This is a genomic window from Thermomonas flagellata, assembly GCF_022419185.1.
GTDB classification, from domain to species: Bacteria; Pseudomonadota; Gammaproteobacteria; order Xanthomonadales; family Xanthomonadaceae; genus Thermomonas; species Thermomonas flagellata.
Genome location: NZ_JAJOZK010000010.1, coordinates 1 through 56,538, shown reverse-complemented (window position 1 = coordinate 56,538; position 56,538 = coordinate 1). Strand labels below are relative to the sequence as shown.

48 protein-coding genes and 1 other RNA gene (1 of these 49 only partly in view) are annotated in these 56,538 nt (G+C 71.2%); 20 read left to right on the top strand and 29 right to left on the bottom strand.

What is annotated here, in order from left to right; genetic code table 11:
• The 3 genes from ML340_RS10070 to ML340_RS10060 all read right to left on the bottom strand — a co-directional run.
• Positions 1-750: the 5' portion of a replication-associated recombination protein A gene (locus tag ML340_RS10070; RefSeq protein WP_240099252.1), read on the bottom strand. 576 nt of this gene lie to the left of the window's left edge; the window shows 750 of its 1,326 coding nt (coding positions 1-750); the start codon lies at positions 748-750; the stop codon falls past the left edge of the window.
• A gap of 25 nt (positions 751-775) precedes the next feature.
• Positions 776-1,393 (bottom strand): outer membrane lipoprotein periplasmic chaperone LolA, encoded by a 618-nt coding sequence (gene lolA / locus ML340_RS10065; protein ID WP_240099250.1) that lies wholly within the window; start codon positions 1,391-1,393, stop codon positions 776-778.
• 87 nt (positions 1,394-1,480) lie between these two features.
• The gene (locus ML340_RS10060) at positions 1,481-3,853 is read right to left on the bottom strand and encodes a DNA translocase FtsK (protein WP_240099248.1); all 2,373 of its coding nucleotides are present in this window, start codon (positions 3,851-3,853) and stop codon (positions 1,481-1,483) included.
• A gap of 195 nt (positions 3,854-4,048) precedes the next feature.
• Here ML340_RS10060 and trxB point away from each other — a divergent pair, with 195 nt between their 5' ends.
• Both trxB and ML340_RS10050 read left to right on the top strand, forming a co-directional pair.
• Positions 4,049-5,002: a thioredoxin-disulfide reductase gene (gene trxB / locus ML340_RS10055; protein ID WP_240099246.1), complete on the top strand. Its 954-nt coding sequence runs from the start codon at positions 4,049-4,051 to the stop codon at positions 5,000-5,002.
• A 23-nt stretch (positions 5,003-5,025) separates the two neighbouring features.
• Complete coding sequence (locus tag ML340_RS10050) at positions 5,026-5,622, top strand: PIN domain-containing protein (protein WP_240099244.1); 597 nt, start codon at positions 5,026-5,028, stop codon at positions 5,620-5,622.
• Between the two features lie 193 nt (positions 5,623-5,815).
• Here ML340_RS10050 and ML340_RS10045 read toward each other — a convergent pair whose 3' ends face one another.
• Together ML340_RS10045 and ML340_RS10040 are read right to left on the bottom strand one after the other, a co-directional pair.
• Positions 5,816-6,874, bottom strand: a complete 1,059-nt coding sequence (locus tag ML340_RS10045) for a linear amide C-N hydrolase (RefSeq protein WP_240099242.1) — start codon at positions 6,872-6,874, stop codon at positions 5,816-5,818.
• Between the two features lie 60 nt (positions 6,875-6,934).
• Positions 6,935-7,792 (bottom strand): hypothetical protein, encoded by an 858-nt coding sequence (locus tag ML340_RS10040; protein WP_240099240.1) that lies wholly within the window; start codon positions 7,790-7,792, stop codon positions 6,935-6,937.
• Between the two features lie 308 nt (positions 7,793-8,100).
• Between ML340_RS10040 and ML340_RS10035 the strand changes: the two genes are divergently transcribed.
• From ML340_RS10035 to ML340_RS10015, 5 genes are all read left to right on the top strand, one after another.
• Complete coding sequence (locus ML340_RS10035) at positions 8,101-9,000, top strand: metallophosphoesterase (RefSeq protein ID WP_240099239.1); 900 nt, start codon at positions 8,101-8,103, stop codon at positions 8,998-9,000.
• Positions 9,001-9,009: 9 nt separating this feature from the next.
• Entirely contained in the window at positions 9,010-10,143 is a 1,134-nt protein-coding gene (locus ML340_RS10030; RefSeq protein ID WP_240099237.1) for a GNAT family N-acetyltransferase, read from the top strand.
• Positions 10,140-10,889 carry a leucyl/phenylalanyl-tRNA--protein transferase gene (gene aat / locus ML340_RS10025; RefSeq protein ID WP_240099235.1) on the top strand — a complete coding sequence of 250 codons (750 nt, stop codon included), beginning with the start codon at positions 10,140-10,142 and terminating at the stop codon, positions 10,887-10,889. The genes ML340_RS10030 and aat overlap by 4 nt, the downstream gene beginning before the upstream one ends.
• Positions 10,890-10,987: 98 nt before the next feature.
• Positions 10,988-11,206: a translation initiation factor IF-1 gene (gene infA, locus ML340_RS10020; protein ID WP_028839405.1), complete on the top strand. Its 219-nt coding sequence runs from the start codon at positions 10,988-10,990 to the stop codon at positions 11,204-11,206.
• A 119-nt stretch (positions 11,207-11,325) separates the two neighbouring features.
• Positions 11,326-12,042, top strand: coding sequence for an MgtC/SapB family protein (locus tag ML340_RS10015; protein ID WP_240099233.1), 717 nt, complete (start codon positions 11,326-11,328; stop codon positions 12,040-12,042).
• 56 nt (positions 12,043-12,098) lie between these two features.
• Here ML340_RS10015 and clpA read toward each other — a convergent pair whose 3' ends face one another.
• Both clpA and clpS read right to left on the bottom strand, forming a co-directional pair.
• Complete coding sequence (gene clpA / locus ML340_RS10010; RefSeq protein WP_240099231.1) at positions 12,099-14,381, bottom strand: ATP-dependent Clp protease ATP-binding subunit ClpA; 2,283 nt, start codon at positions 14,379-14,381, stop codon at positions 12,099-12,101.
• A 71-nt stretch (positions 14,382-14,452) separates the two neighbouring features.
• The gene (gene clpS, locus ML340_RS10005) at positions 14,453-14,782 is read right to left on the bottom strand and encodes an ATP-dependent Clp protease adapter ClpS (RefSeq protein ID WP_240099229.1); all 330 of its coding nucleotides are present in this window, start codon (positions 14,780-14,782) and stop codon (positions 14,453-14,455) included.
• 110 nt (positions 14,783-14,892) lie between these two features.
• On the opposite strand from clpS, the gene ML340_RS10000 reads away from it, so the two are divergent.
• From ML340_RS10000 to ML340_RS09985, 4 genes are all read left to right on the top strand, one after another.
• On the top strand, positions 14,893-15,357 hold the full coding sequence (locus ML340_RS10000) for an NUDIX hydrolase (protein WP_240099227.1): 465 nt from the start codon (positions 14,893-14,895) through the stop codon (positions 15,355-15,357).
• Positions 15,354-16,472: a tRNA 2-thiouridine(34) synthase MnmA gene (gene mnmA, locus ML340_RS09995; protein WP_240099225.1), complete on the top strand. Its 1,119-nt coding sequence runs from the start codon at positions 15,354-15,356 to the stop codon at positions 16,470-16,472. The genes ML340_RS10000 and mnmA overlap by 4 nt, the downstream gene beginning before the upstream one ends.
• Positions 16,469-17,083 (top strand): high frequency lysogenization protein HflD, encoded by a 615-nt coding sequence (gene hflD, locus ML340_RS09990; RefSeq protein WP_240099223.1) that lies wholly within the window; start codon positions 16,469-16,471, stop codon positions 17,081-17,083. Before mnmA ends, hflD begins: the two co-directional genes overlap by 4 nt.
• A gap of 103 nt (positions 17,084-17,186) precedes the next feature.
• Complete coding sequence (locus ML340_RS09985) at positions 17,187-19,940, top strand: Ig-like domain-containing protein (RefSeq protein WP_240099221.1); 2,754 nt, start codon at positions 17,187-17,189, stop codon at positions 19,938-19,940.
• A gap of 43 nt (positions 19,941-19,983) precedes the next feature.
• On the opposite strand, the gene ML340_RS09980 is transcribed toward ML340_RS09985, so the two are convergent.
• The gene (locus ML340_RS09980; protein WP_240099219.1) at positions 19,984-20,382 is read right to left on the bottom strand and encodes a type II toxin-antitoxin system VapC family toxin; all 399 of its coding nucleotides are present in this window, start codon (positions 20,380-20,382) and stop codon (positions 19,984-19,986) included.
• Positions 20,379-20,576, bottom strand: coding sequence for an AbrB/MazE/SpoVT family DNA-binding domain-containing protein (locus tag ML340_RS09975; protein ID WP_240099217.1), 198 nt, complete (start codon positions 20,574-20,576; stop codon positions 20,379-20,381). Before ML340_RS09975 ends, ML340_RS09980 begins: the two co-directional genes overlap by 4 nt.
• On the opposite strand from ML340_RS09975, the gene acnA reads away from it, so the two are divergent.
• Entirely contained in the window at positions 20,575-23,457 is a 2,883-nt protein-coding gene (gene acnA / locus ML340_RS09970) for an aconitate hydratase AcnA (protein ID WP_425608312.1), read from the top strand. The two genes, ML340_RS09975 and acnA, sit on opposite strands and share 2 nt — an antisense overlap.
• 172 nt (positions 23,458-23,629) lie before the next feature.
• Here the strand turns inward: acnA and ML340_RS09965 are convergent, their stop codons facing one another.
• Positions 23,630-24,124 carry a nuclear transport factor 2 family protein gene (locus ML340_RS09965; RefSeq protein ID WP_240099214.1) on the bottom strand — a complete coding sequence of 165 codons (495 nt, stop codon included), beginning with the start codon at positions 24,122-24,124 and terminating at the stop codon, positions 23,630-23,632.
• 83 nt (positions 24,125-24,207) lie between these two features.
• Here ML340_RS09965 and ML340_RS09960 point away from each other — a divergent pair, with 83 nt between their 5' ends.
• Together ML340_RS09960 and ML340_RS09955 are read left to right on the top strand one after the other, a co-directional pair.
• Positions 24,208-25,887: an AMP-binding protein gene (locus ML340_RS09960; RefSeq protein ID WP_240099212.1), complete on the top strand. Its 1,680-nt coding sequence runs from the start codon at positions 24,208-24,210 to the stop codon at positions 25,885-25,887.
• Positions 25,888-26,041: 154 nt separating this feature from the next.
• A complete protein-coding gene (locus ML340_RS09955) occupies positions 26,042-26,935 on the top strand; it encodes a crotonase/enoyl-CoA hydratase family protein (protein WP_240099210.1) in 894 nt (297 codons plus the stop codon).
• Positions 26,936-26,944: 9 nt separating this feature from the next.
• Here ML340_RS09955 and ML340_RS09950 read toward each other — a convergent pair whose 3' ends face one another.
• From ML340_RS09950 to hrcA, 15 genes are all read right to left on the bottom strand, one after another.
• The gene (locus ML340_RS09950; protein ID WP_240099208.1) at positions 26,945-29,101 is read right to left on the bottom strand and encodes an ATP-binding protein; all 2,157 of its coding nucleotides are present in this window, start codon (positions 29,099-29,101) and stop codon (positions 26,945-26,947) included.
• A gap of 7 nt (positions 29,102-29,108) precedes the next feature.
• A complete protein-coding gene (locus ML340_RS09945) occupies positions 29,109-30,263 on the bottom strand; it encodes an HD domain-containing phosphohydrolase (RefSeq protein WP_425608311.1) in 1,155 nt (384 codons plus the stop codon).
• Positions 30,264-30,353: 90 nt separating this feature from the next.
• Complete coding sequence (gene lysS / locus ML340_RS09940) at positions 30,354-31,865, bottom strand: lysine--tRNA ligase (protein WP_240099206.1); 1,512 nt, start codon at positions 31,863-31,865, stop codon at positions 30,354-30,356.
• A 165-nt stretch (positions 31,866-32,030) separates the two neighbouring features.
• Positions 32,031-33,104, bottom strand: coding sequence for a peptide chain release factor 2 (gene prfB / locus ML340_RS09935; RefSeq protein WP_240099204.1), 1,074 nt, complete (start codon positions 33,102-33,104; stop codon positions 32,031-32,033).
• Positions 33,105-33,212: 108 nt separating this feature from the next.
• Positions 33,213-34,892, bottom strand: coding sequence for a single-stranded-DNA-specific exonuclease RecJ (gene recJ / locus ML340_RS09930; RefSeq protein ID WP_240099202.1), 1,680 nt, complete (start codon positions 34,890-34,892; stop codon positions 33,213-33,215).
• The gene (locus tag ML340_RS09925; protein WP_240099201.1) at positions 34,889-35,812 is read right to left on the bottom strand and encodes a phosphoglycerate mutase; all 924 of its coding nucleotides are present in this window, start codon (positions 35,810-35,812) and stop codon (positions 34,889-34,891) included. The genes recJ and ML340_RS09925 overlap by 4 nt, the downstream gene beginning before the upstream one ends.
• A gap of 6 nt (positions 35,813-35,818) precedes the next feature.
• A complete protein-coding gene (gene greA, locus ML340_RS09920; protein ID WP_486679353.1) occupies positions 35,819-36,283 on the bottom strand; it encodes a transcription elongation factor GreA in 465 nt (154 codons plus the stop codon).
• 11 nt (positions 36,284-36,294) lie between these two features.
• Complete coding sequence (gene carB / locus ML340_RS09915; protein ID WP_240099197.1) at positions 36,295-39,537, bottom strand: carbamoyl-phosphate synthase large subunit; 3,243 nt, start codon at positions 39,535-39,537, stop codon at positions 36,295-36,297.
• On the bottom strand, positions 39,530-40,675 hold the full coding sequence (carA, locus tag ML340_RS09910; RefSeq protein WP_240099195.1) for a glutamine-hydrolyzing carbamoyl-phosphate synthase small subunit: 1,146 nt from the start codon (positions 40,673-40,675) through the stop codon (positions 39,530-39,532). Before carA ends, carB begins: the two co-directional genes overlap by 8 nt.
• A gap of 130 nt (positions 40,676-40,805) precedes the next feature.
• Entirely contained in the window at positions 40,806-41,513 is a 708-nt protein-coding gene (gene dapB / locus ML340_RS09905) for a 4-hydroxy-tetrahydrodipicolinate reductase (RefSeq protein WP_240099193.1), read from the bottom strand.
• Positions 41,514-41,563: 50 nt separating this feature from the next.
• Positions 41,564-43,774 (bottom strand): DUF1631 family protein, encoded by a 2,211-nt coding sequence (locus ML340_RS09900; protein ID WP_240099191.1) that lies wholly within the window; start codon positions 43,772-43,774, stop codon positions 41,564-41,566.
• 133 nt (positions 43,775-43,907) lie between these two features.
• Positions 43,908-45,032, bottom strand: a complete 1,125-nt coding sequence (dnaJ, locus tag ML340_RS09895; RefSeq protein ID WP_240099189.1) for a molecular chaperone DnaJ — start codon at positions 45,030-45,032, stop codon at positions 43,908-43,910.
• 70 nt (positions 45,033-45,102) lie between these two features.
• The gene (gene dnaK / locus ML340_RS09890) at positions 45,103-47,025 is read right to left on the bottom strand and encodes a molecular chaperone DnaK (RefSeq protein WP_240099187.1); all 1,923 of its coding nucleotides are present in this window, start codon (positions 47,023-47,025) and stop codon (positions 45,103-45,105) included.
• A gap of 109 nt (positions 47,026-47,134) precedes the next feature.
• On the bottom strand, positions 47,135-47,656 hold the full coding sequence (gene grpE / locus ML340_RS09885; RefSeq protein WP_240099185.1) for a nucleotide exchange factor GrpE: 522 nt from the start codon (positions 47,654-47,656) through the stop codon (positions 47,135-47,137).
• 51 nt (positions 47,657-47,707) lie between these two features.
• Entirely contained in the window at positions 47,708-48,754 is a 1,047-nt protein-coding gene (hrcA, locus tag ML340_RS09880; protein ID WP_240099183.1) for a heat-inducible transcriptional repressor HrcA, read from the bottom strand.
• 84 nt (positions 48,755-48,838) lie between these two features.
• On the opposite strand from hrcA, the gene recN reads away from it, so the two are divergent.
• Positions 48,839-50,503 carry a DNA repair protein RecN gene (gene recN / locus ML340_RS09875; protein ID WP_240099181.1) on the top strand — a complete coding sequence of 555 codons (1,665 nt, stop codon included), beginning with the start codon at positions 48,839-48,841 and terminating at the stop codon, positions 50,501-50,503.
• A gap of 25 nt (positions 50,504-50,528) precedes the next feature.
• Here recN and fur read toward each other — a convergent pair whose 3' ends face one another.
• Positions 50,529-50,930, bottom strand: a complete 402-nt coding sequence (gene fur / locus ML340_RS09870; protein WP_240099179.1) for a ferric iron uptake transcriptional regulator — start codon at positions 50,928-50,930, stop codon at positions 50,529-50,531.
• A 125-nt stretch (positions 50,931-51,055) separates the two neighbouring features.
• Here fur and ML340_RS09865 point away from each other — a divergent pair, with 125 nt between their 5' ends.
• Positions 51,056-51,457, top strand: a complete 402-nt coding sequence (locus ML340_RS09865) for an outer membrane protein assembly factor BamE (RefSeq protein ID WP_240099177.1) — start codon at positions 51,056-51,058, stop codon at positions 51,455-51,457.
• Between the two features lie 29 nt (positions 51,458-51,486).
• On the opposite strand, the gene ML340_RS09860 is transcribed toward ML340_RS09865, so the two are convergent.
• Positions 51,487-51,753, bottom strand: coding sequence for an RnfH family protein (locus tag ML340_RS09860; protein ID WP_240099175.1), 267 nt, complete (start codon positions 51,751-51,753; stop codon positions 51,487-51,489).
• Entirely contained in the window at positions 51,750-52,178 is a 429-nt protein-coding gene (locus tag ML340_RS09855; protein WP_240099173.1) for a type II toxin-antitoxin system RatA family toxin, read from the bottom strand. The genes ML340_RS09860 and ML340_RS09855 overlap by 4 nt, the downstream gene beginning before the upstream one ends.
• Before the next feature lie 51 nt (positions 52,179-52,229).
• On the opposite strand from ML340_RS09855, the gene smpB reads away from it, so the two are divergent.
• A complete protein-coding gene (gene smpB / locus ML340_RS09850; protein ID WP_240099171.1) occupies positions 52,230-52,724 on the top strand; it encodes an SsrA-binding protein SmpB in 495 nt (164 codons plus the stop codon).
• 31 nt (positions 52,725-52,755) lie between these two features.
• On the opposite strand, the gene ML340_RS09845 is transcribed toward smpB, so the two are convergent.
• A complete protein-coding gene (locus tag ML340_RS09845; protein ID WP_240099169.1) occupies positions 52,756-54,954 on the bottom strand; it encodes a CHASE domain-containing protein in 2,199 nt (732 codons plus the stop codon).
• Between the two features lie 98 nt (positions 54,955-55,052).
• Between ML340_RS09845 and ssrA the strand changes: the two genes are divergently transcribed.
• From ssrA to ML340_RS09830, 3 genes are all read left to right on the top strand, one after another.
• Positions 55,053-55,405: a transfer-messenger RNA gene (gene ssrA / locus ML340_RS09840) on the top strand.
• A gap of 323 nt (positions 55,406-55,728) precedes the next feature.
• Positions 55,729-56,031: a type II toxin-antitoxin system RelB/DinJ family antitoxin gene (locus ML340_RS09835; RefSeq protein WP_240099167.1), complete on the top strand. Its 303-nt coding sequence runs from the start codon at positions 55,729-55,731 to the stop codon at positions 56,029-56,031.
• Positions 55,979-56,323 carry a type II toxin-antitoxin system YafQ family toxin gene (locus ML340_RS09830; RefSeq protein ID WP_240099166.1) on the top strand — a complete coding sequence of 115 codons (345 nt, stop codon included), beginning with the start codon at positions 55,979-55,981 and terminating at the stop codon, positions 56,321-56,323. Before ML340_RS09835 ends, ML340_RS09830 begins: the two co-directional genes overlap by 53 nt.
• Positions 56,324-56,538 lie beyond the last annotated feature (215 nt).

Genomic DNA, 56,538 nt, shown 5'->3' with positions numbered 1-56,538 from the left:
GAACGCGTCGCCGCCCTTGTCGAAGCGGCGGGTGCGGTCGGCCAGCACCTGCTGCAGGGTGTCGCTGTCGATCCGGCCGCCCTCGCCCACGGCGATGTCGGCGGCGATTTCCAGCAGGGTCAGCGCGCGCCGCACGTCGCCATCGGCGGCCAGCGCGATCTGCGCCAGCCCGTCCGCCTCCACCGCCAGGCCCAGCCCGCCGAGCCCGCGCTCCTCATCGGCCAAGGCGCGCTCGAGCGCGGCGCGGATGTCCTCCGCGGCGACCGCCTCCAGCACGTGCACCCGGCAACGCGAGAGCAGCGCCGAATTCAGCTCGAACGAGGGGTTTTCGGTGGTGGCGCCGACGAACACGATGGTGCCGCGCTCGATGTGCGGCAGGAAGGCATCCTGCTGCGCCTTGTTGAAGCGGTGCACCTCGTCCACGAACAGCAGGGTGCGCTCGCCCGCGTCGAACCGCGCCTGCGCCCGCGCCAGCACCTCGCGCACCTGCGGCAGGCCGGCGAGCACCGCCGAGATCGCCTCGAAGTGCGCCTGCGCGTGGCGCGCCAGCAGCAGCGCCAGGGTGGTCTTGCCGCAGCCGGGCGGCCCCCACAGGATCATCGAGTGCAGCCGCCCCGCGGCCAGCGCGCGGCGCAGCGCGGAGCCTTCCGCCAGCAACCGGCGCTGGCCCACCATTTCCTCCAGCGCGCGCGGGCGCATGCGCTCGGCGAGCGGACGCAACTCGGCGGCGGCCGGCGTGCCCGTGCTCATCGCGCCGCCGCCTGCCCGACCCGGCTCACGGCCCGATCACGTCCACGTCCTTGCCCGGCGTGAACACGAAGGTGTCGCGCGCGAAGGACGGATTGCGCTTCCAGCCGGAGAACGCGATCGCGGTGCGCTGCCCGAGTGCATCGACGTACTCCATCCGCACCAGCGCATCGCCGGCGAAGCCCAGGCGCGCGGACTTGAACGCCGCCTCGGCATCGCGCGGCACGATCTGCAGCCAGTCCAGGCCATCGCGGCTGCCGGCTTCGGTGACCTCGAAGTCGCGGGCCAGGCGCGCCGGATCGAGCAGCACCGCCAGCGGACTGGAGGCCTCTTCCGGCCCCTGCGGGCGGCGGCTGGCCTGCTTGAGATCCGGGTCGTAGACCCAGACGGTCTGGCCGTCGGCGATGATCAGCTGCGGGTACGGGGCGTCGTACTGCCAGCGGAACAGCCGCGGCGCGGACACCGCCACCCGCCCCTGGCTGGCCTCCTTCTGACGCCCGCGGGCGTCGTACACCTGCTGGCTGAAACGGCCGTCCAGTCCCTTCAGGCCGCGGGTGAAGGCATCCAGCTGGGTGCGGGCACCGGCGGCGGCGCTGCCGGCGGCCAGCAGCAGGACGAGGGCGGACAGCAGGCGGAAGGGGCGCATGGTCGGTTCCGGAAGGAGCACCGCATCAGTCTGGCGCATCCGCGCTGAATGCGGCATCTCCCGCGCATGCCCTGCCCCGCCTCGGGCTCACGGCCGCGGCGGCGGGGGCGGCGCGAGCACCGTGCGGTCGCCGTTGTGCTCGGGCGGGCTGACGATCCCGGCCGCCTCCATCGCCTCGATCAGGCGCGCGGCGCGGTTGTAGCCGATCTTCAGCCGCCGCTGCACGCCCGAGATCGAGGCGCGCCGGGTCTCGGTGACGATCTGCACCGCCTGGTCGTACAGCGGGTCGGCCTCGGGGTCGTCGCTGGCGGCGGCCTCGGGCAGGCCGTTGGCGCCCACGCTGCTGCCGTCGTACAGGGTCTGCGCTTCCTCGAGCACGCCGTCGAGGTAGTCCGGCCCGCCGCTCTGCTTGAGGAACTCCACCACCCGGTGCACTTCCTCGTCGGAGACGAACGCGCCGTGAACGCGTTCGGGCATCGCGGTGCCGGGCGGCAGGTAGAGCATGTCGCCATGGCCGAGCAGGGTCTCCGCGCCGCTCTGGTCGAGGATGGTGCGCGAGTCGATCTTGCTGCTGACCTGGAACGCGATGCGGGTCGGGATGTTGGCCTTGATCAGGCCGGTGATCACGTCCACCGACGGCCGCTGGGTGGCCAGGATCAGGTGGATGCCGGCGGCGCGCGCCTTCTGCGCCAGGCGCGCGATGAGTTCCTCGACCTTCTTGCCGACGATCATCATCATGTCGGCGAATTCGTCGATGAAGACCACGATGAACGGCAGCAGCTCCAGCGTGCGCGGGGCCTCGCCGGCCTCCGCGTTCGGCTTGAACAGCGGGTCCACCAGCGGTTGCCCGGCATCCGCGGCGTCGCGCACCTTCTTGTTGAAGCCGGCCAGGTTGCGCACGCCGACCGCGCTCATCAGCTTGTAGCGGCGCTCCATCTCGGCCACGCACCAGCGCAGGCCGTTGGCGGCCTCCTTCATGTCGGTGACCACCGGCGCCAGCAGGTGCGGGATGCCCTGGTAGACCGACAGCTCCAGCATCTTCGGGTCGATCATCAGCATCCGCACGTCCTTGGCGGAGGCCTTGTACAGCAGCGAGAGCACCATCGCGTTGACCGCGACCGACTTGCCGGAGCCGGTGGTGCCGGCCACCAGCAGGTGCGGCATGCGCGCCAGGTCCGCGACGATGGGCTTGCCGGCGATGTCCTTGCCCAGCGCCAGCGTCAGTGGGCTGCCGGCCTTGTCGTATTCCTTCGAGCGCAGCAGCTCGCTGAGGTAGATCATCTCGCGCTGGGTGTTCGGGGTTTCCAGCCCGATCACCGACTTGCCCGGGATCACGTCCACCACCCGCACCGACTTGACCGACAGGCCGCGCGCGATGTCCTTGTCCAGCGAGGAAATCTGGCTGACCTTGACCCCCGGCGCCGGCTCGATCTCGAAGCGGGTGATCACCGGCCCGGGATAGGCGCCGACCACCTGGGCATCGATCCGGAAGTCCTTGAGCTTGAACTCGATCTGGCGCGAGAGCGTCTCCAGCGTCTGCGCGTCGTAGCCCTTCGGCTGCGGCTTGGGGTCGTCCAGCAGCGCCAGCGGCGGCAACCCGGAGCCGTCGCCGGCGTTGAACAGCGGGATCTGCTGCTCGCGCCGGGCGCGCTCGCTCTTCTCCACCGTCGGCGCCGCCGGCGGCTCGATCCGCACCTTCTCGCGACGCAGGCGCACCTCGCTGTCGGCCTTGCGCGCGACCTCGCGCTCCTCGCGCAGGGCGCGCGCCTCGCCCCACTCCGCCGCCTGCTGCACGCCCTTGCGTGCGCCGCGGTCGAGCAGGCCCGGTAACGCCAACACGAACGCGCCGATGCGGTCCATCACCCACAGCCACGACAGCCCGGTGGCGAGGGTGACCGAGATCAGCAGCAGGCTGACCAGGAACAGGTTGGCGCCGAGCAGGCCGAACAGCGACTGCAGGGAATTGCCCACCAGCCGCCCGAGCACGCCGCCGCTGCCGGCCCAGAGGTCGTTGGAGCCGGCGACCTTGAGCTTGAGCAGGCCGGCGCTGGCGATCAGAAAGCCGACGATCCCGACCAGGCGCAGGGCCGGGGCGAGGTCGGCCTCGCCATCGCCGTCGGCATCCCGCCCGAACAGCGCGATCCAGGCGATCGCGGCCAGCACGAACGGCAGCAGGAAGGCGACGTAGCCGGTCAGGCCGAGCAGCACGTCCGCGACCCACGCCCCGACCCGGCCGCCGGCATTGTGGATCGGCGCCGTGATGCTCCCGGTATGCGACCACCCCGGGTCCGCCGGCGAATAGGTCACCAGCGCGGCCAGCAGGAACAGCAGCAGCGGCGCGATCGCGATCAGCGCCAGATCGCGCCACAGCCGCTGCCGCCGCGGGGAGGCCGGCGGCTTGCCGGCGCGCGCGCTGGGCTTGCGGTTGCCGCGGAGGGAGTCCGATGCCGTTCCGGCCACCTTGTGATCGCGCCTCAGGAAGTTCCCCTAGGTGCTTGAATATACGCCACTCGCAGCAGGCTTGGCCATCCGCATGCCGGCACCGGGGCGTGTCCCCGGCCGCCTTGCCATGCCGTGGGCGCGCCCCCAAGCTAGGGGCTTGCCGGCAGGCCGCGCGCCTGCCCTTCCCTTCCCCTGGTTCCCCACGAGACCCCGATGGCCTCCACCCGACACGCCCGCCTGCTCATCCTCGGTTCCGGTCCCGCCGGCTGGACCGCCGCCGTGTACGCCGCGCGCGCCAACCTCAAGCCGGTGCTGGTCACCGGCCTGCAGCACGGCGGCCAGCTGATGACCACCACCGAGGTCGACAACTGGCCGGGCGATGCCCACGGCCTGATGGGCCCGGACCTGATGGCGCGCATGCAGGCGCATGCCGAGCGCTTCGCCACCGAAGTGGTGTTCGACCACATCCACACCGCCGACCTGTCCAAGCGCCCGTTCCGGTTGCTGGGCGACGCCGGCGAGTACACCTGCGATGCGCTGATCATCGCCACCGGCGCCACCGCCAAATACCTGGGGCTGCCTTCGGAGGAGGCCTACAAGGGCCGCGGCGTGTCCGCCTGCGCCACCTGCGACGGCTTCTTCTACAAGGACCAGGACGTGGCGGTGGTCGGCGGCGGCAACACCGCCGTGGAGGAGGCGCTGTACCTGTCCAACATCGCGCGCAAGGTGTACCTGGTGCACCGCCGCGACACCCTGCGCGCCGAGAAGATCATGCAGGACAAGCTGTTCGCCAAGGTTGCCAGCGGCAAGATCGAGCCGGTCTGGCACCACGTGGTGGACGAGGTGCTCGGCAACGACGCCGGGGTCACCGGGTTGCGGGTCAAGTCCGTGCAGGACGGCAGCACCCGGGAGATCTCGCTGCACGGGGTGTTCATCGCCATCGGCCACCATCCGAACACCGCGCTGTTCGACGGCCAGCTGGAGATGAAGAACGGTTACCTGAAGATCCGCACCGGGCTGGACGGCATGGCCACCATGACCAGCATCCCCGGCGTGTTCGCCGCCGGCGACGTGGCCGACCAGGTCTACCGCCAGGCGATCACCTCCGCCGGCTTCGGCTGCATGGCCGCGCTGGACGCCGAGCGCTGGCTGGAAGAAGGGCACTGACCCGGCCTGCGCTGGATGCAGCCATGAAGACCAACTACGTGCTGATCGACTACGAGAACGTCCAGCCGAAGAACCTGGCCTCGCTCGCCGAAGATCATTTCCGGGTCAAGGTCTTCGTCGGCGCCAACCAGACCAAGGTGCCGATCGAACTGGCCGAGGCGATGCAGGCCCTGGGCGAGCGGGCCGAGTACATCCGCATTTCCGGCGCAGGTTCGAATGCCCTCGACTTCCACATCGCTTACTACATCGGGCGCCTGGCCACGAGCGAACCCAAGGCATTTTTCCACATCATCTCGCGCGATACCGGCTTTGATCCCCTGATCGCTCACCTCAAGTCGAAGGGCATCCTGGCCAACCGCTCGGCGACGCTCGATGGCATCCCCATCCTCAAGGGACTCGCCGAGGCTTCGAAGGACGACCAGGTCGATGCGGTCGTCATGAAACTCAAGGGCATGCCGAAAAGCCGCCCGCAGCGCGAGCGCACGCTGCGGGCCATGATTTCAGCGTGGTTCGGCAAGAAGCTCGATGAGCCCGCGCTGGACCGGATCGTAGGAGAACTCGTCCGGCGCAAGTTCATCGTCCTCGATGGCGTCAAGGTCACGTACTCCCTGCCGGCCTGACGCGATTGGCCCGGCACGGCCGTTCATCGGCCACTTGGCGATCCGGGCGGACGCCGCGTCGGCGACATCCGCCCGCGCGCCGCGGCGATGCAAGGCAGCCGGTGCCGCAGCGGCAGCCGTGCGGGCTGGTCGAAGCCGCGATTGCCGGTCGAACGCGATCGGCAAACCGCGGCTCCGCTCCGCCGCGGGACGCTCAGATGCCCAGGAAGTGGAAGGGCTTGGTCGGCTTGAAGGCCGCGCTGGTCTCGCCGCTGTAGGTGTTGCGCTGGTTCGGCCCCAAGTCGAGCTTCATGACCTTGCCCGTGCGCGGCGAGAAGTCGAGCTTCTTCAGGTCGATCCAGAAGGTGTTGGGCGTCAATGCAGAGTCGAAGAAATACAGCATGCGCTTCTGGTCGGCGACCGTGCGCCAGCGGGTCGAGGAAATGTTCGGCTGGTTGGGCGTCGTGATCCCGTAGGGAACCGAGACATTGCGGATGACGCTCAGGACGCTCGCCAGCGCCACTACCGGATCCTCGCTCTTGGGGATCGCGTTGACGTAGAACGAGGCGCGCGCGAAGCGATCCGCCGAACGGTTGGTGCCGGGCAGGAAGACCGTGCCGGAGATCTCCCTCCAGTACGCATCCAGCGCGAGTTGCTGGTCGAAGGTCGGGGAGTTGGTCATCACCTGGTACTGGCGGCCATGGTGGATGACCTGCTTGCCATCGATGTATTCGATGATGGCGCTGTCGCCGCTGGCATCCGACATCGACAGGTGCAGGGTGGCCAGCCGGTTCTGGCCGGGGACGTTGTCCGTGACCACGATGAAGGGCTCTTTCTCCAGGGCCGCCACGGCCTCGGCGACCGTGGCGAAGTTGTCCAGCACGTATTGCGCCCACAGCGACAGCGACAGCGCGGGCTTGTCGGAGCGGGGCTTGGGATACTGCGACTCGACCAGCCACAGTAGCTGCGCGGTCATGCCCTTCTCGTTCATGCCGTCGGTGGTCGAGATGTCATAGCCCGACGCGATGACGCTGCCGTACTTGGAGGTCCACTGGATCGAATTCGCGCCGGCCTCGCCGCTGCGGCGCATGCCCCTCGGGAACACCCACAGGTTGGTGCCGATGTCCTCCTTCCAGTCCATCGAGCGCGCGGTGATGACGTCGCCGTCCGCGCCGTGGTAGACCAGACGGGTGCAGGCCAGCGAGGGGGTGGATAGCGCGCATGCCGCGGTCAGTGCGGCAGCCGACAGGATGTTGCGCAGTTGCAGTCCCATGGCATCTCCCTGTTGTGACGGATGTGCGGACATCTTCTTGCAGGCCCGGGCTGGCCGCGCTCAGAAGCGCCAGGTCAGGCCCAGGACGGGGCCGGTCTGGCGCGTGTCGTAGACATGCCCGTGGTGGTCGTAGTCGGCGTCGAGCAGCTTATAGCCGATCGATCCCGAGAGGCGTTCGCTGAAGACATGGTTGTAGGTCATAAGCACCGACCACGTGCGGTGCGACCCGGCGCCGAAACCGCCGACATCCAGCTGCGCCAGCAGCGAGGAGGTCGCGGACAAGGGCACGAAGGCGCGCGCGCCGAGCACCGGATCGACCCAGTCGAAGCGCTCGCCATGGCGGGCCGAGCGCGCGCCGAGCCCGGGAACGGCCACCGTGACCTTCACGTCGTTGCGGATCCGCCAGTAGCGCACGCCGCCCAGGACATCGAACGTGAAGCCATGGTCCTCCAGCACGCGGTAGCCGCCTTGCACGGTGGTGGTGAACAGGGTGGTGTCGACCTCGGCATCGACCGTGGCGCCGGGCGGGATCGGGCCGAGGCCCGGGATCTGCAGCGCCGGCAGCGGGCCCGTCGCTTCGCTGCCGGTGGTATCGACGTACATCAGGTCCGCCGAAAAGACGACGCGGCCACGGCGCGCCCACAGGTTGGCGAAGCCGCCGAAATTCAGATCCTTCAGGTTCTGCGAGAACGATTTGTCGACCTGCAGCGTCGGCGCGCTGCGGAACGGCGAGATGTTCCCCGCAAGGCCGGAGGCCCACAGGTAGGGAGTGACCTGCACGGTCCAATCCCGGGAGGCGCCCGGATCCTGCACTTCGTTTGCTTGCGGACGATCCTCGGCATTGGCCGCATGCGCGGCCTGGATGCCGCCCAGCGACGAGAAAGCCAGCCAGACCACCAAGAGAGCATGTGCCTTCATGCGATCCCCCTCAGGTTCCGATCATGCCCGGATAGGCTTGCCCTCTCCCCATTACACGCTGGTCGGCGGCGCGGCGGCCAGGATCCGACGATGGCGCGTGGCAATCCCCTTGGCAGAGGGTGGCTAGGCTCGTGCCGGCGCCCGGAATCTCCCGCAACATCCGATGCCCGCATGACAACGCGCCCCGCACCCCGATGCGGACTATACAAAGCAATTTGAACCGATGCATGGCCATCTTGTTCAATTCTCGTGAAGTCCGCACGGGATGATGTGGAGGTGATGGACGCCATCGACGCCCGGCACTCGGCATGCACGCCCCCCTGATCCCGCAGGCACTGCGGCTGGCCGGCTGGCTGCTGTGGCCGCTGCTGGCCCTGGCGCTGTGGCACCTGTGGCGGCGCCGTGGCCGCTCGGGCCTGGGATGGCTGCTGCTCGGCGCGCTGCTGGTGCTGGCCTGGGCATGGTTCGTGGAACCGCAGCGGATCGTGCTGCGCCAGACCACCCTGCACGGGACCGGGCTGCGGGCCGATGTGGCGCTGGTCAGCGATCTGCATCTCGGCGCTTACAAGGACACCGCTTTCCTGCGCCGGCTGGTCGCGCGGCTGGATGCGCTGCCAGTGGATGCGGTGCTGGTCGCCGGCGATCTGACCTACGCGCCGTCCGACCGCGACCAGGCCGGCCTGCAGGCGCTGCTGGCACCGCTCGGCGGGATCCGGCATCCGGTCTATGCGGTGCTCGGCAACCACGACCAGCAGCATCCAGGGCCGGACATCGACCGGCCCCTGCGTGCGGCGCTGGCGGCGCTCGGCGTGCAGGTCATCGAGGGCCGGCGCGTGCCGATGCGCGGCGGCTGGATGCTGGCCGGGCTCGGCGACCGCTGGGCGGGCAAGGACGATCCGCGCTTTTTGCCCGTGCCCGCGCCGCTGCCGACCCTGGTGCTGGCGCACAATCCCGACAGCGCGAGCCGGCTGTCGCCCGCGCAGGCGCGCCTGCTGCTGGCCGGCCATACCCACGGCGGCCAGCTGCGCATCCCGTGGCTGTACCGGCGCGTCCTCCCCAGCGCCTATGGCTTCGACCGCGGCGAGCAGTGGCTGACGACCCCGCGCGGCCGGGTGCGGGTGTTCACCACCACCGGCACCGGCGAGACCGGGCTGCCGCTGCGGCTGTTCGATCCGCCCGCGATCGACCTGCTGCACCTGCGCCCGTAGACTGCCGCGATGCCCACGCTGCGCCTGCTGACGTCGCTGGATGCGGTGCCCGCTGCGGCCTGGGACGGGCTGCACGACGGGCGCAACCCGTTCCTCGCGCATGCCTTCCTGCACGGGCTGGAGGCCACCGGCTGCCTGCGACCGGAGTGGGGCTGGACGCCCTGCCACGCCACCCTCTGGGACGGCGCGGCGCTATGCGCGGCCATGCCCGGCTACCTCAAGGGCAACGGCCACGGCGAATTCGTGTTCGACCATGCCTGGGCCGAGGCCTATGCCCGCCATGGCCTGCCCTACTACCCGAAATGGCTGTGCGCGGTGCCCTACACCCCGGTGACCGGTCCGCGCCTGCTGGCGCGCGATCCGGCCATGGCCCGGCAGTTGCTCATGGCGGTGACCGACTGGGTGCGCGCGCAGGGACTGTCCTCGGCCCATGTCAATTTCCATGCGGACACCGACGAGGCCGCGTTCGGCGACGACTGGCTGCTGCGCGAGGACATCCAGTTCCACTGGCGCAATCCCGGCCATTGGCACCGCTTCGAGGACTTCCTCGCCGCGCTCGACCACAAGCACCGCAAGAACATCCGCCAGGAGCGCCGCAAGGTGGCCGAGGCGGGCATCAGCTTCCGCATCGTGCACGGCGATCAGGCCGGCGAGGACGACCTGGCGGCGATGCACGGCTTCTACCTGCGCACCTTCGCCGACTACGGCAATGCCCCGGCGCTGACGCTGGCATTCCTGCGCCACCTCGCGCGCGCGATGCCGCGCCGGCTGGTGCTGGTGCTGGCCGAGCGCGCAGGCCGCACGATCGCCGGCGCGCTGTGCCTGCGCGGCGGCGACACCCTGTACGGCCGCTACTGGGGCGCGAACGAGCCGCACCCCGGACTGCACTTCGAGACCTGCTACTACCAGGGCATCGACTACTGCTTGCGCGAGGGGCTGGCGCGCTTCGAGCCCGGCGCGCAGGGCCGGCACAAGCTGGCCCGCGGCTTCCTGCCGGTGGTGGTGCGCAGCCGCCACTGGATCGCCGAGCCGCGCTTCGCCGCGGCCTTGCGCGACTGGTGTGCGCGCGAGACCGCCGACGTGCGCCGGCATCGGCAGGCCTTGCTCGCGCACAGCCCGTTCCGCGCGGAGGACGCCGCGTGAGGCTGCCGGTGCCGTGGCTGGGGCCCGATCCCGAGGCGCCGTTCCCGCCGCCGGAGCGGGCGCTGGCCGAGCCGGACGGCCTGCTCGCGGCCGGCGGCGACCTCTCGCCCGCGCGCTTCCTCAACGCCTACCGCAGCGGCATCTTCCCGTGGTTCTCGGAGGACGAGCCGATCCTGTGGTGGAGCCCGTCGCGGCGCGCGGTGTTCCGCACCGACGGCGTGCACCTGTCCACCCGCCTGCGCCGGCGCCTGCGCCACAGCGGCTGGCAGGTGCGTGCCGACACCGCGTTCGCGGAGGTCGTCGCCGGCTGCGCGGCCCCGCGCGCCGGCCAGTCCGGCGGCACCTGGATCACCGCCGGGATGCAGGCGGCCTACCGCGAGCTGCACCGGCTGGGGCATGCCCACAGCATCGAGGTGTTCGATGCCGACGGGCGGCTGGTCGGCGGTCTGTTCGGGATCGCGGTCGGTCACGTGTTCTGCGGCGACAGCATGTATTCGGCGGCATCCGGCGCGTCCACGCTGGCGCTGGCCGCGCTGTGCCGGTGCCTGCACGGCTGGGGCTGGCCGCTGCTCGACGCCCAGGTGCCCAATGCGCATACCCGCCGTCTGGGGGTGGAGACCTGGCCGCGCGCCGACTACCTCGCCGCGCTGGCGCGGCTGCGCGATGCGCCGGGGCGGACCGGGCCGTGGACGCAGGCCTTCGGCACGCTGCCGGCGGCGGAGGTGATCGCTTCGACACCCGGCTGAGTGCGCGGCCTTAACGGCTTTTTTGCAAGCCGTGCCCGCGCGTGGCAGAATGCGCGCCTTCCGGGCCCGGCCCGGACACCCTCCGCATCCTTGAGCCCATGGCGAAAGACGACGTCATCGAATTCGAAGGCACCATCTCCGAAACCCTGCCGAACACCATGTTCCGGGTCAAGCTCGAGAACGGCCACGAAATCATCGCCCACATCTCCGGGCGGATGCGCAAGAACTACATCCGCATCCTGACCGGCGACCGGGTCAAGGTGGAGATGACCCCGTACGACCTGACCAAGGGGCGCATCACGTATCGCCATCGTTGATGGCCGGCCACTGCCGGAGCTTTGCCCGGCGAGCCTGAACAAAGCGGCCGCGAGGTCGCTTTTTTGCTGTCCGCTGCGCTAGGGTGCAGCGCCCCGCCCAGCCCGCCCGGAGCCGTCCCATGCGCGCCTTCGACACCTTCCAGTCCGCCGCGTTCGCCGACACCCTGGCGAGCCTGGCGGCCGCGTTCGTGCTCGGCACCCTGATCGGCGCGGAGCGGCAGTACCGCCAGCGCACCGCCGGGCTGCGTACCAACGTCCTGGTCGCGGTCGGCGCCGCCGCCTTCGTGGATCTCGGCATGCGCATCGCCGGCCCGGTCGAGGCGGTGCGGGTGATCGCCTACGTGGTGTCCGGGATCGGCTTCCTCGGCGCCGGCGTGATCATGAAGGAAGGCATGAACGTGCGCGGGCTCAACACCGCGGCCACGCTCTGGTGCTCGGCCGCGGTCGGCTGCTGCACCGGCGCCGACATGCTGGCCGAGGGCACGCTGCTGACCCTGTTCGTGATCGCCGGCAACACCCTGCTGCGGCCGCTGGTGAATGCGATCAACCGCATCCCGCTGGACGAGCAGTCGCTGGAAGCCACCTACGAGGTGCGCCTGACCACCGATCAGGAGGCGCTGCCGACCGTGCGCGAGCAATTGCAGGAGGCGCTGGAGGCCGCGCACTACCCGGCCGGCGACGTGATCGCGCACGAACGGGCCGAGGATCAGGTGGAACTGGTCGCGACCCTGGTCAGCACCGCGGTCGATCCGCGCGAGATGGATGCCCTGGTCCAGCGCCTGGCGCACCTGCCCGGGGTCGAACATGCGACCTGGGAGACCAGCACCCAGGGCTGAGCGCCAGGTCTGGGCCTGGGCGCAGCGGACGCCGCGCGCCCATGCGCGGCGGCGGCTTACTCCACCACCGCCGGCAGCAGCGCCTCCGGCTCGGCCTGCACGTCCAGCGCCAGTTCGCCGGCGACCACGTCCAGCCCGACCCGGCCGCCGTTCACCAGCCGCCCGAACAGCAGCTCGTCGGCCAGCGGGCGCTTGATCTTGTCCTGGATCAGGCGCGCCATCGGGCGCGCGCCCATCAGCGGGTCGAAGCCGTGCTGCGCCAGCCACTCGCGCGCGGCCGGGGTGGCGGCCAGGGCGACCTGCTTCTCGTGCAACTGCATCTCCAGCTCGATCAGGAACTTGTCCACCACCCGCAGGATATGGTCCATGCCCAGCGGCTGGAACTGCACGATCGCGTCCAGGCGGTTGCGGAACTCCGGGCTGAAGCTGCGCCGGATCACCTCCATCGCGTCCGTGCTGTGGTCCTGGCGGGTGAAGCCGATGCTGCGGCGCGCGGCCTGCGCGGCGCCGGCGTTGGTGGTCATCACCAGGATCACGTTGCGGAAATTGGCCTCGCGCCCGTTGGTGTCGGTCAGCACCCCGCGGTCCATGACCTGCAGCAGGATGTTGAAGATGTCCGGGTGCGCCTTCTCGATCTCGTCGAGCAGCAGCACGCAGTGCGGGGTCTTGACGATCTTCTCGGTCAGCAGCCCGCCCTGGTCGAAGCCGACGTAGCCGGGCGGCGCGCCGATCAGGCGGCTGACCGAGTGCGGCTCCATGTACTCGCTCATGTCAAAGCGTACCAGCTCGATCCCGAGCTGCATCGCCAGCTGGCGGGTGACCTCGGTCTTGCCGACCCCGGTCGGACCGGCGAACAGGAAGCTGCCGATCGGCTTGTCCGGGTTGCCAAGCCCGGAGCGCGAGAGCTTGATCGCGGCGGACAGGGTCGCGATCGCCTCGTCCTGGCCGAAGATGACCATGCGCAGGTTGCGCTCCAGGTGCTGCAGCACGTCCTTGTCGGAAGCGCTGACCTGCTTGGCCGGGATGCGCGCCATCTTGGCCACGATGGTCTCGATCTCCTCCACGTCGATCAGGCTCTTGCGGGTCTCCGGCGGCAGCAGGCGCTGGCGCGCGCCGGCCTCGTCGATCACGTCGATCGCCTTGTCCGGCAGCAGGCGGTCGCCGATGTGCCGGACCGAGAGGTCCACCGCGGCCTTGATCGCCTCGTCCGCGTAGCTGACGCCGTGGTGGGCCTCGTACTTGGGCTTGAGCCCCTGCAGGATCGCGATCGCCTCGCCCACGGTCGGCTCGGTGATGTCGATCTTCTGGAAGCGCCGCGCCAGCGCGCGGTCCTTCTCGAAGATGCCGCGGTACTCCTGGAAGGTGGTGGAGCCGATGCAGCGCAGCTCGCCGTTGGCCAGCATCGGCTTGATCAGGTTCGAGGCGTCCATGGTCCCGCCGCTGGCGGAGCCGGCGCCGATGATGGTGTGGATCTCGTCGATGAACAGGATCGCGTGCGGGATCTTCTTGAGCGCCGCGAGCACGCCCTTCAGGCGCTTCTCGAAGTCGCCGCGGTACTTGGTGCCGGCCACCAGCGCGCCGAGGTCGAGCGAGTAGATCACCGCGTCGGCCAGTACCTCCGGCACCTCGCCGTCCACGATCCGCTTGGCCAGACCCTCGGCCAACGCGGTCTTGCCGACCCCGGCCTCGCCCACGTACAGCGGGTTGTTCTTGCGCCGGCGGCACAGAACCTGGATGGTGCGCTCGATCTCCTCCGCGCGCCCGACCAGCGGGTCGATCTTGCCCGCCATCGCCTGCGCGTTGAGGTTGCTGGCGAATTCCGCCAGCGGATCGCCCTTGCCCTCGGCATCCGCGCCGGACTCGGCTTTGCCCTCGCCCTCGGCCGCCGGGCCGGACGGCGCCTCGCCGTGGCGGCTGATCCCGTGCGAAATGTAGTTGACCACGTCGAGCCGGTGCACGTCCTGCTGGTTGAGGAAATACACGGCATGTGAGTCCTTCTCGCCGAAGATGGCCACCAGCACGTTGGCGCCGGTCACCTCCTTCTTGCCGGAGGACTGCACGTGGTAGACCGCGCGCTGCAGCACGCGCTGGAACCCGAGGGTGGGCTGGGTATCGCGGCCGTCGTCCTCGGGCAGCACGTTGACCGAGGTGCGGATCGCCTCCTCCAGCTCGCGCCGCAGGCGCGGCAGGTCGGCGCCGACCGCCTGCAGCACGGCCTCGGCCGAGGGGTTGTCGAGCAGCGCCAGCAGCAGGTGCTCGACGGTCATGAACTCGTGGCGCGCCTCGCGCGCGCGCTTGTAGCACTGGCCGATGCTGTGCTCGAGGTCCTTGCTGAACATGGCGGAGCCTCCCGGTCGTCTGATCCCTTATGTAGGGCGCTTACGGCCGGCGGGCAAGTGCCGGATGCGGATCAGGCCCGTTCCATCGTGCACAGCAGCGGGTGCTGGTTCATCCGCGCGTAATCATTGACCTGGGCGACCTTGGTCTCGGCGATCTCGCGGGTGAACACCCCGCACACCCCGCGCCCGCGGGTATGCACGTGCAGCATGACCTGGGTGGCCTTCTCCAGATCCATCGCGAAGAAGCGCATCAGTACGTCGACCACGAAGTCCATCGGGGTGTAGTCGTCGTTGAGCAGCAGCACCGAATATAGCGGCGGACGCGCCAGATCCGGGCGCGCCGGCGCGACCACGGTGCCGTGCTCGTGCTGCGGTCCGCTCGGGCGGGTCGGGTCGCTCATCGTGGCGATTATACGAAGCCGCGCCGCATGGACGGCGACACCGGCGATCCGGACAATGGGGCCATGCATGCAGCGACTCAAGCGCGCCGGGCGCGCCCGCGCGGACGGCCATGAGCGCCGCCCGCCCTTCTGTCTGGCAGCCGGACGTCACCGTGGCCACCGTGGTGGCGCGCGACGGCCGCCTGCTGTGCGTCGAGGAGCGGATCGGCGGTCGCCTGGTGCTGAACCAGCCGGCCGGGCACCTGGAGCCGGACGAGAGCCTGCAGGCCGCCGCGCTGCGCGAGACCCTGGAGGAAACCGGCTGGCAGGTATGCCTGACCGCCTGGATCGGGGCCTACCAGTGGAAGGCCCCCGAGACCGGCCGCCACTACCTGCGCTTCGCGTTTGCGGCCGTGCCGCTGCGGGAAGTCCCCGGAGCGACGCTGGATGCCGGCATCGAGCGCGCGCTCTGGCTGACCCCGCAGGAACTGCAGGCGCAGGCCGCGCGCCACCGCAGCCCGCTGGTGTGGCGGGTCGCCGCGGATTTCCTCGGCGGGTGCCGGCACCCGCTGGACGCGGTGCAGTCGCTGGCATGAGCCTGCCGCGGGTAGTGGTCGGGCTGTCCGGCGGGGTGGATTCCTCGGTCGCGGCTTTGCGCCTGCGCGACGCCGGCCACCCGGTCATCGGTCTGTTCATGCAGAACTGGGCGGACGACGGCAGCGGCGAGTGCCGCGCCGAGGAGGACCGCCGCGACGCGGTGGCAGTGGCCGGGCGGCTCGGCATCCCGATCCGCTTCCGCGACTTCTCGCGCGAGTACTGGGACGGCGTGTTCCGCCATTTCCTCGACGAGTACGCGGCCGGGCGCACGCCCAACCCGGACGTGCTGTGCAACCGCGAGATCAAGTTCAAGCATTTCCTCGCCGCCGCGCGCGAACTGGGCGGCGAGCGCATTGCCACCGGCCACTATGCGCGGGTGGAGCGCCGCGGCAGCCGCGCCTGCCTGCTGCGCGCGCGCGACCGCGGCAAGGACCAGAGCTATTTCCTGCACCAGCTCGGGCAGGCGCAGCTGGAGGCGACCTGCTTCCCGCTGGGCGAGCTCGAGAAGGGCGAGGTGCGCCGGATCGCCGCCGCGGCCGGCCTGCCGACCGCGGCCAAGAAGGATTCCACCGGGATCTGCTTCATCGGCGAGCGCGACTTCCGCGGCTTCCTCGCGCGCTACCTGCCGGCCCGGCCCGGCCCGATCCGAACCCCGGACGGGCAGGCCGTGGGCACCCACCCGGGGGTGTTCTTCTTCACCCTCGGCCAGCGCGAGGGGCTGCAGATCGGCGGCGTGCGCGGGCGCCCGCAGGCACCCTGGTTCGTGGTCGGCAAGGACGTGGCCGGCAACGTGCTCTACGTCGACCAGGGCCACGACTCGCCGTGGCTGCAGTCGCGCCAGCTGTGGACCGAGCCCGCGCACTGGATCGCCGGCGCCCCGCCGGCGGCGCGCTTCGCCTGCGGCGCGCAGACCCGCTACCGGCAGCCGGAGGAGGCCTGCGAGGTGGAGGTGCTGGACGACGGCCGGATCCGGGTCCGCTTCGCGCGCGCGCAGCGCGCGGTGACCCCCGGGCAGTCGCTGGTGCTCTACGATGGAGAGCTGTGCCTGGGCGGCGCGGTGATCGCCGCGACCGATGCCCCGGCCCTGCCCGATCAGCGGAGTGGGAGTGCATGAGCGAATACGAAGACCGCGTGCTGGCGCTGGCCGCGCTGCTGCAGGCGCTGGCGCAGGTGCGCCGGGTCGCCGATACCGGCCAGGGCGACAGTGCGCAACTGCAGGTGGCGCTGGACAGCGTGTTCCGGATCGACGCCCCGGACACCGCCAGCGCGCTCGGCGGGGTGGCGGCGCTGCAGCCCGGGCTGCGCCTGCTGCGTGCGCAACTGGCGCGCGAGGGCAAGGACGAGGCGGTCACCCGGCTCGCGCTGGCGGTGCTGCAGCTGGAGCGCCGCTTCGTGGCCCAGCCGGCGATGGTGGAACGGGTGCGCAACAGCCTGCGCCTGCTGCAGGGCCAGGCCGTGCGCGACGGCAGCACCCACCCGGACGTGATCGGCGCGCTGGCGCGGCTGTACGCGGACACCCTGAGCACCCTGCGCCCGCGGATCATGGTCCAGGGCAATCCGCACTACCTGTCGCAGGCCGGGGTCATCGCCGAGATCCGCGCCCTGCTGCTGGCGGCGCTGCGCGCCGCGGTACTGTGGCGGCAGCTGGGCGGCAGCCTGTGGGATTTCGTGTTCGCCCGCCGCGCCATGGCCGATGCCGCCGCCGGTCTGCTCGGCGCCAGCTAGCGCCGTCATCGCCGCGTCACATCGGCCGCCCATCCTGCGCGGCCTTCGGGGGATGCCTTCATCGCCTGCACGGACGCGGGCCCACACTGGGGACACTGCGACCATGCCCATGCCCACGCTGCGCGCGCGCCTGCTGGCGTGCCTGCTCGCCCTCTCCGCCGGCCCGCTGCTGGCCGGGGAGCTGGCCCATCCAGACCACTACGAGTTCGACGCCACCCTGGCAGTGCCGTTCCAGGCCCGCGCCGGACGCTGGCCGATCCGGCTCGACTTCGACTATCCCGCGGCCGGCCCGCACACCCACGCGGCGTGGACACTCGACGTGCTGGACCCGACCGGCCGCCGGATCGCCGGCGAACGCGGCATCACCCGGCTGGAGCACGGCCGTGCCAGCGTCGCCACCGCCTGGGACGGCCGCGCCGCGGACGGGCGCCCACTCGCCGCCGGCTACTACAGCGTGCGCCTGCGCGCGGTGCCGACGGTCAGCCTGCCGGAGGACGCCGGACTCGGCCTCGAGCAGCGCATCGCCCAGGCCTTCGCCGCCTTCCCGGATGAAGTGGTCGAGCAGACCTACGACGTGATGCTCGGGCGGGTGCCGAAGGCGCGCATGCCCGCCAGCCGCCCGCTCGCGGTCGGCGCGATCACCGCCGCGGCCACCGGCGCCCCCACCCGCCAGAGCCTGGCCGCCGCCACCGGCGGCCTGCCGTACACGATCTACTACGGCAACCTGCACAGCCAGACCAACCACAGCGACGGCGGCGTGCCGGTGGCCAGCTGCGGCGGCGCGGAGACCCCGCAGGCCGGGACCCTGGGGCCGAGCGAGGCCTACGCGATGATGCGTACCCAGGCTGGCGGCGACTTCCTGCTCGCCTCCGAGCACAACCACATGTACGACGGCTCGACCGGCACCAACGCCGCGGCGACCCCGGCCAATGCCAACGCGCTTTTCAACAGCGGCCTGCAGCTAGCCGCGAGCTACCGCGCCGCCAACCCGGGCTTCCTGGCCCTGTACGGCCTGGAGTGGGGTGTCATCAGCAACGGCGGCCACCTCAACATCCTCAATCCCGACGCGCTGGCGACCTGGGAGAAGAACGGCGCCGGGCAGCTGCTGGGCGGGGTCGAGACCCCCAAGAGCGACTACGCCGCGCTGTACGCGACCATGAAGCAGCGCGGCTGGATCGGCCAGTTCAACCATCCGGCCACCAGCGGCCAGTTCCAGATCAACGGCGTGGCCCTGGCCTACGATCCGAACGGTGCCGAGGTGATGGTGCTGGCGGAGGTGCTCAACAGCTCGGCCTTCTCCACCAACACCACGATGAGCGAAACCGGGCGCAGCAGCTACGTGACGGCCTGGAACAAGCTGCTGGAGGCCGGCTACCGGCTGGCGCCGGCCAGCAACCAGGACAACCATTGCGCCAACTGGGGCCTGAGCTTCAGCAACCGCACCGGCGTGCTGCTGCCCAGCAGCGCGGCCCTGACCCCGGCCAACTTCTTCGACGCCCTGCGCGCGCGGCGCACGTTCGCCACCGAGGATCGCACCGGACAGCTGGTGCTGACCGCCAATGGGCGGATCATGGGCGAGAACTTCACCAACTCTGGCGCGCTCACGCTGGTGGCGAACTATGCCAGCAGCAGCGGCCAGAGCGCGCAGCGGGTGCAGTTCTTCGAGGGCGTGCCGGGCCGCAACGGCAGCGTCACCCAGCTGGCCGAGGGCAGCGGTAGCTATACCTTCACTCCCGCCGCCGGCAAGCACTTCTACTACGTGCAGGTGACCCAGGCCAACGGCCTGCGGCTGTGGTCGGCGCCGGTGTGGGTGGAGCAGCTCAGCGCGCCGCCGACGGACACCACTCCGCCGACCGTCAGCGCCAGCGTCAGCGGCAGCAGCGGCAGCATCACCCTCGCCGCCAGCGCCAGCGACAACGTCGCGGTGGTCAAGGTCGAGTTCCGCATCGACGGCGTGCTGGTCGGCACCGACACCAGCGCCCCGTGGTCGCTGGCCTACGATTCGACCGCACTGTCCAACGGCAGCCACAGCCTGACCGCCAAGGCCTTCGACGCCGCCGGCAACAGCGCCACTTCCAGCGCGGTGGCCTTCAGCATCAGCAACCCGCTGCCGGACACCACCCCGCCGAGCGTGAGCGCCAGCGTGAGCGGCAGCAGCGGCAGCATCACCCTGGCCGCCACCGCCAGCGACGACGTCGGCGTGACCCGGGTGGAGTTCCTGGTCGATGGCAGCCTGCGCGGCAGCGACAGCAGCGCGCCGTATGCACTGGCAGTGGATTCGACCACCCTGGCCAACGGCAGCCACACCCTGGTGGCCAAGGCTTACGATGCCGCCGGCAACGTCGGCACATCCTCCGCAGTTGGCTTTGCGGTCGACAACAGCCCGCCCGCGGTGGAGCGGATCGCCAACGGCGGCTTCGAATCCGGCAGCAGCAACTGGACCGCCACCAGCGGGGTGGTCTCCAACGACCCGGGCTATCCCGCGCGCGCCGGCAGCTGGAAGGCCTGGTTGAACGGCTATGGCAGCGCCAGCACCGACACCCTGTACCAGACCGTCAGCATCCCCGCGAATGCGACCCAGGCGATCCTGACCTTCTGGCTGCGGGTGGCCAGCGACGAGACCAGCACCACCACCGCCTACGACACCCTCAAGGTGCAGCTGCGCGACAGTTCCAACGCGGTGCTGACCACGCTGGCCACCTATTCCAACCTCAACAAGGGCAGCAGCTACGTGCAGCGCAGCTTCGACGTGACTGCCTACCGCGGCAAGACCGTGCGGGTGTACTTCCTCGGCACCGAAGGCGCACAGGTGCCGACCTCGTTCCTGATCGACGACGTCTCGCTGCAGACCAAGTGAGCGCGGGAGGCAGCCACCCCGGGCGCGCGGCGCTCGGGGTGGATCAGGGCTTGGGCACGATCAGGCGCAGGCCCTTGAAGTACTCGCGGTAGAAACCCGGGTCGAAGGTGATCAGGCCGTCGCACTGCAGCAGGGCATGCGCGCCGGTCAGGAACTGGCCCAGCGCGCGGGGTGGACCGCCGCGCTGGCGCTGGCGCCGCTGCATCTCGCCGGCGCGCAGGGCGGACTTGGCCTGCAGCGCGCTGTAGTGCACGCCCATCTCCTCCAGCGCGGCCAGCACCTCGGCGCCGTCGCGCAGCGCGGCGCAGACCTGGGCCAGGGTGGCATCGCACACCACCACCCGCCCGGCCGATAGGGCCTGGCGCAGGCAGGCCTCGGCGGCGTCCGCGCGCGGGCCGTCCGCCAGCAGTTCCACCAGCACCTCGGCATCCACCGCGATCATGCCGGCGCGTCCGCCCCCGGCTCGCGCGCGAAGCGCCCGCGCACCCGCGAGATCGCATCGTCCACGTGCTTGCTGAGCACGATCCGCCCGCCCTCCAGTTCGACCTTGAGTACGCTGCCCTTGGCCAGCCCCAGTGCATCGCGCACCGCTTTGGGCAGGGTGATCTGGCCGCGCTCGCCGACGCTCACCTCCATGACGCCTCCGCATGGAAAAGTATGCAAGGATCATACATACTTTTCAGGTACGCTCCCTCCCGTCGGCGGCCACCGGCCCGCCGCACGCCCCCCGCCCAGCCCGTCCTGCGAGGTTCCCATGGCCGACAGCTTCGCCACCCGCGACCAGCTCACCGTCAACGGCAAGACCTATACCTATGCCAGCCTGCCCCGACTGGCGCGCCATTTCGACATCCGCCACCTGCCCTACTCGCTCAAGATCCTGCTGGAGAACCTGTTGCGCCACGAGGACGGCGGCATCACAGTCGGCCGCGAGCACATCGAGGCGCTGGCGACCTGGGATCCCAAGGCCGAACCTGCGACCGAGATCGCCTTCATGCCGGCGCGCGTGGTGCTGCAGGACTTCACCGGGGTGCCGTGCGTGGTCGACCTGGCGGCCATGCGTGACGCGGTCGCGCGCCTGGGCGGGCGGCCGGAGCAGATCAACCCGCAGATCCCCTCGGAGCTGGTGATCGACCACTCGATCCAGGTCGATGTATACGGACGCCCGGACGCGCTCGACCTCAACGGCCGCATCGAGTTCGAGCGCAACGCGGAGCGCTACGCCTTCCTGCGCTGGGGCCAGAAGGCGCTGACCAACTTCCGCGCGGTGCCGCCCAACACCGGCATCGTGCACCAGGTGAACCTCGAGTACCTGGCGCGGGTGGTGATGGAGCGCGAGATCGACGGCACCCCGTGGCTGCTGCCGGACACCGTGTTCGGCACCGACAGCCACACCACCATGATCAACGGCATCGGCGTGCTCGGCTGGGGCGTGGGCGGAATCGAGGCGGAGGCGGCCATGCTCGGCCAGCCGTCCTCGATGCTGATCCCGCAGGTGGTCGGCTTCCGCCTCAGCGGCCGCCTGCCGGAAGGCGCCACCGCGACCGACCTGGTGCTGACCGTGACCCAGATGCTGCGCAAGCTCGGGGTGGTCGGCAAGTTCGTGGAGTTCTACGGCGACGGCCTGCAGCACCTGCCGCTGGCCGACCGCGCCACCATCGCCAACATGGCCCCGGAATACGGCGCCACCTGCGGCATCTTCCCGATCGATGCGGAGGCGCTGAACTACCTGCGCCTGTCCGGCCGCAGCGAGGCGCAGATCGCGCTGGTCGAGGCCTACGCGCGCGCGCAGGGCCTGTGGCACGCGCCGGACAGCCCGCATGCGCACTACAGCGCCACCCTGCACCTCGACCTCGGTGACGTGAAGCCCTCGCTGGCCGGTCCCAAGCGGCCACAGGACCGGGTGCTGCTGGAGGATGTCAAGCTCAACTTCGCCAGCAATCTCGCCCCGCTGGTGGCGCACCGCACGCCGGCCAGCCATGCCGCCGAGAAGGCGCTGGAGGCCGAGGGCGGCGCGCAGCCGCAGGGCCACCACCTGGCCGCCAGCCCGGTCGCGCGCTTCCGCATGCGCGACGCCGACGCTGAGCTCAGCGACGGCTCGGTCGTGATCGCGGCGATCACCTCCTGCACCAACACCTCCAACCCGGCGGTGATGCTCGGCGCCGGCCTGCTGGCGCGCAATGCGGTCAAGCGCGGCCTGAAGGCCAAGCCGTGGGTCAAGACCTCGCTCGGGCCGGGCTCGCGGGTGGTCACCGACTACCTGCGCCAGGCCGGCGTGCTCGAGCCGCTGGAGCAGCTCGGCTTCTACGTGGTCGGCTATGGCTGCACCACCTGCATCGGCAACTCCGGCCCGCTGCCGGACGAAGTCTCGCGCGCCATCGCCGAGCACGACCTGGTGGTGGCCTCGGTGCTGTCGGGCAACCGCAACTTCGAGGGCCGGGTGCATCCGGAAGTGAAGGCCAACTACCTGGCCAGCCCGCCGCTGGTGGTGGCCTACGCCATCGCCGGCACCGTCAACCTCGACCTCACCCGCGACCCGCTCGGCCACGACCCGGACGGCAACCCGGTCTACCTGCGCGACATCTGGCCCAGCAACCGCGAGATCGGCGATGCGATCGCCGCCACCGTCGGCCCGCAGCTGTTCGCCCAGAACTACGCCGACGTGTTCAAGGGCGACGCGCGCTGGAACGCGATCGCCTCTGCCGACGGCGAGCTGTACGCCTGGGATCCGGCCTCGACCTACATCAAGAACCCGCCCTACTTCGACGGCATGACCATGCAGGTCGGGCACATCGCCGACATCCACGGCGCGCGCGTGCTCGGCCTGTTCGGCGACTCCATCACCACCGACCACATCAGCCCGGCCGGCAGCATCAAGAAGGATTCCCCGGCCGGCCGCTACCTGATCGCGCGCGGCGTGCAGCCGGCCGATTTCAACAGCTATGGCAGTCGCCGCGGCAACGACGATGTGATGGTGCGCGGCACCTTCGCCAACATCCGCATCAAGAACCTGATGTTGGGCGGCGAGGAAGGCGGCAACACCCTGTACTTCGGGCCTGACGGTGCCCGCGAGAAGCTGGCCATCTACGACGCGGCGATGAAGTACAAGGCCGATGGCGTGCCGCTGGTGGTGATCGCCGGCAAGGAATACGGCACCGGCTCCAGCCGCGACTGGGCAGCCAAGGGCACCTACCTGCTTGGGGTGAAGGCAGTGATCGCAGAGAGCTTCGAGCGCATCCACCGCAGCAACCTGGTCGGCATGGGCGTGCTGCCGCTGCGCTTCCGCGACGGCCAGAACGCGCAGTCGCTGGGCCTGACCGGCGAGGAGACCTTTGCCGTGACCGGGCTGGAGGACGGCGCCGCCAAGGTTGCGCAGGTCACCGCCACCCGCGCGGACGGCGCGCAAGTGCAGTTCGCGGTCGACGTGCTGCTGCTGACCCCGAAGGAAGTCGAGTACTTCCGCCACGGTGGCCTGCTGCACTACGTGCTGCGCCAGCTCGCCGGCCGCCAGGCAGCGTAAGCCCCGGCCACGGCGGAAGCCCCGCCCCGGCGCGGCACGCGCCGGGGCGCTCGCCGGCGCGCGAAGCCGGGCTTCGCGGACGCGCCGGCTCGCCCACCACGGCGGCCTGCTGCACTACGTGCTGCGCCAGCTCGATCGCGAGCGCGGCGCGGCACACCCGCGCATGCGCCCCTCAGCGCAGAACCGGTTCCCACGCGGCGCTGTGCAGCCGCCACTGCCCGCCCTGCTGGCGCCATCCGGCCTCGACCCGATAGGCCTGGCCGGTGTCCGGCAGCAGCCCGCCGTCGCCCCCGGTCAGCACGACCGTGAAGCGGGTGGTGGCCGCCGCCGGCCCATGCAACTGCACCGCGACCGGGCCAAGCCGCGCCCGCACCGCGCGGTGGCGCAGGAACAGCCCGGCGGCGAGACGCCGCGCGCCGTCGCGGTCAAGCCCGTCATTGCCGACGAAGTCGGGCGCGAGTACCTCGCGCAAGGCACCGGCATCGCGCGCCGCGATCGCCTGTTCCAGCACCTGCAGACGCGCACGCACCGCGGCCTCCGGCGGCGGCCGCGTGCAGCCGAGCAGCAGCGCGGTCAGCAGCCACGCAAGCCCGATCCCGAGGCTGCGCAGGCCGCGCCCGTGCTGCGTTGCGGCAACCGTTGGATGTGTCGGCAGCTGCCTTGCCACCCCCCGCCCCCTATGCTCAAATCCGGCGCAAATCATAGGCCGCCTGCGCGACCGCGGCGGCTTCGCACCGAGGGGAGACACGCATGCATCCGGACCGTCCCTGGCTGGCCCACTACCCTGCGGGCGTGCCCGCCGAGATCGACCTGTCGCGCTATTCCTCGATCCCGGACGTGTTCGCCGAAGCCGTGCGCGACTACGGCCCGAAGCCGGCGTTCTCGCACATGGGGCGGATCCTGAGCTACGACGAGGTCGATCGCCTGAGCCGGGACTTCGCCGCCTACCTGCTCGGCGAGCTCAAGTTCAAGCAGGGCGACCGCGTCGCGATCATGATGCCCAACTGCCTGCAATACCCGGTGGCGCTGCTGGGCGTGCTGCGCGCGGGGCTGGTGGTGGTCAACACCAATCCGATGTACACCGCGCGCGAGCTCAAGCACCAGCTGTCCGATTCCGGTGCCAGCGTGCTCTTGGTGCTGGACAACTTCGGGCACGTGGCGCAGGAAGTGCTGGCGCAGATGCCGGGCGTGCGCGCGATCACCACTGGGCTCGGCGACATGCTCGGCTTCCCCAAGGGCGCGCTGGTCAACTTCGTGTTGCGGCACGTCAAGAAGATGGTGCCGGACTACGACATCCCCGGCGCGGTGCGCTTCCGCGATGCGCTCACCCTCGGGCGCATGCACGCGCTGCCGGAAGTCCGGATCACGCTGGAGGACCTCGCCTTCCTGCAGTACACCGGCGGCACCACCGGCGTGTCCAAGGGCGCGATGCTGACCCACCGCAACCTGGTCGCCAACATGCTGCAGGCCAGCACCTGGGTCGGCGGGAACTGCAAGCCGGGCGAAGAGCTGATCGTCACCGCGCTGCCGCTCTACCACATCTTCGCCCTGACCGCGAACTGCCTCGGCTTCATCAAGCTCGGCGGGCGCAACCACCTGATCACCAACCCGCGCGACATGCCGGGCTTCGTCAAGGACATCCGCGACCTCAAGTTCACCGCGATCACCGGCGTCAACACCCTGTTCAACGGCCTGCTCAACACCCCCGGCTTCGACAAGGTGGATTTCTCGCGCCTGCACCTGACCCTGGGCGGCGGCATGGCGGTGCAGCGCGCGGTCGCCGAGCGCTGGAAGCAGGTCACCGGCTGCCCCCTGGTCGAGGCCTATGGCCTGACCGAGACCTCGCCGGCGGTCTGCATCAACCCGATGGACCTGCGCGACTACAACGGCTCGATCGGGCTGCCGATCTCCTCGACCGATGTCTGCATCAAGGACGACGCCGGCAATCTGCTGCCCCCGGGCGAGGTCGGCGAGCTGTGCGTCAAGGGCCCGCAGGTGATGAAGGGCTACTGGCAGCGCCCGGACGAGACCGCCAAGGTGATCGACGCCGACGGCTGGCTGCACACCGGCGACATGGCGCGGATGGACGCGCAGGGCTACTTCTACATCGTCGACCGCAAGAAGGACATGATCCTGGTGTCCGGCTTCAACGTGTACCCGAACGAGGTCGAGGACGTGATCGCGATGATGCCGGGCGTGCTCGAGGTGGCCGCGATCGGCGTGCCCGACGAGAAGTCCGGCGAGGCGGTCAAGGTGTTCATCGTGAAGAAGGACCCGGCGCTCACCGCCGAGGCGGTGAAGGCCTACTGCCGCGAGAACCTGACCGGCTACAAGCAGCCCAAGTACGTCGAATTCCGCAGCGAGCTGCCCAAGAGCAACGTCGGCAAGATCCTGCGCAAGGAGCTGCGCAGCCCGACCGCGGCCAGCTGAGGCCGCCCGCCATGCAGCACCTCGCACCCGGCCGGCGCCCGCCGGCCGCGGTTGCGCTTTGCACCGAATCGGCGCATACAGGCGGCACGGGTCCTCCCACCATCCCCCTGCCGCCGGCGGACCCGGACCGGCGGCGCCTGCCCGGAGCCGAGCCATGTCCAACGTCGAGAAGCTGTCCCCCGTCCCCCGCTACGCCACCCTGCGCACCGCCGAGTCGGCGGACGCGGCCACCCACTGGTGCTACATGCACGCCGACCTGGCGCAGGCGCCGGGCCGCGCCTGCTTCAAGCCGCAGCTGGTGAACGAGATCCTGCAGTACCAGTGGTCGCTGGCCGACCGCCTGCGCCGCGAGCGCGACAACGGCGGCAACACCCTGCGCCACGTGGTGCTGGCGTCCGACTGCGATGCGTTCAACCTCGGCGGCGATCTGGAATACTTCTGCGACGCCATCCGCCGCCAGGACCGGCATGCGCTGCTGACCTATGCGCGCCAGTGCGTGCGCGGCGTGCACGCCTTCCACACCGGGCTGGACGCCGGTGCCCACAGCATCGCGCTGGTGCAGGGCGACGCCCTCGGCGGCGGCTTCGAGGCCGCGCTGAGCTGCCACACCATCGTCGCCGAGGAAGGCGTCGGCATGGGCCTGCCGGAGGTGCTGTTCGACCTGTTCCCCGGCATGGGCGCCTACTCCTTCCTGTGCAAGCGCATCCCGCCGCACAAGGCCGAGCAGCTGATGCTCAGCGGCGAGGTCTACAGCAGCGAGGAGCTGTACAAGCTCGGCCTGGTGGACGTGCTGGCCCCACGCGGCCAGGGCGAGCAGGCGGTCGCCGAGGTGATCCGCAGCAACCGCCGCATCCCGCACGCGCGCGCGGCGATGCACCGGGTGCGGGCGATGGCGCAGCCGGTGACGCTGGAGGAGATGATGGCGATCACCGAGGTCTGGGTGGACACCGCGCTGCAGCTCGGCGAGAAGCCGCTGCGCACGATGGAGCGCCTGGTGCGCGCGCAATACCGCCGCCACGGCGCCGCCGAGGCGGTCGCCAGCGCCTGAGCCGGCAGGTCAGCCCTGCTCCCCGTGCGCGGGCTGCCAATGCCCGCGCGCGGCCAGGGCCTGCTCGCCAGCGGCCAGCTCGTCCGCCAGCGCCTGTGCATGGCGGCCCCAGTCGCGCGAGAGCTCCAGCACGGTCATCCGCATCACCTGCCCGGCATGCGCGGCCAGCTGCACCAGGCCGAGGTTGCCGGCGATCCCCTTCAACGCGTGCGCGTGCTCGCGCAGCATGTCCCAGTCGCTGCCTTCTGCGCATTCGCGCAGCCGACGCACCGCGCGCCGCGCGTCGGCCACGCACTGCCCCACGAACTCGGCCTCGAACTGCGCGCCGAGCCCGAGCGCGGCGTATTCATCGAGGATCGACGGATCCAGCACCTGCGCCGGTTCCACCGCCGCCCGCGGCCCACCCGCCACCGGCGCACTGGGCGCCTCGCCGGTGGCGATCTCCATGACCAGGTCGAGCAACTGCCGGCTGGCGAACGGCTTGGTCAGGAACGCGCGCGCGCCGGCGCGGGTGCAGCGCTCGACCGCCTCCTGGGTCGCGTCCGCGCTGAGCACGATCACCGGCGTGCGGCGGCTGCGCCCGGCCTGCATCACCCGCAGGTGCTTGAGCAGGGTCAGGCCATCCATGCCGGGCATGTGCAGGTCGATGATGGCCAGGTCGAACTCCGCCTCGTGCAGGGCGTCCAGCGCGGCATCGCCGTCCTCGGCCACGAACACCTTGTGCCCGGCCTTCTGCAGCACGCCCTGCAGCAGCAGGCAGTTGGCCGGATGGTCGTCCGCGACCAGGATGCGTTGCGCCGGGACGCGCGCGCGGTGGCGCACGAACGGATCGCTGAACGCGATCACGTTGCCGCCGGCGCCGCGCAGAGCGTCGTCGCTGAGCGAGCTGCCCGCCGGGGAGACGTCGAGCGCGACCTCGAACGGTAGCTCGACCCAGAACCGGGTGCCCTCGCCTTCCTGGCTCTCGAAGCCGATGCGCCCGCCCATCGCCTCGGTCAGGCCCTTGGCGATGCTGGTGCCAAGGCCGGTGCCGCCGAAGCGCCGCGACAGGCTGACCTCGCCGCGCTCGAAGGCCTCAAACAGCTTGGGCTGCAGCGCGAGCGGGATGCCCGGGCCGGTGTCGGTGACGGTGAAGCGCAGCCAGACCTGCTTGCCGATCGCCGGGCCCAGCGGCGCGACCTCGACCCGCACGCTGCCGGCCTGGGTGAACTTGATCGCGTTGCCGATCAGGTTGGTCAGCACCTGGCGCAGGCGCGCACGGTCGCCAAGCAGGCGCAGGGGCAGGCCCGGATCCAACGTGACCCGATAGTCCAGCTGCTTGTTGCGCACCATCGGCCGGAAGAAACGCTCGAGATCGTCGAACAGGCCGCGCAGGACGAACTCGCCGATCCGCAGGCGCAGCTTGCCGGCCTCGATCGCGGAGATGTCGAGCACGTCCTCGACCAGTTCCAGCAGCCCGCGCGCGGAGCTCTGCAGGGTCTCCACGTAGGTACGCTGCTCCGGCGCCAGCGGGGTGCTGGCCAGCAGCTCGGCCATGCCGTTGATCGCGTTCAGCGGGGTGCGGAACTCGTGGCTCATGTTGGCCAGGAACACGCTCTTGGCCTGGTTGGCCTGGCGTGCATCCTCCAGGGCATGGTTCAAGGCCCGCAGCAGGCCCTGGAAGTACATCGGCACCGCGCCCAGCCCGAGCAGCAGGCCGACCGAGAGGTACGGATACTGCCGCCAGAACGGCGTGTACATGGCCATGAACATGTACGACAGCAGCGCCAGCCCGGTCGAGGCATACAGGTAGCGCGGCCCGTAGCGCAGGCCGTTGCCGATCGTGACCCACAGGTAGACCGGGTACAGCGGCGCGCCGGCCTTGTCCTGCAGGTGCATGACCAGCCCGATCGCGGCGTAGTCGGCCAGCATCCCGACCCAGCGCCGCGTATGCGACGGCGCCGGGTGCCGCACGATCGCCGCCAACAGCAGCACCGACAGCCCGAGTTCGCCGAGCAGCACCAGCCAGGTCAGGCGCAGCGCCGCGCCGGGGGCGGCATCCTGCACCAGCCAGCCGAGATAGGCGGAGAACAGCGCGGTGATGGCGATCCGCACCAGCACCTGCTGGTGCTCGCTGTCGGCGCGCCCGTGCAGGCGCGCACGCAGCCAGGTCAGCGCCGCGGTCATGCGCCGCCTACGCAGCCTGCCACCCCGGGTGCGGGGTGACGTGGCTGTAGCGCTCGCAGATCTCGCGCAGGCGCGGCTCGTTGTCGAGCAGCGCCTGCACGCAGGCCGGATCGAGCAGCTTGCCGCTCTGCGCGCGCAGATAGTCGAGCGCGCGCTCGATGCTCCAGGCCTCCTTGTACGGGCGCGGCGAGATCAGCGCGTCGAACACGTCGGCCACGGTCACGATCCGCGCCTCCAGCGGGATGTCCTCGCCGGCCAGCCCGTCCGGGTAGCCGCTGCCGTCGTAGCGCTCGTGGTGGCGCAGCGCGATCAGGGCACCGACCTGGATGAAGCGGTTCTGACTGTCGCGCAGCAGCTGGTAGCCGATCCGCGGATGCTGCTTCATGCGCTCGCGCTCGGCCTCGTCGAGCGGGCCGGGCTTCATCAGCAGCGCGTCCGGGATCGCGATCTTGCCGATGTCGTGCAGCGGCGCGGCCAGTTCGATGGTGCGCACCTGGTCCTCGGGCAGACCGAGGCCCTCGGCCACCAGCCCCGCGATGTGCGCCATCCGCTCCAGGTAGGCGCTGGTGCCGGCGTCGCGCAGCTCGATCGCGCGCGCCAGCCGCGACAGGGTCTCGCGCTCGCGCTCCTCGACCTCGTGCATGCTCGCCAGCAGGCGCTGCTCCAGCGAGAGCGCGCGCTGCTTGACCGACTCCGATTGCTGGCGCAGCTGCAGCAGGTTGCGGCAGCGCGCGCGCAGCTCGCGCGGGCGGATCGGCTTGACCAGGAAGTCGATCACCCCGGCGTCCAGCGCCGCCTGCCGCACCGGCTCGTCGCCGATCACGGTGATCAGGATGATCGGCACGTCGCGGTTGCCGAGCGGCTCGCGGAACGCGCGGGCGAATTCGATCCCGTCCAGGTCCGGCATCCGGTAGTCGAGCAGCAGCAGGTCCGGGCGGTGCTGGCGGCACCAGGCCAGGGCCTCGGTGGCGTCGCCGAAGTCGTGCACCCGCAGCTGCGGGCCAAGATCTTGCACGATGTGGCGCAGCATGGTGCGCGCCGACGCCTGGTCATCGACGATCACGATGTCCATCGGCCCGTCCTGCATATGCAATGTCCCGCCGGCATGCTCGGCATCGTGGTCCAGCCCCGGCGGGATGGCAAGTGGCGGGCGTTCGGCCATGCGCGTCCCCGTGATCGCCGTCGCGGTCGCGCGCCGGCTTCTCCCCCGGGCCACGCGGACGGCGGCAGGGACCGGCCAGCCATGCGCGCCTCAGCCCCCGGCCTGCGGCCGCATGTACGGGAACAGGAGGACGTCGCGGATCGAACTGGAGCCGGTCAGCAGCATCACCAGCCGGTCGATCCCGATCCCCAGCCCGCCGGTCGGCGGCAGGCCGACCTCCAGCGCGCGGATGTAGTCGGCGTCGTAGTGCATGGCCTCGTCGTCGCCGCCCTCCTTGGCCGCGACCTGGGCGCGGAAGCGGGCGGCCTGGTCCTCGGGGTCGTTCAGCTCGGAGAAGCCGTTGGCCAGCTCCTTGCCGCCGATGAACAGCTCGAAGCGGTCGGTGATGCCCGGCTCGCTGTCGGATTCGCGCGCCAGCGGGCTGACCTCGACCGGGTAATGGGTGATGAAGGTCGGCTGGATCAGGCCGGTCTCGACGGTCTTCTCGAAGATCTCCAGCAAGAGCTTGCCCCAGCCGTCGCCGGGCTTGACCGGGATCTTCAGGCGCGCGCAGTGGGCGGCCAGCGCCTCGCGGTCGCGGCAGTCGGACGCGGAAATCTCCGGGTTCAACTCGCGCACCGCCTCCTCCAGCCGCCAGCGGCGGAACGCCGGGCCGAGGTCGATGCGATGGCCGTCCCATTCGAATACGGTGGTGCCCATGGCCTCGCGCGCCACGTCGCGGATCAACTGCTCGGTCAGGTCCATCACCTCGGTGTACGTGGCGTAGGCCTCGTACAGCTCGAGCATGGTGAACTCGGGGTTGTGGCGGGTGGATACGCCCTCGTTGCGGAAGTTGCGGTTGATCTCGTACACCCGCTCCAGGCCGCCGACCACCAGGCGCTTGAGGTACAGCTCCGGCGCCACCCGCAGGAACAGGTCGATGTCCAGCGCGTTGTGGTGGGTGACGAACGGGCGCGCGGTGGCACCGCCGGCGATGTAATGCATCATTGGCGTTTCCACTTCCAGGAAGCGGCGCGCGTCCAGCCAGCGGCGGATCGCGGCAACGATCCGCGAGCGTGCGACGAACACTTCGCGCGCCTCCGGGGTGACGATCAGGTCCACGTAGCGCTGGCGGTAGCGCTGCTCGACGTCGGCCAGGCCATGGAACTTGTCCGGCAGCGGCCGCAGCGCCTTCACCAGCAGGCGCAGCGTCTCCACCTTCACCGACAGTTCGCCGGTCTTGGTGCGCATCAGGCGGCCCTCGGCCGCCACGATGTCGCCGATGTCCCAGCCCTTGAACGCCTCGTAGGCCTCGCCCAGCGCATTGGCCTGCAGGAACAGCTGGATGCGCCCGCTCATGTCCTGCACGGTGGCGAACGCCGCCTTGCCCATCACCCGCTTGGCCAGCATGCGCCCGGCGATCGCCACCGTGCGGCCTTCGGCCTCCAGCGCTTCGCCCGTCCACTGCGTGGCATCGGCATAGGCCGCCTGCAGGTCGCCGGCGTAGTCGCGGCGCCTGAAGTCGTTGGGGAACGCGATGCCCTGCGCACGCAGCGCAGCGAGCTTGGCGCGACGCTCGGCGATCAGGGCGTTGTCATCGGGACTGGCGGGGACAGTGGTCATGGCGAGGGGGCGTAGGGGCGGCAGCCTGCACCCGGCCGGGTGCGGCCGGGTCGCGCAGCAGCGCCGTGGGGATGAAAGACCAGTCGCGGGGCGGTGCAGCGGGAAGGACGGGCCGAGGCCGGGACTGCCGCAGCGGCAGCCAGCAGCAGTCCCGCGAGCGCCGCTTCAGGCCGCATCGCTGCGCTTGGCGCCGGCGTCCAGGCCCATCTTCAGGCTGGCCTCGACGAATTCGTCGAGATCGCCGTCGAGCACCTTCTGGGTGTCGGAACGCTCCAGGCCGGTACGCAGGTCCTTGATCCGGCTCTGGTCGAGCACGTAATTGCGGATCTGGCTGCCCCAGCCGATGTCGGACTTGCTGGCTTCCAGGCGGTCCTTCTCGGCGTTGCGCTTCTGCAGCTCCAGCTCGTACAGCTTGGCCTTCAGCATCTTCATCGCACGCTCGCGGTTGGCGTGCTGGCTGCGCTCGGTCTGGCAGGCCACCACCACCCCGCTGGGCACATGGGTGATGCGCACCGCCGACTCGGTCTTGTTCACATGCTGGCCGCCGGCGCCGGAGGACCGGTACACGTCGGTCTTCAGGTCGGCCGGGTTGATCTCGATGTCGATGTCGTCGTCCACCTCGGGCGAGACGAACACGCTGGTGAAGCTGGTGTGGCGGCGGTTGTCGGAATCGAACGGGCTCTTGCGCACCAGCCGGTGCACGCCGATCTCGGTCTTCAGCCAGCCGTAGGCGTAGTCGCCCTCGACCCGGAAGGTGGCGGACTTGATCCCGGCCACGTCGCCCGCGCTGACCTCCATCAGCTCGGTCTTCCAGCCGCGCGACTCGCACCAGCGCAGGTACATGCGCAGCAGCATCTCGGCCCAGTCCTGCGCCTCGGTGCCGCCGGCGCCGGCCTGGATGTCCACGAACGCATTGGCCGCGTCCATCGGGCCCGAGAACATGCGCTGGAACTCGATCTGCTCCACGCCCTTCTGGTAGCGGTCGACGTCGGCCTGCACCGCCAGCGCGGTCTCCTCGTCGTTCTCCAGCTCGGCCAGGTCCAGCAGCTCACCGGCACCGGCCAGGCCCTCGCTCAGGCTGCGGATCCCATTGACGGTCTTGTCCAGCAGCGCGCGCTCCCGCCCCAGCGCCTGCGCGCGGGCGGGGTCGTTCCAGACGTCCGGGTGTTCCAGTTCGCGTTCGACTTCTTCCAGGCGCTCGCGCTTGGCGTCGTAGTCAAAGATACCCCCGGAGCGCATCCAGCCGGCCGCTGAGGTCGGCGATGCGTGCTCGGAGGGGATTGAGCTCGATCATGGGGGTGAAAGCCACGGCGGAAACGGCCGTGCATCTTACCAGCCCGCGCGCATTCAGGCCGGCTCGCGGTGCACCACCACCAGCTGCACCGCCTCGCCGCCGCGCCAGTCGTCCGGGACCAGGCGGTAGGCGATCCGCAGCCGCGCGCCTGGCGCCGTGCCGTCCCAGCCGTCGAAGTGGATCGCAGGGCAGCGCACGCCGTCCAGTTCGAGCTCCAGCCTGAGGTGGCGCTCCTTCAGCACGCGCCAGTCGCGCACGGCGAACTCGCCGTCGAACAGCGGCTCCGGGTAGCCCTGCCCCCAGTGGCCGCCGTCGCGCAGGGCCAGCGCGGTGGCCAGCCGCAGTTCGTCCGCGCGCAGCGCGCCGTCGCTGTAGAGGACGTCGGTCAGCAGTTCGGGCGACAGCCCCTCGCGCGCGACCTGCACGAAGGCGTCGCGGAACGCGGGGAAAGCCGCGCGCGGCAGGCTCAGGCCGGCGGCCATCGCATGCCCGCCGAAGCGCGGGATCAGCCCTGGATGGCGGGCATCGACGAGCGCCAGCGCATCGCGCATGTGGAACCCGGGGATCGAACGCGCCGAGCCGCGCAGCAGGTCGCTGCCGGGTTCGGCCGGAGCGAAGGCAATCGCTGGCCGGTGCAGGCGCTCCTTCAGCTTGGAGGCCACCAGCCCGACCACCCCGGGATGCCAGTCGGGATCGAACAGGACCGCGGCATGCGCGGCGTCGATCCCGTCCAGATGGGCTTCGGCCACCTCCTGCATGTCCGCCTGCAGGGCGCGGCGCTCCGCGTTGATCGCGTGCAGGGCCGCGGCCAGTCGCCGCGCCTCGGCGGGATCGTCGGTGAGCAGGCAGGCGATGCCCAGGCCCATGTCCTCCAGCCGCCCCGCCGCGTTGATCCGCGGGGCGAGGGCGAAGCCGATGTCGGCGGTGGTGAGGGTCTCCGCGCGGCGCCCGGACACCTCGATGAGCGCGCGCAGCCCGGGGCAGCCCTGCCCCGCCCGCAGCCGGCGCAGGCCGGCGCCGACCAGGGCGCGGTTGCAGGCGTCCAGCGGCACCAGGTCGGCCACCGTGCCGACCGCGACCAGATCCAGCAGGCCTGCCAGGTCGGCCTTCGACCCCAGCGCGGCACGCAGCGCCAGCAGCAGGTAGAACACCACCCCGACCCCGGCCAGCGCCTTGCCCGGAAAGCCGCAACCGGGTTGGTTGGGATTGACGATGGCATCCGCCGGCGGCAGCGTCGGGCCCGGCAGGTGGTGGTCGGTCACCAGCACCTGCCAGCCGCGCGCCTTGGCCGCCGCGATCCCGGCATGGCAGGCGATGCCGTGGTCCACCGTGACCACCAGGTCGGGTTGCATCGCCGCCAGATCCTCGACCAGCCCAGGACTCAGCCCGTAACCGTGGACCATGCGGTTGGGCACCGCGTGCGACACCCGGCGCGCCCCCAGCAGGCGCAGCCCGCGCACGCCCACCGCGCAGGCGGTGGCGCCGTCGCAGTCGAAGTCGCCGACCACCACGATGTGCGCATCGGCGGCGATGGCCGCGCACAGCAGGCCGACCGCGGCCTCGATCCCGCGCAGGTCCGACGGCGGCGGCAGGTCGGCCAGCCGCGGCAGCGCGCGGCGGGCGTCGCTGCCGCGCGCGGCATGCACCCGCCGCAGCAGATCGGGCCAGTGCGCGGGCCAGTCGCCTACCGGCGCCACCGCCGGGCGGCGCACGATCCGGCGCGCGGGGCTCATGCCGGCAGTCCCGGCCGTGGGCGCCGCCATAGCCGCCAGCGCTGGCCGCGGCGGAGGCGGAACACTTGGCCATCGGCGAAGTCCAGCACGACCTCGGCGCCGGCCGCGAGCGGCGGCAGCGCGAGCGCGCGCAGCGCATCCCAGTCGCGCATGTGGCGCAGGTCGAGCAGGACCTCGTCGGTGGCAGCGGGGGCGTGCTGCAGCGGATGATCGGGCACGCCGGCCAGGCGCGCGGCGCCGCGCAGCACCGGATCGTCGGAATACACCGCGGCCGCAGGCGCAACCACCGCGCTGGGCAGCGCGCCTCCGCCCCAGAACCAGAGCGCGTTCACCGCGACCTTGCCGGCCGCCACGCGCGCGGCGTTGTGCGGATGGTTGTGCAGCAGGACTTGCACCTCGCTTTCCAGCGCCCGCCAGCGGCGCGCCGCCTCGCCGCGCGGCGCATGCGCGAACACGTCGTCGCCGAGGGCGTCCTCGGGCGCGCTGAACGCGGGCAGCGGCGTGTCCGCCGGCAGCCGCAGGTACCAGCGCGCCGGATGCGGGGCCTCCAGCGTGACCCCGGCCTCCGCGAACAGCGGGCGCAGCGCCGGTAGCAGGGCGTCCACGTCCGCCTGATCCACGCCCAGACGGGCGCCCACCCCGAGCAGGCGGACGCCGTTGATGTCCGCGCGCAGGTGCGCCGGATCGGCGCGCAACCAGACGTTCCCGGCGAGGTGCGGCGCCTCCGCCTCGTGCAGGCGCGCCAGCGCGGCCGCCGGCCAGGCCGACGGCTGCGGGCGGAACTGGCGCAGGCACTGCGCCTCGCCACCGGGCGCGACACGCGTGCGGTCGGCGCGCGCCAGCGCCTGCGCCAGCGCCGGTGGCAGCGGGCTCGCCGCGAGGCGCGCGGCCGGCGGCAGCAGCAGGACCCGCCGCGCCACGGCGGCTCAGCCCTCGTAGCGGACGGAGACGATCTCGTATTCGCGGGTGCCGCCGGGCGCCTCGATCGCGACCACGTCGCCGGCGTGCTTGCCGATCAGCGCGCGCGCCACCGGCGAGGAGATCGCGATCAGCCCCTGGCGGATGTCGGCCTCGAGGTCGCCCACGATCTGGTAGCACTTCTCGCCGTCGCCGTCGCATTCGGCCAGCACCACGGTGGCGCCGAACACCACCCGGTCGCCGGCGGCCAGCTGCGCCACGTCGATGATTTGCGCGTGCGACAGCTCCGCCTCCAGGTGCTTGATGCGGCCTTCGATGAAGCCCTGCTGCTCGCGCGCGGCATGGTACTCCGCGTTCTCGCGCAGGTCGCCGTGCGCACGCGCCTCGGCGATGGCCTGGATCACGGCCGGGCGCTTGACCGACTTCAGTTCCTCCAGCTCGGCGCGCAGCCGCGCCGCGCCCTTGGCGGTGATGGGGGCTCGACTCATGCAAGTTCCCTGTGCAGTTCCTGCAGCGAGAGCACGTCGCCCGCGCCGCGATGGTCCAGCGAGTGCAGCAGCGCGCGCGCACCCGCCACGGTGGTGGAATAGGTGACGCGCTGCTGCAGCGCCTCGCGCCGGATCGAGAAGGAATCGGCGATGGCCTGCCGTCCTTCGGTGGTGTTGATGATATAGGCGATCTCGCCGTTCTTGATCAGGTCGACGATGTGCGGGCGGCCCTCGGTCACCTTGTTCACCCGCTCGCAGGCGATCCCGTGCGCCTGCAGGTAGTCAGCGGTGCCGGCGGTGGCGACCAGGCTAAAGCCGCGCGCCAGCATGGTGCGCGCGACCTCGAGCAGGCGCGGCTTGTCCGGGTCGCGCACCGACAGGAACGCCTTGCCCGGCTGCGGCGCGCGGATGCCGGCGGCCTCCTCGGCGCGCGCGAACGCCGCCGCGAAGCTGCGGCCGACGCCCATCACCTCGCCGGTGGAGCGCATCTCCGGGCCGAGGATCGGATCGACGTTCTGGAACTTGGCGAACGGGAACACCGCCTCCTTGACCGAGTAGTAGCCCGGCACGATCTCGGCGGTCGCGCCCTGCTCGGCCAGCGTCATCCCGGCCATGCAGCGCGCCGCGATCTTGGCCAGCGGGCGCCCGATCGCCTTGGACACGAACGGCACCGTGCGGCTGGCACGCGGATTCACCTCGAGCAGGTAGATGGTGTCGTCCTCGCCCTCGCCACCGCGCTGGACCGCGAACTGCGCGTTCATCAGGCCGACCACGCGCAGCGCGCGCGCCAGCGCCGCCACCTGCTCGCGCAGACGCTGCTGGGTGCGCGCCGGCAGCGAGTACGGCGGCAGCGAGCAGGAGGAATCGCCGGAATGCACGCCGGCTTCCTCGATGTGCTCCATCACCCCGCCGACCAGCACCTGGCCGTCGCGGTCGGCGATCACGTCGATGTCGACCTCGACCGCGTGGTCGAGGAAGCGGTCCAGCAGCACCGGCGCGTCGTTGGACACCTGCACCGCCTCGCGCATGTAGCGCGCGAGGTCGGCATCGGCGTGCACCACCTCCATCGCGCGCCCGCCGAGCACGTAGCTGGGGCGCACCACCAGCGGGTAGCCGATCTCGCGGGCGTGGGCCAGCGCCTCCTCGGGGCTGCGCGCGGTGCGGTTCGGCGGCTGTTTCAGGCCGAGCTCGTCGACCAGCCGCTGGAAGCGCTCGCGGTCCTCGGCCAGGTCGATCGAGTCCGGCGAAGTGCCGATGATCGGCACGCCGTTGGCCTCCAGCGCGCGCGCCAGCTTCAGCGGGGTCTGCCCGCCGTACTGCACGATCACGCCCGCCGGCTTCTCCAGCTCGACGATCTCCAGCACGTCCTCGAGCGTGAGCGGCTCGAAGTACAGGCGGTCGGAGGTGTCGTAGTCGGTGGACACCGTCTCCGGGTTGCAGTTGACCATGAGGGTCTCGTACCCGTCCTCGCGCAGGGCGAGCGCGGCGTGCACGCAGCAGTAGTCGAACTCGATGCCCTGGCCGATGCGGTTGGGCCCGCCGCCGAGCACCATGATCTTGCGGCGCTGGGTCGGCTGCGCCTCGCACTCCTCCTCGTAAGTGGAATACAGGTAGGCGGTGCCGGTGGCGAACTCGGCGGCGCAGCTGTCCACCCGCTTGTACACCGGACGCACGCCGAACGCCTTGCGCAGCGCGCGCACCGCGCCCTCGGTAGTGCCGAGCAGGCGCGCGATCCGCGCATCGGAGAAGCCCCTGCGCTTGAGCGCGCGCAGGAAGGCCGCATCCAGCCCGTCCAGGCCGCGGCGCACCAGCTCGGCCTCCTGCTGCACCAGCTCCTCGATCTGGTCGAGGAACCACGGATCGACGAACGACAGCGCGTGCACCTCCTCCACGCTCATGCCGGCGCGGAACGCATCGGCGATGTGGAAGATGCGCTCCGGGCCGGGTTCCTTCAGCTCGCGCCGCAGCGCCAGCAGGCCGTCCTCGGAGGCCAGATCCAGGCCGGTCGGATCCAGCCCCGCCTTGCCGGTCTCCAGCCCGCGCAGGGCCTTCTGCAGCGATTCCTGGAAGCAGCGCCCGATCGCCATCACCTCGCCCACCGACTTCATCTGGGTGGTCAGGCGCGCGTCCGCGGCCGGGAACTTCTCGAACGCGAAGCGCGGGATCTTGGTGACCACGTAGTCGATCGCCGGCTCGAACGAGGCCGGGGTGCGGCCGCCGGTGATTTCGTTCTTCAACTCGTCCAGGGTGTAGCCGACCGCGAGCTTGGCCGCGACCTTGGCGATCGGAAAGCCGGTCGCCTTCGAGGCCAGCGCCGAGGAGCGCGACACCCGCGGATTCATCTCGATCACCACCATCCGCCCGTTGCGGGCGTTGATGCCGAACTGCACGTTGCTGCCGCCGGTGTCCACCCCGATCTTGCGCAGCACCGCCAGCGAGGCGTCGCGCATGCGCTGGTATTCCTTGTCGGTCAGGGTCTGCGCCGGGGCGACCGTGATCGAATCGCCGGTGTGCACGCCCATCGGGTCGAGGTTCTCGATGCTGCACACGATGATGCAGTTGTCCGCGCGGTCGCGGACCACTTCCATCTCATACTCCTTCCAGCCCAGCACCGATTCCTCGACCAGCACCTCGTGCACCGGCGACAAATCCAGCCCGCGCTTGACGATCTCCTCGAACTCCTCGCGGTTGTAGGCGATGCCGCCGCCGCTGCCGCCCAAGGTGAAGCTCGGGCGGATGATGGTGGGATAGCCGACCCTGGCCTGGATCGCCAGCGCCTGTTCGAAGCTGCGCGCGATCTCCGCGCGCGGGCATTCCAGCCCGATCTGCGCCATCGCCTGCCGGAACAACTCGCGGTCCTCGGCCATGCGGATCGCCTCGCGGCTGGCGCCGATCAGCTCCACCCCGTACTTCTCCAGCACGCCGTGGTCGGCCAGGTCCAGCGCGCAGTTGAGCGCGGTCTGCCCGCCCATGGTCGGCAGCAGTGCGTCCGGCCGCTCCTTGGCAATGATCTTCTCGACCGTCTGCCAGTTGATCGGCTCGATGTACACGGCATCGGCCATGTCCGGGTCGGTCATGATCGTGGCCGGGTTGCTGTTCACCAGCACCACCCGGTAGCCCTCTTCGCGCAGGGCCTTGCACGCCTGCGCGCCGGAGTAGTCGAACTCGCAGGCCTGGCCGATCACGATCGGGCCGGCACCGATGATCAGGATGGACTGGATGTCGGTGCGCTTAGGCATTGGCGTTGCGCTCCATCAGCGCGATGAACGCATCGAACAGCGGGGCCACGTCGTGCGGGCCGGGCGCGGCTTCCGGATGGCCCTGGAAGCTGAAGGCGGGCGCGTCGGTCAAGGCGATGCCCTGGTTGGTGCCGTCGAACAGCGAGCGGTGGGTGACGCGCGCGTTCGCCGGCAGGGTGGCCTCGTCGATGCAGAAGCCATGGTTCTGCGAGGTGATCATCACCCGGCCGCTGGCGAGGTCCTGCACCGGGTGGTTGGCGCCGTGGTGGCCGTGCGCCATCTTCATGGTCTGCGCGCCGACCGCCAGGCCCAGCAGCTGGTGGCCGAGGCAGATGCCGTACAGCGGGATCTTCGCCCGGATGAATTCCCGGATCGCGGCGATGGCGTAGTCGCAGGGCGCCGGGTCGCCGGGGCCGTTGGACAGGAACACGCCGTCCGGACGCATCGCCAGCACCTCGGCCGCAGGCGTCTGCGCCGGCACCACGTGCACGTCGCAGCCGCGCTCGGCCAGCATGCGCAGGATGTTGCGCTTCACCCCGAAGTCGTAGGCCACCACCTTGAAGCGCGGGGCGGCGCTGGCGAAACAGCCGCGGTCGAGGTCGAACTGGCCCTCCTGCCAGCGGTACGGCCGCGCGGTGCTGACCACCTTGGCCAGGTCCATGCCCTTGAGCCCCGGGAACTTGCGCGCCGCCTCCAGCGCGCGCTCGACGTCCAGCGCCTCGTCCGGCGCGGCCGCGGCCAACAGCGCGCCGTTCTGCGCGCCGCGCTCGCGCAGGAGACGGGTCAGGCGCCGGGTGTCGATCCCGGCGATCGCCACGATCCCGCGCGCACGCAGCCAATCCGGCAGCGCAGCCTGGCTGCGCCAGCTGCTGGGACGGCGCGGCACGTCGCGCACGATCAGGCCGGCGGCCCAGACCCGGTCGGCCTCGTCGTCCTGGTCGGTGCAGCCGGTGTTGCCGATGTGCGGATAGGTCAGGGTGACCAGCTGCCGGGCGTAGGACGGGTCGGTCAGGATTTCCTGGTAGCCAGTCATCGCGGTGTTGAACACCACTTCGCCGACGGAGAGGCCGGGCGCACCGACCGAATGGCCTGCGAAGACGGTGCCGTCTTCGAGGGCGAGGATGGCGGGATTGTCCAAAGGGGGATCGCCCAGTGTGGGGTTGCAGAAACGCGCCGGAGCGGGGCTACCGGTCCGGTGCGGTGAGAAGTCAGGCGAGCGTGGATTGTAGCGGCCGCAGGCCGGCGCGGCCAGCCTGCGCGGCGGCCGGCTACAGCAGGTCGCGCGGGCGGTAGCGCCCGGGCGGCCGTGCCGGCAGGCGGGCCGCGGCCTCGAGCGCGCCGCGCGCGAAGATGTCGCGGTCAGCGGCGCGGTGCACCAGTTCAATGCGCTCGCCGGGGCCGGTGAACTGCACCAGGTGCTCGCCGACGATGTCGCCGGCGCGCAGCGAGGCATAGCGCGGGTCGGCGCCGCCGCCCGCGGCCGCCGCCCCCAGGGTCAGGGCGGTGCCCGAGGGGGCGTCGCGCTTGTGCGCATGGTGGGCCTCGACGATGTCGCAGTCCCAGCCCGGCAGCGCGCGCGCGGCGCGCTCGACCAGCTCCTCCAGCAGCGCGACCCCGCGGCTGAAGTTGCTGGCCCACACCAGCGGGATGCGCGCCGCTGCCTGCTGCAGCCTCGCCTGCTGCGCCGCGGCCAGGCCCGTGGTGCCGGACACCAGCGCCGCGCCGCGCGCCTGGCACAGTGCGAGCACCGCGTCGAAGCCGTCCGGCAGGCTGAAGTCCACGGCCACGTCGAAGGCCGGCACGGCCTCCAACGCGGCGGCCAGACACCAGGGAACCGCGGGATCGTCCGCCGGGGGGCGGCGGGCGACGGCGGCGACCACAGTGAAGCGCGGATCGGGGGCGGCCAGGCGCAGCAGCGCGCGGCCCATGCGCCCGCTGGCGCCATGGATCAACAGGCGGATCGGGGGAGTCGGCATCGGCGCAGGCTAGCGGCGGCGACCGGCGCGGACAAGCGCCCGCCCCGGCTTCACAGCTGCGCGGCGGCGGACTTCAGGCGCCCGGCGACCTGCTGCAGCGCGTCCTCGAACGGGGTCTCGCCCTGGCGCAGGCTGACCTTACCGAGCTTGGCCATCGCCGCCAGCTCCTCCGGCGAGGCCACCAGCACGCGGATGCCGCGCCGGTTGACCAGCAGCAGGCGGCCGGAGATCGGGCTGATCCAAGACACCTTGGCCGGCTCCACCCGGTCCGGGCTGGTGGCCAGTTGCAGCCACTGCCCGACCTTGAGCGCGCGCATGTGCTCGAGCACGTGGCCGTCGTAGTCGAGCATGTCGTTGCCGGCGACCAGCTCCAGCCCCGGCGGCACCGGATCCGGGGCCGGCGGCGCCGGCGGCTCCAGCGGCGGGATCGGCGCGTCCAGCGCGGTCGCCACCGCGGACGGCGGCTCGCCGCGCGCAACCCGTAGCAGCGCCTCGTGCATGGCCGCCAGCACGCCCTCGGCCGGCTCCCCGACGCAGCCGGAGCTGGCCAGCACCGCCAGGATCTCCGCGCGCGGCAGCTCGGGCATCTGCGCCACCGGCATCTGCAGCTCGGCGTGGTCGAACGCCAGCAGCAGGCGCTCGACCGCGCCCAGGGTGGCGTCGATGCGCGGCGAGGCCTGGCCCTCGCGCAGGATCACCTGCACCAGGTGGTGCGCCGCGAAGCGGCCGACGAAGGCGTCCAGCACCGGCGGCAGTTCGCGGTCGCTGCGCATCCGCGCCAGCATCGCCTCGGCGCGCGCACGCGCCTGCTCCAGCCGCTCGCGGCCGCGCTGTTGCTCGGCGGCGCGCCGCTCGGCCAGCTCGACCCGCTTGCGGTGCTGGGCCATGTAGGCGCGCAGCTCCTGCTCGAGGACCTCGAAGATCGCCACGTCCTCGTTGAACTCGGCGACCAGGCGGTCGATCGTGCGGTCGACGTGGTTGAGCAGCTCGCGCTCTTGCGGCGCCTCGCCGCGGTTGCCCTCGCAGGCCTCGGCCACGGTGTTGAGCAGGCGCCGCGCCGGATGCTCCTTGAACAGGAACAGCCGGCGGTCCTTGACCGCGACCTTGACGTACGGCACCAGCATGCGCCCGATCATGCGCCGGATCTCGGGGCCGAACTGCGGGCCGTCGAGCAGCACGTCGAACAGCAGCGCGACCAGATCGACCGCGTCCTCGTCCAGGCCGTCCAGCTGCAGGTTGTCGCCGGCCACGCCCAGGCGCTTGGCGCCCTGCGCCATCTCCTGGCGCAGGCGCAGGGCCAAGGGCTCGCCGCCGCCCTCGGCCAATGCATGCTGGCGCGGCAGGTCGCCCTGCAGCAGGCTCAGCACGCTGAGCAGTTCGGCCGAGCTGATCGGCCGTGGCGGCGTGCCGTCACCGGCAGCAGGCGGGGTCCAGCCGTTGGCCGAGCGCCAGCCCTGCAGCAGCCCGAGCAGGCCGGCGAATGCGGCCTGGTCGGCCGGGCTGATCGCCGGCGCGGCGACGCCGGCCGGAGCGGGATCGGGCGCGGCCGCCATCCCCGGCTCCGGCGCGCGCGGCGTCGCGGGGGCGCGCGCGGCGTCCTCGTGGCGCGGAGCAATGCGCAGGTGCGGCAGGATGCCGGCCGCGGCGAGCGCGGCATTGGCGCGCTCGTAGGCCTGGCCCAGCGCCGGTGTCCATTCGCGCTCGAGGTACTTGAGCAGGACGATGCGCACGCCGCCGTCGAGTTCCACTGCCTGCATGGCCTTGCGCACGGCATCGGCCAGGAACATCGGCGCGAACGGGTCGTCGGTCGCCTTGAGCTCGTCGCGCCGCAGCAGGTGGCGCAGGCGCTGGCCGAGCGCCTCCAGTGCGACCTGGTGCACCCGCGCCTGCCCCTCGGCCAGTTGCTCCACCGCCAGTTGCTCGTCGAGCGCGGCCTCCTCGATCAGGCTGAGGGTGAGCGGCGCCGCCGCCGTCGGCTCCAGCCAGGGATCGCGCAGGCGCCGGAACCCGGCCTGCAGCGCGTGCTCGAACCCGCGCACGAGACGCCCGCGCACCTGGCGCAGTTCGCGCAGCTGGACCAGGCCGAGCTGGTCGTCACCGGCCTGGCTGCGGTCGAACAGGTAGTCGTCCACCCGCGCGATCGCGCGCTCCAGTGCCGCCGGCAGACGCTCGAGCAGCGCTTGCTGGAGGCTATCCAGCAGGGCCTCGGAGGGGGGCGCCGGCGCGCCGGCCAGGGCGGGGTCGAAGGGGCGGTCCGACACGGGGGATTGCCTGTCCGCACTATGGTGCAGGCACAGCATAGGATGTGGCGCGCCCACAAGGAGTGATGTGCGTCAAGAACCGACGCATTTGGTCCCGCCGGCGCAGGCGCGGGCAGTGCTGTTCAGCCCGGGATCAGGACACCATCCGCTCCCAGAAGCTGCGCACCCCGTCGAGGAAGGTGGCCGAGCGCGGCGAATGCCGGCGCGCGTCTTCGCCCACGAACGTGGCCTCGAACTTCTCCAGCAGTTCGCGCTGGGCGGCGGTGAGGTTGACCGGGGTCTCCACCACCACCTTGCAGTACAGGTCGCCGGGATGCCGGCTGCGCACCGACTTCACCCCGCGCTCGCGCAGGCGGAATACCTTGCCGGTCTGGGTCTCGGCGGGAATGCGCAGCTCGACCTCGCCGTCCAGGGTCGGCACCCGCACCACGTCGCCGAGTGCCGCCTGCGAGATGCGGATCGGCACCTCGCAGTGGAGGTCGTCGCCGTCGCGCTCGAAGATCGGGTGCGGGCGCACCCGCACTTCCACGTACAGGTCGCCGGGCGGCGCGCCGGGCGGGCCGGCCTCGCCCTCGCCGGCCAGGCGGATGCGGTCGCCGCTGTCCACCCCGGCCGGGATCTTGACCTGCAGGATCTTCTCTTCCTCGACCCGGCCGTGGCCGTGGCACTGCCGGCACGGGGTAGTGATGGTGCGGCCGCTGCCGCCGCAGTGCGGGCATGGCGCCTGCATCGTGAACGGCCCGCGCTGCATGCGCACCTGGCCGCGCCCGTGGCAGGTCGTGCAGGTGTCCACCTTGCCGTCCTCGGCGCCGGTGCCGCGGCAGTGGCCGCAGGCGACCACGGTCGGCACCTCGATCCGCTTCTCGACCCCGGCGACCGCCTCCTCCAGGTCCAGCTCCAGCACATAACCGATGTCGGCACCGCGGCGCGGGCCCTGGCGGGCGCCGCCGCCGAAGATACTGCCGAAGATGTCGCCGAAGATGTCGCCCACGTCGGCGAAGCCGGGGCCGGCATTGCCGCCGCCCATGCCGTGTTCGAACGCGGCGTGGCCGTGCTGGTCGTACAGCCGGCGCCGCGCGGGATCGCTCAGGACCTCGTAGGCCTCCTTGCACTCCTTGAACGCGGCCTCGGCGCTCTTGTCGCCCGGGTTGCGGTCCGGGTGGTACTTCATCGCGCAGCGGCGGTAGGCCTTCTTCAGCTCCTCCTCGCCGGCGGTGCGGGCCACGCCCAGGACCTCGTAGTAGTCGCGCTTGCTCATCGGGCCAACCCGTTCCCCTCACATGGCGACGGGCAGGCCCATGGCCTGCCCGTCGCATCGCCTGCGGCCATCAAGCCTTCTTGTCGTCCTTGACCTCGGTGAACTCGGCGTCGACCACGTCGTCGCCGCCGCTGGCGCTCGCGCCGGACGCAGGGCCCGCCTGGCCGGCGGCGCCGCTGGCGGCGGCCGCCGCCAACGCCTGCAGGGCTTCCTCCAGCGCGCGCGCCTTGGCTTCGATCTGGGCCTTGTCGTCGCCCTTCATCGCGGTCTCCAGCTCCGCGATCGCACCTTCGGCGCGGCCGATGACATCGCCCCCGACCTTGTCGCCGTTGTCCTTGATCGCACTGCGGGTGGCGTGGATCAGGCCGTCGGCGTGGTTGCGCGCCTGCACCAGTTCGTGGAACTTGCGGTCCTCCTCGCGGTGCGCCTCGGCGTCGGCCACCATCCGCTTGATCTCCTCCTCGGACAGGCCGGAGCCGGCCTTGATCTCGACCTTCTGCTCCTTGCCGGTCTTCTTGTCCTTGGCCGAGACATGCAGGATGCCGTTGGCGTCGATGTCGAAGGTCACCTCGATCTGCGGCATCCCGCGCGGGGCCGGCTCGATCCCGGTCAGATCGAACTTGGCCAGCGACTTGTTGTAGCGGGCCTGCTCGCGCTCGCCCTGCAGCACGTGCACGGTCACCGCGGCCTGGTTGTCCTCGGCGGTGCTGAACACCTGCGAGGCCTTGGTCGGGATGGTGGTGTTCTTCTCGATGATCTTGGTCATCACCCCGCCCAGGGTCTCGATGCCCAGGCTCAGCGGGGTCACGTCCAGCAGCAGCACGTCCTTGACGTCGCCGGCCAGCACGCCGCCCTGGATCGCCGCGCCGATGGCCACGGCCTCATCCGGGTTGACGTCCTTGCGCGGCTCCTTGCCGAAGAATTCGGCCACCGCCTGCTGCACCTTCGGCATGCGGGTCTGGCCGCCGACCAGGATCACCTCGCTGATGTCGGAGGCGCGCAGGCCGGCGTCCTTCAGCGCGATCCGGCACGGCTCGATGGTCTTCTTGATCAGGTCGTCGACCAGCGCTTCCAGCTTGGCGCGGGTGAGCTTGATGTTCAGGTGCTTGGGCCCGCTGGCATCGGCGGTGATGTAGGGCAGGTTGACCTCGGTCTGCTGCGCGCCGGACAGCTCGATCTTGGCGCGCTCGGCCGCGTCCTTCAGGCGCTGCAGGGCGAGCGGGTCCTTGCGCAGGTCGATCCCCTGCTCCTTCTGGAACTCATCCACCAGGTAGTCGATCACGCGCTTGTCGAAGTCCTCGCCGCCGAGGAAGGTGTCGCCGTTGGTGGCCAGCACCTCGAACTGCTTCTCGCCGTCGACGTTGGCGATCTCGATGATCGAGACGTCGAAGGTGCCGCCGCCGAGGTCGTACACCGCGATCTTGCGGTCCTTGGCGTCGCCCTTGTCGAGGCCGTAGGCAAGCGCCGCCGCGGTCGGCTCGTTGATGATGCGCTTGACCTCGAGCCCGGCGATCCGGCCGGCGTCCTTGGTCGCCTGGCGCTGGCTGTCGTTGAAGTAGGCCGGCACGGTGATCACCGCGGCGGTCACCGGCTCGCCGAGGTAGGCCTCGGCGGTCTTCTTCATCTTCTCCAGCACCTTGGCCGAGACCTCCTGCGGCGCCAGCTTCTTGCCGTCGGCCAGCGCCACCCAGGCGTCGCCGTTGTCGTGCTGGACGATCGAGTACGGCACCAGGCCGATGTCCTTCTGCACTTCGGCGTCGCTGAACTTGCGGCCGATCAGGCGCTTGACCGCGAAGAAGGTGTTCTTCGGGTTGGTGACCGCCTGGCGCTTGGCCGAGGCGCCGACCAGCACCTCGCCGTCCTTGGTCCAGGCCACGATCGAGGGCGTGGTGCGGTCGCCCTCGCTGTTCTCGATCACCCGGGCCTTGCCGCCTTCCATGATGGCGACGCAGGAATTGGTGGTGCCCAGGTCGATGCCGATGATCTTGCCCATGATGTCGTCCTCCGGTTCCTCGATGCGGTGATGGGGTGGGCGCGCTGCGCCGATGCCCTCCATGTGGGGCGGCGGCGAGGGGCGTTCAAGCCCTGCGTCCGCGCCCGGTTCAGTCCTGCTGCGCGACCACCACCATGGCCGGGCGCAGCAGCCGGCCGTTCAGCACGTAGCCCTTCTGGAACACCTGCACCACGCTGCCCGGCGCGGCTTCGCCGGCCGGCACCTGGCTGACCGCCTGGTGCAGCGCCGGGTCGAACGGCTGCCCGGCCGGGTCGAGCACGCTCAGGCCGTTGTCGGCAGCGACCTTCAGCAACTGGCGGTAGGTCAGCTCCAGCCCCTCGCGCAGGGCACCGGCCTCGGCGCCAGCCGCGGCCAGGCCCGCGTCCAGGCTGTCGAACACCGGCAGCAGATCGGCCAGCAGCCGCTCGTTGGCGAACTTGCGCGCACTCTCCAGCTCGCGCGCCATGCGCTTGCGCTGGTTCTCGAGGTCGGCGCGCTCCAGCAGCGACTGTGCCTTGAGCTGCTCGAGCTCGGCGCGCAGCGCTTCCAGTGCGTCGTGGGCGTCCTGGCCGTCCTGCGCGGGCGCGGCGGCCGCGGGGGTGGCATCCTGCGGTGGGGTTTCCTGGGTCATGGCCTCTGCTTCCGGTCGCGGCGAATCGCCGCACGCGCCAGCGATGGGGCCTCAGGCGCCGGGATTCAAGGCATCGCCGAGCGCGCTGGCCGCCGCCTCGACCAGCGGGATCACCCGGTCGTAGGCCATCCGGCTCGGCCCGATCACGCCGAGCACCCCGAGCACGCGCCCGTCGCGGCCATAGGGCGCGGTCACCAGCGACATCCCTTCCAGCGGGGCGAGCCCGGTCTCCTCGCCGATGAACACCCGCAGCCCCGGCGCGCGCGCGGTGCGTTCCAAAAGCTGCAGCAGTTCGCGCTTCTCGGCGAAGGCCTCGAACAGCGCGCGCAGGCGGTCGAGGTCGGCCAGCTCCTGCAGGCCGAGCAGGCGCGCCTGCCCGGCCAGCAGCATGTCCTCGGCGCCGGGCGCCAGCGCCTGCTCGGCCAGTTCCACCGAACTGGCCAGCAGGTGCTCCAGCTCGCTGCGGGCTTGGCGCAGGTCCTGCAGCAGGCGGGCGCGGATCGCCGCCAGCGGCTGCCCGGCGAAATGGCTGTTGAGGTAGCGCGCGGCCTGCTCCAGCTCGGCGGGGTCGAACGCGCGCCGCACCTGCACCACCCGGTTCTGCACCTCGCCGTCGGCGAACACCAGGATCGCCAGCACCCGCTGGGGATCCAGCGGGACGAATTCGATCTGGCGGAAGGCGAAGCTCTCCCGCCGCGGCACGCTGACCATGCCGACGAAGCGGGTCATGGCCGACAGCAGTTCGGAGGCGCTGCCGAGCAGGGCCTGGGTGCCCGCCCCCGCCGGCAATTCGCTGCGCAGGCGCGCCAGTTCCTCCTCCGGCAGCGGGCGCAGCTGCAGCAGGGAGTCCACGAACAGGCGGTAGCCCTGCGCGGTCGGCACGCGCCCGGCCGAGGTGTGCGGCGAGGCGACCAGCCCGGCGTCCTCCAGCGAGGCCAGGATGTTGCGGATGGTGGCCGGGCTGACGTCCAGCCCGGCGTGCCGGGCCAGGGTCTGCGAGCCGACCGGCGCGCCGTCGCGGATGTGGCGCGCGATCAGGGTGCGCAGCAGCTGGCGCGCACGCGGATCCTGGCTGATGTCGGCGGCACTGCGGGCCATGCCGCGTTTGTAAGGGCGGGCCGGCCGCGGCGCAAGCGCGGCGCCGGCTTTGGCGGCGGCGGCCGACGCGGCACAATGCGCGGCATGCTGCTGTCCCTGTCCATCCGCGATTTCGCCGTGGTCGCCGAGGCCTCGCTGGCGTTCGGCCCCGGGCTGACCGTGATCTCCGGCGAGACTGGCGCCGGCAAGTCGCTGCTGGTGGACGCGCTCGGCCTGCTGTGCGGGGCGCGCGCGGACGCCGGCGCGGTCCGCCACGGCGCCGAACGCGCCGAGCTGGAGGCCGAATTCGACCTCGCCGACGCCGCCGACGCCGCCGCCTGGCTGCGCGAGCAGGAACTGGACGACGGCGGCGAATGCCGGCTGCGCCGCACCCTGCGCGCGGACGGCGGCTCGCGCGCGTGGATCAACGGCCGCGGCGCCAGCCTGGCGCAGCTGGCCGAGCTCGGCGCGCGTCTGGTCGGCCTGCACGGCCAGCACGCCCAGCAGGCGCTGCTGTCGCGCCCGCACCAGACCCGCCTGCTGGATGCCTATGCGCGCCATCCCGCCTTGCTGCAGGCCACCGCCGACGCCGCGCGGCGCTGGCAGGCGCTGCGGCAGGAGCAGGCCGCGCTGCTGGCGCGCGGCGACGTCGGCGAGCGCCAGGCCTGGCTGCAGCACCAGTTGGCGGAGCTGCAGGCGCAGCCGCTGGAGGCGGCGACGCTGGCGGAGCTGGAGGCCAGCCACCGCCGGCACGCGCACGCCGCCGCCCTGATCGCCGCCTGCGAGCAGGCGCTCGAGCTGCTCGGCGGCGACGACGCCTTCGGCCGCCGGCTGCCGCGCCTGCGCGCCGAACTGCAGCGCCAAGCCGCGCACGAACCGCGCCTGGGCGAGGTGGATGCCCTGCTGGAGGCCGCCGCGATCCAGCTGGACGAGGCGCAGGCGCTGCTGCAGCGGATCCGCGACGACCTCGAGCTCGACCCGGACGCGCTGGCCGCGCTCGAGCAGCGCCTGGCGCGCCTGCACGACCTCGCGCGCAAGCACCGGGTGCCGCTGGAGCGGCTGGCGGCGCAGCGCGACGTCCTGGCCGCCGAGCTGGAGGCGCTGGCGGATGCCGACCAGCGCCTAGCGCGGCTGGAGCGCGACCTGGCCGCCGCGCAGGCCGACTGGGTGCGGGCCGCCGGCGCCTTGTCCGCCTCGCGCCAGCGCGCCGCGGACGCCCTCGCCGCCGCGGTCGAGGCGCTGGTCGGCGAGTTGGGCATGCCGGGCGGGCGCTTCGCCATCCTGCTCGAGGCGCAGGCCGACGCGGACCCCGACCCGCTCGGCGCCGAGCGCGCCGAGTTCCTGGTCAGCGCCAATCCCGGGCAGCCGCCGCGCCCGCTGCGCAAGGTCGCCTCCGGTGGCGAGCTGTCGCGCATCGCGCTGGCGGTGGAAGTGGCGACCCGCGGCGCGGACGCGGTGCCGACCCTGGTGTTCGACGAGGTGGATGCCGGCATCGGCGGTGCGGTCGCGGCCGCGGTCGGGCAGCGCCTGCGTGCGCTCGGCCGCGACCGCCAGGTGCTGTGCGTCACCCACCAGCCGCAGGTCGCGGCCGCCGGCCATGCCCAGTACCGGGTGCTGAAGGCGGCCGCCGGCGGCGTGACCCAGGCGGCGGTGCAGCGGCTGGACGCGGCCGGCCGCCGCGAGGAGATCGCGCGCATGCTCGGCGGCGCCGACGTGACCTCCGAGGCCCGCGCCGCCGCCGACAAGCTGCTGCAGACGCAAGCGGCATAAGCCGCAGCGCCCCCGCCCTGTGCGGCTACTTCTTCTTGCGCACGTACAGCACCAGCGCGTGGTCGGCGATCTCGTAGCCGTGCTGGGCGGCAATCTTCTTCTGCAGCGCCTCGATCTCGCTGCTGTGGAATTCGATGATGCGGCCGCTGTCGATGTCCACCATATGGTCGTGGTGGTCGCCGCGGTCGAGCTCGTAGATCGCCTGGCCGCCCTCGAAATGGTGCTTGAGCACGATCCCGGCCGACTCGAACTGGGTCAGCACCCGGTAGATGGTGGCCAGCCCGATCTCCTCGCCGTTGGCCAGCAGCTGCCGGTAGATGTCCTCGGCGGTCATGTGCCGCGGCTTGCTCTGCTCGAGCAGCTCGAGAATCCGCATGCGCGGATGGGTGACCTTCAGGCCGGCCTTGCGCAAATCCTGCGATTCCATCCCCTGCCCTCGCTGCCGTCGCCTCGCACCGCCAACGCCGCATGAACGGCGGATGCCGTGCGCGGGCGCCGGCGGCGTGCGGGGGGAGTGTATCATCGCCGCCTCGCCCCTCCGCCGACGTCCCGATGCGCACGCTCCCCCTGCTCCTGCTCGCGATCCTCGCCACCAGTGGCTGCGGCATCATCTACCGCCAGCCGCTGTACCAGGGCAACCTGCTGGATGCGACTGCCGTCGGCCAGCTGCAGCCGGGGATGGACAAGCGCCAGGTGATGACCGTGCTGGGCACGCCCTCGGTCCAGGACCCCTTCCACCAGGACCGCTGGGACTATGCCGCCGCGCAGCGCACCGGGCGGGTCGGCAAGACCGAGGTCAAGACCCTGACTGTCTACTTCAAGGACGGCGTGCTGGAGCGCTGGGAAGGCGACTACTTCCCCGAGCAGGACGCGCAGCTGGCCGACCAGGTGGTCAAGGAGTTCGGCCCGAACCTGGCCAAGGACAAGGATAAGGAGCGCCGCCGCCGGCGCTGAGCCGGCACTCTCCTTGTCCCGCGGCCGGGCTAACGCCGCGGCTGGCGCTGCGCGCGCCGCCGGCGCGCCTGCTTGGGATCGGCCTGCAGCGGGCGCAAGAGCTCCAGCCGGTCGCCGTCGCGCAGCACCGTCTCCGGGGTCGCACGCTGGCCGTACACCGCCAGAAGCGGATGGCCCGCGTCCAGCGCCCAGCCCGCGCGCGCCAGCGCGTCGCCGGCGCGGCTGCCTTCGGGCAGTTCGAGCTGCAACGCCTCGTGGCGGCCGGGCCAGGCCCGGATGAGTTCGACCCGGATCATGCCCCGCGCTCGGCCTCGCGCACGAAGTCGTCGACCATGCGGTCGGCCAGCCCCTGCAGGCCAAGCGCCAGCGCCGGCAGCAGCAGCTTGGACTGCGGTTCGAAGTCCAGCTGCAGGCTGACCTTGCAGGCGTTCTCGTCCAGCGCGTGGAAGGTCCAGCGCCCGTGCAGGCGCGCGAACGGGCCCTCGCGCAGGGCCATGTCGATGTGGTGCGGCGGCACCAGGGTGTTCTCGGTGGTGAACCAGGTGTGGAAGCCGCCGATGCCGAGGTCCAGCCGCGCCAGCAGGCGGTCCTCGCCTTGCTCCAGCACCTGCGCCTGGCGGCACCACTCGAAGCGGCGCGGATAGGCGGCCACGTCGTTGACCAATGCGAACATGCGCGCGGCCGAATGCTCGACCAGGGCACTGCGGAGGATCTGCGGCATGGCGTCTCCGGGCGGCTGCGCCGGCGGCGCAGGATCGGCGAGAATGGGCGGATGAACAAGAAAGCGGGCAAGGATAAGCCAAACCCGGGCGGCACCATCGCCCTCAACAAGCGCGCCCGGCACGAATACCACCTGGAGCAGAAATACGAGGCCGGGCTGGCCCTGCAGGGCTGGGAGCTGAAGGCGATCCGCGCCGGCCGCGCCAACATCGGCGACGCCTATGCCGTGGTGCTGGAGGGCGAGCTGTTCCTGGTCGGCGCGCAGATCACCCCGCTGATCCAGGCCTCGACCCACGTCGTCGCCAACGACCGCCGCACCCGCAAGCTGCTGCTGCACCGGCGCGAGATCGACCAGCTGATCGGGCGCGTCCAGCGCGAGGGCTACACCCTGATCCCGGTCGCGCTGTACTGGAAAGGCAACAAGGTCAAGGCCGAACTGGCGCTGGCGCGCGGCAAGCAGCAGCACGACAAGCGCGAGGCCAGCCGCGAGCGCGACTGGAACCGCGAGAAGCAGCGCCTGCTGCGCCGCCACAACAAGGACGCCTGAGCCGCCCTGCCGGGCCGGACGAAACCGCGCGTCAGTGCGCGTCGTGCGGATCCGGGGCGAGCGTGAAGAAGAACGTCGCGCCCTGCCCCGGCGCGCCTTCGGCGCGGATGTGGCCGCCGTGGCGCTCGACGATGCGCTTGACCGAGGCCAGGCCAATGCCGTGGCCCTCGAACTGGTCCTGGCTGTGCAGGCGCTGGAACGGCTGGAACAGCTTGTCGGCATAGGCCGGATCGAAGCCGGCGCCATTGTCGCGCACGAAGAATTCCGGCAAGCCGCCGGGCCCGCGCTCGGCCCCGAAGACGATCCGCGGCGTGGCCGCGTCGCGGGTGAACTTCCAGGCGTTGCCGAGCAGGTTGTCCAGCAGGTTGCGCAGCAGCGCGCGGTCGCCCTGGGCGTGCAGGCCCGGCTGGATCGCCACCTCCGGGGCATGCCCCGGCCGGCTCTCGCGCAGGCCGGCGACCACGTCCGCCGCCAGCGCCGAGAGGTCGACGTCCTCCGGCTTGAGCTCGCCACGGCCGATCCGCGACAGCTTCAGCAGCGCCTCGATCAGCTCGCCCATGCGCGCGGTCGCGTTGCGCACGCGCTGCAGGTAGTCGCGCCCGCTCGCGTCCAGCGCCGCGGCCTGCTTCTCCATCAGGATCCGGCTGAAGCCCTCGATCGCGCGCAGCGGCGCGCGCAGGTCGTGGGAGACGCTGTAGGCGAAGGATTCCAGCTCGCGGTTGGCCTCGCGCAGGGCGCGCGTGCGCGCGGCGACCCGCGCCTCCAGGCTGCGGTTGAGCGCCTGCACCTCCTGCTCGGCACGCACGCGATCGGTGATGTCGTCCACCTGCACCAGCTGCGCGGCCTCACCCTCGCCGCGCCCGGGCAGCGGCGCCGCGACCAGCTGCACGTGGCGCAGGTCGCCGTCCGCGCGCCGCAGCGCCACCGTGGCGCGCGCGACCGTACCGGCCGCGAGCGCCTGCAGCGCCGCCTCGCGCGAATGCGGGTCGGCGCCGGCCAGCACGCCGGCCAGCGGATGCCCGAGCAGCTGCGGCGCGGGTCGCCCGACCAGGCGCTCGAAGGCTTCGTTCACCTCCAGTACCCGGCCCTGCGCATCCAGCAGCGCCTTGCCGATCGGCGAATGCTGGATCGCGGTGCGGAAGCGCTCCTCGCTGCGCCGCAGGGAAGCCGTCATCGCACTGGCAATCCGCTGCGCGCGCGCCTGGGTGCCGGCCAGCGACCACACGATCGCGAACAGCAGCAGGCTGATCGCGATGCCCGCCGCCAGCAGCCAGTTCAGGCTGGTCAGGCCGGGTACCGCGCTGGCCATCGGCCCGGAATAGAAGTCCAGCCGCCAGCGGCGGCCGTCGACCTCCAGCGGCAGGCTCAGCGCGAAGGCGTTGTCGGTGTCGATGCCGGGGTCCTCGTACAGCACCTGCGGGGCGGCATCGCTGACATCCACGATGCGCAGCCGCTCGCTGCCGCGCGCCCCGGCGGTCGCGGCCTGCACCATCGTGTGCACCCGGAACGGCAGGTACACCCAGCCCTTCATCGCCGCCCGCCGCGCCGCCACCGTCTGCGGCGGCAGGTCGCCGGCATACACCGGGTGGTACAGCAGCAAGCCCGGGATCCTGCGGCCGCGGTCCTGCAGCAGATGGATCATGCCCGACAGCCGGGTCCGCCCGCTCTCCAACGCCGCCAGCATGGCGGCATGCCGGACCGGCTCGGAATACATGTCGTAGCCGATCACCAGGCGATTGTCGGGGGTCGTCGGTTCCAGGTAGACGATCGGGCCATAGGCCGGACGCACGCCGGGAGGACGGACCGTGTAGTGCCCCGCCCCGGCATCGCGCATCAGCAGCTGCAGGCGCGCGAGACCTGGCGGATCGACGTAGGCGGCAAAGCCCAGGCCGAGCACCGCCGGGTAGCGGGTCGCCAGCGACAGCCCGCTCACGTAGCTGTGCCAGTGCGCCGGTGCCGGCCACTGCACCGCCGCCACCATCGCCGCGCCGCCGCGCAGGGTCAGTTCGTACTCGTCCAGCCGCTGCTGGATCAGGTCCGCGATCCGCCCCGCGTGCTGGCCGAACTGCTCGCGCGCCTGCGCGAGCTCGCGCTCGCGCCAGTCCTTCCATACCCCGACCACCAGCCCGAGCGCGATCAGCAGCACCAGCACCGCGAACGGGTAGCCGGCCCACCAGCGGGCCTGCGGCCGCGCGGCGGAGTGGCCGGCGTTCTGCTTGGCATCCTCCATGCCGCCAGCATAACCAATGCCCGGCACCGGCCTCGACCGGCTTGAGCCGGCGCCCCGCCGTCCCTACACTGCAGGCGTCGGCGACATCGACAAGACCCGGGGGTGCACTGGCTTCGACGGGGGTTGCGAAATCGCACGGCGCATGCCGAGGGGGCTGCTTTCCTCGTTAATCCAGCGGCAAACCAACAGACGCCAACGACGACGTCTACGCTCTGGCCGCCTAAGGCCTAGCCCCGAACCCACTTGTGCCCGTGCTCGTGGATGTAGGGTCATCATCACGGGATAGGCGCCGGCGGCGACCCGCCAACCGACGCCGAACCGCAGCGGGTGTGGTCGCTGGCGTGCTTGGCACGCTGTGTTGCCGGCGACCGAGACGGAACAGCGGGCTAAGCATGTAGTGCCGGGCATGGAGTGCCTTCGGACGGCGGTTCGATTCCGCCCACCTCCACCAATCAGCAGGGCCCGGAAAGTCTCCGGGCCCTTTTTCTTGCCTGAAATCCCCGCGCCACGCGGGGTTCCGGCCACCTGTGCTGCGGGTAGCCATCAGCCGAAACGCCCGAAATCGGCCATTTTCTCGGCCAGAGCCGTCTCTGTTCTCTGTTTGGCCTGCGGGTAGCCGCAGCACCCGATCCTTCAAAATCAATGGCTTATGTTTGGCGGTTCATCGTCAACCACGGCCGCCAGTCAGGCATCGAACGCCGCCAGAGCCTCACCAGAGATGACTTGACTGTATCGCAATCGAGATACACAATTGCGGAAACGGAGGATTCGACCATGGCCCGTTCCACGATGCTGCACGTCCGGGTGGACGACAAAATCAAGACGCAAGCCAGCGAGGCACTGGCAGCCATGGGGCTATCGGTGTCTGATGCCGTGCGCATCCTGCTCAAGCGCGTGGTGAACGACCAGGCCTTTCCGCTGGAGTTGAAGGTGCCCAACGCGCAGACCCGCGCGGCGATGGAAGAAGCCCGCGTCATGGCCAAGGCGCGCACCGCCCGCTTTGACTCTGCAGACGCCCTGATCGATGACCTCGAAAACGCCAGTTTCGGCGCAAGCCAAAAAGCCCGCCAGCAGTAAGCGGGCGTCGCTGCCCAGGGCGAGCGATTACACCAAGTCTTTCCTCAAAGACTGGGAACGCCTCTCGCGTTCGGGTCGCTACGACCTGAAGCGGCTGAAGGAGGCGATGTTGCTGCTCATTGGCAACGATGCCCCGCTGGGGCCTGAATGGCTGGATCACCCGCTGAAGGGGGATTGGGCCGACCACCGCGAATGTCACATCGGCGGCGACTTCCTGCTCATTTACCGCCTGGATGGCAACACCATCATCTTCGTGCGGACGGGTACGCACTCTGAATTGTTCGAGGAGTGATCCGTGGCGATTGAATCCCTGCCGACTTTCACCAAGCCCGCCCGCCAACGCTGGGAGTCCATCCCTGCCGACATCCGCAAGCGGCTGCTGTCCAACTGACCTGCCCCCCTCAAGCCGTACCACTCGAAGCTAGGTAGAGTCCGTCATCCAGAGAGGACGGACATGCGCAAGAGTCGATTCACCACGGAACAGATCATCGGGTTCATCAAGCAGGC

Excerpts from the sequence above, each read along its gene's own strand:
- lolA (WP_240099250.1), bottom strand. The coding sequence starts at position 1,393 with ATGCGCCCCTTCCGCCTGCTGTCCGCCCTCGTCCTGCTGCTGGCCGCC.
- trxB (WP_240099246.1), top strand. The coding sequence starts at position 4,049 with ATGGCCTCCACCCGACACGCCCGCCTGCTCATCCTCGGTTCCGGTCCC.
- ML340_RS10050 (WP_240099244.1), top strand. The coding sequence starts at position 5,026 with ATGAAGACCAACTACGTGCTGATCGACTACGAGAACGTCCAGCCGAAG.
- ML340_RS10045 (WP_240099242.1), bottom strand. The coding sequence starts at position 6,874 with ATGGGACTGCAACTGCGCAACATCCTGTCGGCTGCCGCACTGACCGCG.
- ML340_RS10040 (WP_240099240.1), bottom strand. The coding sequence starts at position 7,792 with ATGAAGGCACATGCTCTCTTGGTGGTCTGGCTGGCTTTCTCGTCGCTG.
- ML340_RS10035 (WP_240099239.1), top strand. The coding sequence starts at position 8,101 with ATGCACGCCCCCCTGATCCCGCAGGCACTGCGGCTGGCCGGCTGGCTG.
- ML340_RS10030 (WP_240099237.1), top strand. The coding sequence starts at position 9,010 with ATGCCCACGCTGCGCCTGCTGACGTCGCTGGATGCGGTGCCCGCTGCG.
- infA (WP_028839405.1), top strand. The coding sequence starts at position 10,988 with ATGGCGAAAGACGACGTCATCGAATTCGAAGGCACCATCTCCGAAACC.
- ML340_RS10015 (WP_240099233.1), top strand. The coding sequence starts at position 11,326 with ATGCGCGCCTTCGACACCTTCCAGTCCGCCGCGTTCGCCGACACCCTG.
- clpA (WP_240099231.1), bottom strand. The coding sequence starts at position 14,381 with ATGTTCAGCAAGGACCTCGAGCACAGCATCGGCCAGTGCTACAAGCGC.
- clpS (WP_240099229.1), bottom strand. The coding sequence starts at position 14,782 with ATGAGCGACCCGACCCGCCCGAGCGGACCGCAGCACGAGCACGGCACC.
- ML340_RS10000 (WP_240099227.1), top strand. The coding sequence starts at position 14,893 with ATGAGCGCCGCCCGCCCTTCTGTCTGGCAGCCGGACGTCACCGTGGCC.
- mnmA (WP_240099225.1), top strand. The coding sequence starts at position 15,354 with ATGAGCCTGCCGCGGGTAGTGGTCGGGCTGTCCGGCGGGGTGGATTCC.
- hflD (WP_240099223.1), top strand. The coding sequence starts at position 16,469 with ATGAGCGAATACGAAGACCGCGTGCTGGCGCTGGCCGCGCTGCTGCAG.
- ML340_RS09985 (WP_240099221.1), top strand. The coding sequence starts at position 17,187 with ATGCCCATGCCCACGCTGCGCGCGCGCCTGCTGGCGTGCCTGCTCGCC.
- ML340_RS09980 (WP_240099219.1), bottom strand. The coding sequence starts at position 20,382 with ATGATCGCGGTGGATGCCGAGGTGCTGGTGGAACTGCTGGCGGACGGC.
- acnA (WP_425608312.1), top strand. The coding sequence starts at position 20,575 with ATGACGCCTCCGCATGGAAAAGTATGCAAGGATCATACATACTTTTCA.
- ML340_RS09975 (WP_240099217.1), bottom strand. The coding sequence starts at position 20,576 with ATGGAGGTGAGCGTCGGCGAGCGCGGCCAGATCACCCTGCCCAAAGCG.
- ML340_RS09960 (WP_240099212.1), top strand. The coding sequence starts at position 24,208 with ATGCATCCGGACCGTCCCTGGCTGGCCCACTACCCTGCGGGCGTGCCC.
- ML340_RS09955 (WP_240099210.1), top strand. The coding sequence starts at position 26,042 with ATGTCCAACGTCGAGAAGCTGTCCCCCGTCCCCCGCTACGCCACCCTG.
- ML340_RS09950 (WP_240099208.1), bottom strand. The coding sequence starts at position 29,101 with ATGACCGCGGCGCTGACCTGGCTGCGTGCGCGCCTGCACGGGCGCGCC.
- ML340_RS09945 (WP_425608311.1), bottom strand. The coding sequence starts at position 30,263 with ATGGCCGAACGCCCGCCACTTGCCATCCCGCCGGGGCTGGACCACGAT.
- lysS (WP_240099206.1), bottom strand. The coding sequence starts at position 31,865 with ATGACCACTGTCCCCGCCAGTCCCGATGACAACGCCCTGATCGCCGAG.
- prfB (WP_240099204.1), bottom strand. The coding sequence starts at position 33,104 with ATGCGCTCCGGGGGTATCTTTGACTACGACGCCAAGCGCGAGCGCCTG.
- recJ (WP_240099202.1), bottom strand. The coding sequence starts at position 34,892 with ATGAGCCCCGCGCGCCGGATCGTGCGCCGCCCGGCGGTGGCGCCGGTA.
- carB (WP_240099197.1), bottom strand. The coding sequence starts at position 39,537 with ATGCCTAAGCGCACCGACATCCAGTCCATCCTGATCATCGGTGCCGGC.
- dapB (WP_240099193.1), bottom strand. The coding sequence starts at position 41,513 with ATGCCGACTCCCCCGATCCGCCTGTTGATCCATGGCGCCAGCGGGCGC.
- dnaJ (WP_240099189.1), bottom strand. The coding sequence starts at position 45,032 with ATGAGCAAGCGCGACTACTACGAGGTCCTGGGCGTGGCCCGCACCGCC.
- dnaK (WP_240099187.1), bottom strand. The coding sequence starts at position 47,025 with ATGGGCAAGATCATCGGCATCGACCTGGGCACCACCAATTCCTGCGTC.
- grpE (WP_240099185.1), bottom strand. The coding sequence starts at position 47,656 with ATGACCCAGGAAACCCCACCGCAGGATGCCACCCCCGCGGCCGCCGCG.
- hrcA (WP_240099183.1), bottom strand. The coding sequence starts at position 48,754 with ATGGCCCGCAGTGCCGCCGACATCAGCCAGGATCCGCGTGCGCGCCAG.
- recN (WP_240099181.1), top strand. The coding sequence starts at position 48,839 with ATGCTGCTGTCCCTGTCCATCCGCGATTTCGCCGTGGTCGCCGAGGCC.
- fur (WP_240099179.1), bottom strand. The coding sequence starts at position 50,930 with ATGGAATCGCAGGATTTGCGCAAGGCCGGCCTGAAGGTCACCCATCCG.
- ML340_RS09865 (WP_240099177.1), top strand. The coding sequence starts at position 51,056 with ATGCGCACGCTCCCCCTGCTCCTGCTCGCGATCCTCGCCACCAGTGGC.
- ML340_RS09860 (WP_240099175.1), bottom strand. The coding sequence starts at position 51,753 with ATGATCCGGGTCGAACTCATCCGGGCCTGGCCCGGCCGCCACGAGGCG.
- ML340_RS09855 (WP_240099173.1), bottom strand. The coding sequence starts at position 52,178 with ATGCCGCAGATCCTCCGCAGTGCCCTGGTCGAGCATTCGGCCGCGCGC.
- smpB (WP_240099171.1), top strand. The coding sequence starts at position 52,230 with ATGAACAAGAAAGCGGGCAAGGATAAGCCAAACCCGGGCGGCACCATC.
- ML340_RS09845 (WP_240099169.1), bottom strand. The coding sequence starts at position 54,954 with ATGGAGGATGCCAAGCAGAACGCCGGCCACTCCGCCGCGCGGCCGCAG.
- ML340_RS09835 (WP_240099167.1), top strand. The coding sequence starts at position 55,729 with ATGGCCCGTTCCACGATGCTGCACGTCCGGGTGGACGACAAAATCAAG.
- ML340_RS09830 (WP_240099166.1), top strand. The coding sequence starts at position 55,979 with ATGACCTCGAAAACGCCAGTTTCGGCGCAAGCCAAAAAGCCCGCCAGC.